A 53546-nucleotide genomic window follows, 5' to 3' on the forward strand; every position below is an offset into this window, starting at 1 on the left:
GGGACCGGGTCATCACCCACCCCGTCACCGGCGCCGTCTTGCACACCGATACGTATCAGCGGACGGCCGCGATCGACCGATACCTCCGCGCGCGAGACCGGCACTGTCGGTGGCCCGGCTGCACCGTTCCCGCGATCCGCTGCGAGATCGACCACAACCACGACTGGGCGCGAGGCGGGCCCACCGACGTCTGCAACCTGTGCTGCTTCTGCCAGCGACACCATACGCACAAGCAGTTCACGAGATGGCGGGTTCGGCAACTCGACGGAGGGGTGCTGGAGTTCACCTCACCCACCGGCCGGGTCTACACCGATTCACCCCAGCCCTACTATCCCGGAGTCCGCTTCACCGAGGCGAGAGACGGGTCGCCGCCACGCCGTGTCCCGCCATCACTCGAACACGATCCCGCACCCTTCTGATCCCGCACCCCTTCGGATCCCGCACCCTCCGGATCCCGCACGGTTGTCAGGAACGCTGCGCCGTGCGGAATGCCGCTAGCACAGCGCTCTCGCTCGCGCCGCCCCCTCGGGGAGCCACGCGAGTCGTGGAACCGTGAGGGCATGGCATCCCCTCTCGCCCTGATTCGTGATGACTCGCTCTCGCTCCTGACTCGCGGCTACGGGTTCGGGGAGCACCTCTGGCGGCGGGCAGAGAAGGGTGCGCGCGCCGTGCCGTTCCGGCTGCTCGGGCGGCCGGCGCTGCTCGTCCGCGGCGAGGAGGGCGTACGGCTCTTCTACGACGAGTCGAAGACCCGCCGCCACGGCGCGATGCCGGTGTTCATCCAGGAGTCGCTGTTCGGGCACGGTTCGGTGCACAGTCTCGACGGCGACGCGCACCGCCACCGCAAGGCGACATTCGTCGACGTGCTGTACGACGACGCCGAGGTCGACCGACCTCTCCCCGAGCTCGAGCGCGAATGGCGCGACGAGCTGCAGGCGTGGGCCGCGGGCGGGCAGCAGACCGCGTACGACGCCGCGGTCGGCGCCCTCGGCCGCGCGATCATGCGGTGGGCCGGCATCCCGGGGACCCCGGCGGCGAAGACGCGCTGGGCGAGGCGGCAGGCGCAGATCGTCGATGGGTTCGGGGTGCCGTACTCGCCGGAGTACCTTCTCGCTCTCGTGAACCGCCGCTGGTCCGACCGGCACGCCGCGAAGCTCATCGAGGCCGTCCGCGAGGGGCGGCTGCACCCCCACGAAGGCACCGCCCTGCACGCGTGGGCGCACCACCGCGACCGCGACGGCGCCCCGCTCAGTGCACGCCTGGCCGGGGTCGAGCTGCAGAACAGCTTCCGTCCGATGATCGCCGTCGCGCGGTTCGTGGCGTTCGCGGCGAAGGAGTTGCACGACCGCCCCGAGTGGCGCGAGCGCATCGCCGCCGAGACCGCCGAGCGCGGCCTGCTCGTCGGCGGGGAACTGTCGACGGCGTTCGCGCAGGAGATCCGCCGGACGGCCCCGTTCGTCCCGATGCTGCCGGCCTGGGCGACGACCGACGTCGAGCTCCACGGCCAGCGCGTCCCGGCGGGCGGCCGCGTGCTGCTCGACATCCTGGGCACCGACACCGACGCGCGGGAGTGGCCGCGAGCGGACGCCTTCGAACCCGAACGCTTCCGCGGGGTCGAGGACTACGAAGCCCTCACCGCCTTCGTCCCTCACGGCGGCGCCGACCTGGCGACCGGACACCGCTGCCCCGGCGAGAAGCTCGCGATCGCGGGGCTCGCGGCATCCATCTCCGCCCTCAGCGACCCCCGGATCCGCATCAGCGGCCGCGGCCTCGACGTGAACCGGCGACGGATGCCGACGAAGCCGCGCTCCGGCGGGCGGGTGCGCCGCGCCGACGCGCCGTCCGCCTGCCCCTTCCACCGCGGTTCCCGGGCGTGAACGCGCGCTGTCAACCCGCTTCGAGCATCACCGACGGGACGCCTAGGGTCCTGCGGTGACCACCGAGACCTCAGCGGAACCTTCCACCCTCCGGCGCGGGATAAGCGGCCCGCTGCTCTTCGCCTTCATCCTGGGCGACGTCCTGGGCGCCGGCGTCTACGCCTTGATGGGCGTCCTGTCCGAGCGGGTCGGGGGAATGTTGTGGGCACCGCTCGTCGCGGCGCTGCTCCTGGCCCTGCTCACCGCGGGGTCGTACGCAGAACTGGTCACGAAGTACCCCCGCGCCGGTGGCGCAGCGGTGTTCGCGGAACGCGCGTTCAAGAACCGCCTGGTGTCGTTCCTCGTCGGCTTCTGCATGCTCGCCGCGGGCGTCACCAGCGCCGCGGGACTGTCGATCGCGTTCGCCGGCGAGTACCTGCAGACCTTCATCAGCGTGCCCGCCATCCCCGCGGCCATCGTCTTCCTCGCCGTCGTGGCCGCGCTCAACGCCCGTGGCATCCGGGAGTCGATGAGCGCGAACTTCGTGATGACCGCGATCGAGGTCAGCGGGCTGGTCATCGTCGTGGTGGTCGTCGGCGTGCTCCTGTCCGGCGGCGGCGGAGACGTCTCGCGCGTCACGCAGCTGCCGGAGGGAACGGGCGCCGCGACTGCGGTACTGGCCGGCGCGATCATCGCGTACTACTCCTTCGTCGGCTTCGAGACCTCGGCGAACATGGTCGAGGAGGTCAAGAACCCCTCGCGCACGTACCCGCGCGCACTGTTCGCCGCACTGCTGACCGCCGGTGTGGTGTACGTCCTCGTCGCCCTCGCCAGCAGCATCGCCCTTCCGAGCGAGGAGCTCGCGAGTTCGAGCGGGCCGCTGCTCGCTGTGGTCGAGGCCAGCGGTGTCGGCATCCCGTCCTGGGTGTTCAGCCTCATCGCCCTCATCGCCGTCGCGAACGGCGCGCTGCTCACCATGATCATGGCCAGCCGCCTGGCCTACGGCATGTCGGAGCAGGGGCTGCTGCCCCGCGCGCTGTCACGCGTGCTCCCGAAACGCCGCACCCCCTGGGTCGCGATCCTCGCCACCACACTCGTGGCCATGGTGCTGACCCTCATCGGCGACCTGACGCTTCTCGCCGAGACCGTCGTGCTCCTGCTGCTGTTCGTGTTCCTCAGCGCGAACGTCTCGGTCCTCGTGCTGCGTCGCGACAAGGTCGAGCACGATCACTTCCGCGTCTGGACCTTCGTGCCGGTCCTCGGCATCGCGTCGTGCATCCTGCTGCTGACGCAGCAGAGCGCCACCGTGTGGCTCTTCGGCGCGGTACTGCTCGCCGTGGGTGTGGGCCTGTACTTCCTGGCCCGGTGGGGGCGCAGCCGCGGCGCGCGCACGGATGCCGTCGACGCCCGGGATGCGGAGTCCCCTCACGCATAAACGGTGCTCACGCGCATCGCGTTCATGCGTGTGGGTCGGCCGGGCTACCTCCGCCTCACCCCTCGCCGTTGTAGTACGGCCAGGGGTTGATGCGGCGGTCGCCGCGGCGGTCGGGGCCGGTGAGGGTCACCTCGCCGGTCGCGGCCCACTCGACGCCGCGCGGGAACATCCGGATGAACTCGATCCGCCGGAACGTGTCGATGTCGTGCCCGATCGTGATCGTGAACGACCGCCCCGCGCCGTACTCGTTGATCCACGCGAGCGGCTGCTCGGTGTTGATACCGGGCAGGGCAGCGATGCCCTCGGGCGGGATGTCGACCGGGTAATGCGACATCGGCCACACGGGCGCCTTCTCGTACGCCGCGAGGTCGTCGAAGGTCGTCAGCAGCACCTGCGCGCCCTCGTACATCTGCACGCCGACGAGGATGTCGTCACCGGTGACGGTCCACGTGGCGTTGATACCCTCGGTGATCGGATGCCGGGGCTCGGTCGTCCGCAGCACCGCCTCGCCCCACGGACGCGGGCGCAGCCCGGTCTCCCACGCGCTGAGCTTGGCACCGCGCATGACGTTGTACTCCTCGGGGTACCCCCAGCGGTCCTCCTGCGCGGCCGAGCCGTGGAACCAGACGATGCCCTTGCCCTCGTCGTGCACGAAGCGGAGGATCGCGGCATCCGTCTCCGCCCCGAACCCGGTCGCGATGTCGTGGTAGCCGTCACGGCCCTCGAACACGACGATCAGCACGTCGTACTTGTCGATGACGCTCGCCGGCAGCCCGCGCGGGTCCTCGACGACGCGGACCTTGAAACGGCCGGTGTCCTCCAGGAGCGTCGTGATCCACTGATTGTGCAGCCGGAAGCTGCGGTGGGCGTTGTCGTGCTCGGTGGTCATGTGCCCCGAGAGGATCAAGACGTTCAGCACGGCTCAGTCCTTCCGCGAGAACGCGGCGTCGAAGAGCTGGTGCGGCGGCGTGATCTCGGCGAGCTTGCGGACGAAGGCGAGGGCTTCGGGGCCGCCGACGAGGCGGTCCATGCCGGCGTCCTCCCACTCGACGCTCGTCGGGCCGTCGTAGCCGATCGCGTTCAGGGCGCGGAACAGCGGCTCCCACGGCACGGCGCCGTGCCCGGTCGAGACGAACGTCCAGCCGCGGCGCGGGTTGTCCCACGACAGGTGCGATCCGAGCACCCCGTTGCGGCCGTCGAGGTTGGTCACCGACTCCTTGCAGTGCACGTGGAAAATGTGCTCGGCGAAGTCCAGCACGAACGCGACCGAGTCCAGCTGCTGCCACACGAAGTGCGACGGGTCGAAGTTGAACCCGAAGCTCTTGCGGTGCCCGATGGCCTCCAGCGTTTTCTTCGCGGTCCAGTAGTCGTACGCGATCTCCGACGGGTGCACCTCGAGCGCGAAGCGCACCCCGACCTCCTCGAACACGTCGAGGATCGGATGCCACCGGTCGGCGAAGTCCCGATAGCCGGCCTCGATCATCGCCTCCGACGCCGGCGGGAACATCGCCACGTACTTCCAGATCGACGACCCCGAGAACCCGGTCACCGTCGAAACCCCGAGTTTCGCGGCGAAGCGCGCCGTGTTCTTCAGGTCTTCCGCGGCGCGCTGCCGCACGCCCTCGGCATCCCCGTCGCCCCACACCCGCGACGGGACGATGTCGTGGTGCCGCTCGTCGATCGGGTCGTCGCACACGGCCTGACCGACGAGGTGGTTCGCGATGGCCCAGACCTTCAGGCCGTGGCGTTCGAGGATGTCCCGGCGCGACTGGACGTAGTCGGCGTCGTCCCAGCGGGAGACGTCGATGTGGTCGCCCCAGCAGGCGATCTCGAGGCCGTCGTACCCCCACTCCCCCGCGAGACGCGCGACCTCTTCGAACGGCAGATCGGCCCACTGGCCGGTGAACAGGGTGATCGGACGAGCCATGACGAAACCTTTCAAGAAACCGGAACGGGGGAGGCCACGGCCGTCCACGCCGAATCGTTGACACTGCTGCGCTCGACCGCGTCAAGCACCCGCTGCACGAAGAGGCCCTCCGCGAACGAGGGATGCGGATCGACACCGGCGTCGATCGCGGCGACCAGGTCCACGACCTGGTGGGTGAAGCCGTGCTCGTAGCCGAGCATGTGACCCGCCGGCCACCACGCCGCGACATACGGATGCACCGGTTCGGTCACGAGGATCTGCGTGAAGCCCTGGCGCCCCTCGGGTGCGGTGCGGTCGTAGAACCGCAGACTGTTGAGGTCTTCCAGGTCGAACGCCAGCGCGCCCCGGTCGCCGGACACCTCGACGGTGAGGGCGTTCTTGCGGCCTGTGGCGAACCTCGTCGCCTCGAACGACGCCAGCGCACCGTTCGACAGCCGCCCGGTGAAGATCGCGGCGTCGTCGACGGTGACCTCGCCCATGCCCTCCCCGGCCGAACCGGAGAGCCCCGAACCTGCGGCCTGCAGCGGACGCTGCTTCACGATCGTCTCCAGCGTCCCCGTCACACGCTCCACGTCGAGGCCCGTCACGAACTGGGTCATGTCGATGATGTGCGCTCCGATGTCACCGAGCGCACCCGAGCCCGCGTGCTCTTTCTGCAACCGCCACGCGAGCGGCATCCCGGGGTCGACGAGCCAGTCCTGCCGGTACGCCGCGCGCACCTGCTGCACGGTTCCCACGGCACCCTCGGCGATCATGTCCCGCAGCAGCGTCACCGCCGGCACGCGCCGGTACGTGAACCCCACCATCGACCGGATGCCACGCGCCCGCGCCCGCTCCGCCGCCTCGGCCATCGCCTCGGCCTCGGCCACGGTGTTCGCCAACGGCTTCTCGCACAGCACGTGCTTGCCCGCCTCCAACGCTGCAATCGCGATCTCCGCGTGCGAGTCGCCGGGCGTCACGATGTCGACGACGTCGATGTCGTCCCGCGCGATCACCTCGCGCCAGTCGGTGGCCGATTCGGCCCAGCCCCACTTCGCGGCAGCGGATGCCACGGCATCCACGTTCCGACCCACCACGACCGCCATCTCCACCGGACGCGCCAGATCGAACACCCGCGGCGCCTGCCGCCAGCCGACCGAGTGCGCCGCCCCCATGAAGCCGTAACCGATCATCGCCACGCGCAGGGGCCGGGCGGAGGTCATGCCAGCACCAGCTCGCGCTCGACCGGCACCCGGTTGGTGACGTAGCGACCGGGGCCGCCGTCGACGCCCGGCATGATCTGCATATAGAGAAGACGCATCGTCAGCACGACCTCGACGGTGACCTTGCCACCCGTCGCGGGCGGGGTGTCGAGGTGGATCAGCACATCGGGACGGTCGGCGACGAACCAGAGCGTTTCGGACTGCTCGGGCAGCTCCTCGACGCGGTACTCGCGACCCCCGAGGACGAAACGGAGGTCATCGGTCGGAACCGCGACACCGTTCACCGTGGCGGCGACGCCGTCGACGGCCGAGAGCCAGAGGCTCCGGTACCAGGGCAGCTGCACCGAGACGGCAAGGCCGTCGTCGGTGCGACGGACGTCCTTCTCGGCGAAGAGCGAGTTGTGGGTGGCCACGGTGACTCCTAGGCGAACGTGTCGACGAAGTGCTCGTGCGCGACCGGCGGCACGGGCTCGAGCTTCTGCGTCGTCTCGGGGCTGTACGGGTGGTTCTTCGACGGCACGGGCTCGTCGGCCGGGGGCATGAACACCGGCTTGCCGTCGTCGCCGAAGTACATGAGGTCGAGGTCGAACGCGCCCTGGTTCTTGAGGCCGAAGCTCACCCAGTTCTCCTCGAAGGGGGCGCGGGCCAGCTCGTAGCAGCGGAACTTCCAGAACTTCCACTCGCCGTCCTGCTTGAGGAAGTCGATGGCGTACTTGCACCACACCCAGTGGGCCCAGACCTTCTTGCCGAGCACTTCGTCGGGCGAGTACATGTCGGGGAACGCCTCGGCGACCTTCGGGTCGGTCAGGCCCGACTCGGTGCCGGCCATCATCCAGACGCCCTTGGCGGTCGTGCCGTCGGCGGCGACCTCGATCACGGGAGTGTTCGTGGCGTGGAGGATGAGCTTGCCCTCGGGGTGGGGGCGGCCGCGGTGGTAGTCGGTAACGCTCTGCCACGTCGTGTACTGACCCGCGTTGGTGTAGCGGGCGCGGATGCCCTCGGTGCCCTCCCTCACCCACATCGGGATGATCTGCTCGTCCTCGAACGCGTTGTGCAGGTACATGTAGCGGTTGAACAGGTTCTCGACCTGTCCGCGGTCCTCGGCGCGCTGCGCCAGGGCCTGTGCGGCCTCGACCTGCTCGCGCAGACGCGAGACCTCGGCGACGAGGTCCGAGAGGGATGCCTCGGTAGTGGTGTTCGACACGGATACTCCTTCGTGGATGTGGTGTCAGGCCGGCTGGCGCGCGGCGACGGTCTCTTCGATGGCGGTGCGCATGAGCGCGTGCTGCTTTCTGACGAGGTCGATCGGGTCGCTCTCGCCGAGGTCGCTGAAGGCGTGGCCTTCCCACTCGCTGGAGAGGTAGCCCTGGTATCCGCCCTCGACGAACTGCTTCACGATGCGCGGGATGTCCATGGCGGGTTCCTGGCCGTCGGGGCCGATGTCGTAGAACTTCGCGTGGACGTGGAAGATCTGCGGCATGATGTCGAGCCACTCCTCCGGCGGCACCAGCCCGTGCATGTTGAACGCGAGGCGCGTGAAGGGGCCGAAGCGCAGAGGGTCGACGCCCTCGCCCGACAGGTAGTCCTCGAACTTCTGGTTGCGCACGTGCATGGGCGTCGGCTCGTGCCAGATCTCGTCCATCACGGGGAAGTGCTTCTCGTCCATGCCCATCTGACCGAGCGTGCGCAGCAGCGTCGGGGAGAGGGAGTGCATGGTCGACGAGAAGTCGGCGGTGAAGCCGAGGCGGTCGCTGCCGAGCTCCTCGTACACCTCGCGGATCTCGAGCACCTTCGGGTCATTCGGCCCCGAGGGCGCGTGAATCTCGTAGCCGAGCTTCTGGTCGTACTTCTCGGCGAGCGGCAGCAGTCGGCGCAGCAGTTCTTTGCCGGCCGACCGGATGACGATCCTCGTGAAGCCGAGCGTGTGTGCCGACTTCAACTGGCGCGCGAAGAACTCGTGCTCCTCGTCGGGCGTCATGTCGCGGTCCTTGCGGCGCCCCATGTCGAGGTTGGTGCCGACCGCACTGGCCTCGAGACCGTACTTCTCGAGCGAGTCGAACCACAGCTTCACGAAGTCGGCGTCGACGTCGGGATACGACCGCAGCAGCTGCGCGAAGTTGAACTCGACGCCCGGGCCGATGCCCTGGTCATGGACCTCCCGGATGAGCGTCTCCGGGGTGTAGAGCCCCGCGGCGAATTCGCTCGTCATCGAGTAGAGGGTGGTCCCGAGCTTGATGCCGGTCCCGGCGATTCCGTCACTCATGGCGGTGTCCTTTCGGGGTGGTCAGGCGCGCACGGCGTGCGACAGATGGGCGTCGATGGCGCGCCGGGCCTCGGCGGCATCCGTGATCATCCGGGAACCCGCGGCCTCGGCCGCCGTGCGCTGGATCGCCTGCTCGGCGCGGATGATCTCGAACGGGCTCTGCCAGTGATTCCAGTGCCAGCCCTCGTACTCGCTCGAGACGGCCCCGCTGTAGCCGTTCTCGACGAGCAGCGTGATGAGGTCGGCGACGGGCACCGACGGCTCCTGGCCGTTCTCGTCGATGCCGAAGAACTTGCCGTGCACGTGCTTCACCCAGGGCATGATCTCGAGCCAGTCATTCACCCGGGCCGGGCCGAAGAGTCCGGTGCCGTTGATGCCGAAGTCGATGCCGAGGTCGGGCCGGCCGTGTTGGTATGCGAGGCCGATGAATCGGCCGAAGCGCTGGCCGTGATCGGCCTGGTCGGCGGGAGGACCCTGCTCGTAGTACTCGTCCCACAGCGAGACGACGGCCGCGAGCAGGTCCTCGGACGCACCGCGGCGGCGGTACGCCTCGAGGAGCGAGGGCGCGAAGCCCGTGACGGTGGCCCCCCAGTCCATCGTGAAGCCGAGGAAGGGCGAACCGACCTGCTCGTAGCGGTCGCGGAGGGCGAGGATGCGCGGGTGCGAGGCGTACTGGTCGGCGTGCACCTCGAGCGCGAGGGTGACGCCGTACTCCTCGGCGATGGGGGCGAGCTGCTCCATCGAGTCGGGCGTCAGCGAGATCTGCACGCGAGCGATGGGGAAACCGAGCTTCGCCGCCGCCGCGATCTGCCGCCGCATGTAGGCGATGAGCTCGTCCTGGTCCATGAGCTGGTCGGGGCGCAGGCCGATATCGGCGTTGACCGCGAGCGAGGTGCGCACGAGCCCGACCTCGTCGATCAGGTCGGAGAAGCGTCCGGCGAAGTGGTCGTCGATCTCGGGGAAGCCGCGGAAGCTCGAGAACCCGATGATCTCGAGGCCCGGCCCGAAGCCCTCGGCCGCGGTCTTGCGGATCAGCTGGTCGAGGTCGTACTCGCGAGCGTGGAAGGCGCGGGTGAAGCTGTACAGCGTGACGCCCTGGATGGGCGTGCCCTTCTGCGCGGTCATGCGAGAGCCTCCTCAGAAGTGCGGACGGACATCGTTTTGCTGTCGTGCTCCTCGATGTGCAGCACCTGGTCGTCGGCGATGATGATGTACGGGATGTAGAGCTCGAGATCGACGCGCACCTCGTGCTCACCGGCATCCACCGCCAGGTCGCCCGAAAGAACGGCCGAGTCGGTGGGGAACCACCACTCCTGCGTGTTCGTCGTCATCTCGGCGAAGGTGAACTCCTCGCCGTTCATCTGCCACCGCAGCGTCTCGGCCGGGGCCTCGGCGCCGTCGATGGTCAGCTTCGCCGCGGAGATGCAGGATGCCGGTAGCGCCCGGTACCAGGGCAGGCGCACCTCGACCGCCACACGTCCGTCGCGGGCACGTAGCGTGCCCTGCTCGATGATGCGATCCGGGATCACCGGGACCTCCTCGTCGGTGCGGCCGGAGCCGCAGACCTCTTTGTCTTGATTTCTACATTCTAATGTCTGATTCCTGCATAAGCAAGGATCAGGCCAAGGATGCCACGACCGCCCGGGCACCGCGGACGGCCAGCGCCACGGACGTCAGCGTGGGGTTGCACGCCGTCGCCGTGGGGATCACGCCGTTACCGGCGACGAACAGACCCGGGACGCCCCAGACCTGGCTGTCGGTGTCGCACACGCTCGTGCCGTCGTCGACGGTCCCCATGCGCGTCGAGCCCTGGTAATGCAGCGACGAGCCCAGCGGGAGGGTGAAGGGCCGGTCGCCGACCGGATCGCCGACCGCCTCGGCCAGACGCGTGATCTCCGCCCGCGCCCGCTCGATCACCTCGCGATCGCGGGCGGTGAGGGTGTAGTGGATGCGGGGAGCCGGCATCCCGTATCCGTCGATGTGCGCGTCGTCGAACTCGACCCGGTCATCGGCCCGGAGATCTTTCGCGCAGAACAGTCCGAGCCCCACGATCGAACCCGGGACCACCGGGTCGTCGTCGGCCAGAGCGATGGGTGAGGCGTCGAGCTGCATGATCTGACCGTGAAAGGGCATGTCGTCGGTGAACGGCACCCAGCTGACACCGCTGTACTCGGCGAGCCCGGTCGTCGGGGCGTCATCCCCGAGCGGCGCGACGTCGCGCAGTCGCGACGCGAAGACCACCTGCGCCTGGTCGTTGAGGTACCGCCCGAGGGCGGCGGGACGCACGCCCGAGGCCCACAACAGCTGCGGGGTGCGCAGCGCGTCGGCGGCCACGACGACCACGCGTGCCGCGATCTCGTGCTGCTCGCCCGAGCCCAGGTCGCGAACGACGACCCCCGCCGCGCGCCCGTCGGCCAGCACCACGGACGTCGCGAGCGACTGGTCGAACAGCGCGAAGTCCGGGTTCTCGCGCGTGACGTCGCCGAGGACCACGTCCGACCCGGACCACACCAGGCGGCCGTCGTCGCGGCGGTGCACCGCGAGCGGCATCCGCTGCACCTTCGTCGCCTCCGTGCGGCCGTCGTCGACAGCGGCCGAGAGCCGTTCGCGCACGATCTCCCCGAACGGGGCGGCGTCGAAGGCGTTCCGCGTGACGCCGAGCAGGCGCTCGCCCTCGGCGAGGAGCTCGTCCATGTCGGGGAGGAAGGCGATGCGCTCGCTCTCATTCGGCCACGGGCATGCACCGGTCCAGTGAGCGGCCATGCCTCCGACGTTGCTCGACATCGCCACGACGGGAAGGCCGTCCTCGCCGTCGAAGACGTAGCCCTCCTCGAGCAGAAAAGTGCCGGGGCGCGCGCCGCGCACGCCGGCTTTCGCTGCCCCGGGGCTGGCGACCTTCTCGCCACGCTCTCCCGGCCCCTCCGACGCCACCTGCGCACGCGCCCGCTCGGCCGGGTCGCCGATGTTCTTCACGTGAGCCCCGGGCGGGTCCGACACGATCGGGCCCACCTCGAACATCGCGATCGACAGGCCCGGCGCTTGCTCCGATAGCACGCGGGCGTAAGCGGCGCCCGTCGGCCCGCTGCCCACGATCGCGACGTCGACCGCCTCCGGGTACCGCCGCCCGCTCACGCCGTCCGCCCCAGTTCGACGATGTGGGCGACGGATGCCTCGGACCCGGTGGTCGGGTAGTACTCCAGGCCGATCGGCCCGTCGTAGCCGCTGGCGCGGAGCAGCCGGAAGCGCTCGGCCCAGTCGAGGTCGCCCGTGCCCGGCTCCCCGCGCCCGGGGGCGTCGGCGAGCTGCACGTACCGGATCAGGTCGCCGGCGTTGGCGAGCTCGGCCTCCATGTCCTCGCTCTCGACGGCCGAGTGGTAGATGTCGTAGAGCACGCCGAACTGCGGAGAGTCCACGCCGCGCGCGACGTAGACCGCCTCCGACGTGCGGTCGAGCAGCGAACCGGGGTGGTCGACGCGGACATTCACGGGCTCGAGCACCAGCGTGACGCCGGAGCCGTCGATCTGCGCGATCGCCTTCCGGTAGATCTCGATCAGCTTGTCGAGCTGCACCTGCCGCTTCCAGCCTCCGAAGCCCGTTCCGCTTCCCACGACGATGCGGGGGCAGCCGAGGTCCTGCGCGATCGCGACACCCTCGTCGAGCTTCCGGAAGAACTCCGAGTGGTCCCAGGGCGGGATCATGAACTGCGTGCGCGGCTCGGCGAGCTGCGCGGTGAGCTGCGTGCCGGTCTCCTCGAGCGCAGCCTTGAGCGCCGGGAGGTCCTTCGGCGTCGACGGCGCGTCCACCCCCGTGGGACCCCACATCTCGACGGCGTCGAAGCCGACGGCGGCAGCCGCGCGCACGCGGTCGTGGTACTCACCGGCCTCGGTGAAGAGCAGTTCGATGTTCGGAGCGAGCTGGTACATGAGGGTCCTTTCGTTGTGCGGGCGCGACGACCGAGGGATGCCGAGTGTCCTGGCATCCATTCGGAGTGCCGCCCTAGCCCTTGAGGCCGCCGGCGAAGCCCTGGATGAAGCGCTTCTGTGCGAAGAGGTAGAAGGCGAGAATCGGGATCATCGAGACGATGACGATCGCGAAGATCTGGTTCCACGCCGACACGAGCGAGCCGATGTAGTAGTACATGGCGACCGGCAGGGTCTGGTTGGCCGAGCCGCCGAGGAAGATCAGCGACGTGAAGAAGTCGTTCCACACGATGAGACCGGCGAGGATCGCGACGGTTCCCGTCGCCGGCGACATCAGCGGCAGAACGACGCGGAAGAAGATCTGCGTGCGGTTGGCCCCGTCAATCGTCGCGGCCTCCTCGTACTCGGTGCCCAGGCCCCGGAAGAACCCGGCGTAGAGGAAGATCGCCAGCGGGAGCAGCATCCCGGTGTAGAGGATGATCATGCCCCACGCCGACCCGGTCAGGCCGATGGAGCGCGCCCCGATGTAGAGCGGCACGGTCCCCAGCTGCGTCGGCAGCACGATCGCGACGAGGAACAGGTAGTACACCGCGCGGCTCCAGCGCCGGGTGCTGCGGGCGATGACGTAACCGGTGAGCGAGCCGAGCAGCACCATCAGGACGATGCTGCCCGCGGTGATCACGACGCTGTTGACCAGGCCCATCACCACGTTGGAGTTGCCGGTGGCGGTGAGCACCTTGATGAAGTTGCCGAAGTCCGGAGCCGCCGGGGGTGCGAGCGTCGACGACGTGATTACCTCGCGGTCGGACTTCAGCGCCGTGGTGATGAGGAAGTAGAACGGCAGCAGGAACACCAGCGCGAGGAGCCAGAAGCCGAACTCGCGCAGCGCCGTGAGCTTGGTGTAGCGGAACATGTCAGGACTCCTCGGGGCGACCGTTGCTGACGCGCTGCTGCACGACGGCGAAGGCCAGGATGATGAGCGTGAGCAGCAGGGCCAGCGCCGCGCCGTAGCCGAAGTTGCCGAGGGCGAACGACTGCTTGTAGACCTGCGTCGCCAGCGTCTCGGTCGCCGCGGCGGGTCCGCCGCCGGTGAGGGCCATGATCTGGTCGAAGACCCGCAGGCCGTTGACGAGGCCGAGGGTCGTGGCGATCGCGACCGCCGGGCGGATCGACGGGAGCGTCACGTGCCAGAAGCGCTGCCACAGGCTCGCGCCGTCGATCGCGGCGGCTTCCTCGATCTCGACCGGGACGGCGGCGAGCCCGGCCATGTAGATGACCATCGCGAAACCGATGTTCTGCCACACGAGCACGACCAGAACCGTCCAGATGGCCCAGGTCGGGTCGGCGACCCAGGCCCGAGCGAGGTCGCCCAGCCCCGCTCCGCGGAGCACGAGATTGAGCGGACCGTTGTAGTCGAAGATGAACTTCCAGATGTACGAGGTCGCCAGCGGACTCAGCACCACCGGCATGAAGAAGAGCGTGCGCAGGATGTAGCGAGACTTGAGTCCGCGGTTCAGCCCGAGCGCGAAGCCGAGCCCGAGGACGTTGCTCAGGATGACCGAGCCGAACGCCAGGAACAGGGTGTTCCACAGGGCGCCGAGCTTGGTGGGATCCTGGAAGATGCGGACGAAGTTGTCGAGACCGATCAGCTCGAAGGCGCCGATGCCCGTCCAGTTGGTGAAGGCGAAGAAGCCGCCGACGCTCGTGGCGACGTAGTGGATGCCGATGACGAAGACGATGCCGGGGAGGGCCCACCACCAGTGCCCGAACTTGAGCAGTCCGGGACGCCGCGGAGCCGGGGCCCGACGCCGCCCGCGGCGGCGCGGCAGCACCACGCGCTCGGTCTCGGTCCGAGCCGCTTCGCTCGGTCGAAGGGTTGTGCTCATGACGTCTCGTCTCCGTGGGGTCTCCGTGGGGAAGTGTGCGGCTCCGCCGCCCGGGTCCCTCGCGAGTCCCGGGCGGCGGAGGAGGTCAGTTGCCCCAGGCGGCGTCCATGCTCTGGAGCACCTGGTCGATGGTCGACTGACCCGTGAGGAGTCCCTGACCGCCGACCTGCAGCGCCTCGTAGACCGAGGGGTTGGGCCAGATGTTGTTCGGGAGGGGCGTGTACTGCTTGTTCTTCAGCAGGTCGGCGACGGGCTCGTAGATCGTGCCGGTGAGGTCGAGCGTGTCGAACGCCGAAACCGGCAGCTCACCCGAGAGCTCGTAGTAGCGCTGCTGCTGTGCGGGCTCGGCCATCCAGGTGAGGAAGTCCGCGGCGGCCTCCTTGTTCTGCGCCTTGGCGTTGATGGAGAGGGTGTAGTTCGAGCTGCCGAGCACCATCGGCTCGCCGCTCTCCGCGGGGAAGGGCTCGACCGCGAACTCGGCCTCGGCGGGTGCCGCCTTCGAGATCTCGATCGCGGCACCGGAGGGGATGAAGCTGCCGACCGAGGTGCCCTGCGCGAGGCCGTTCGTGATGGCGTCGAAGCCGCCACCCTCGGCACCGGGCTGGAAGCAGCCGGCGTCCTTCAGGTCGACGAAGGTCTGCAGGGTGTCCTTCCAGCCCTGACTGTCGGCGAAGGTGACCTCGCCGTCCGTGCGCTGCTGGTTCCAGTCGGGGGTGTCGGCGTAGACGCGGGTGGCGGAGATGCCCTGGATCGTGAGGCCCACGTTCGGCCCGGCGGCACCGGCGAGCGCGAGGAGCGAGGCGCCCTGGCTCTGGAGCGACGAGCAGGCGGCGGTGAACTCGCTCATCGTGGTCGGGAAGTCGTCGAGACCCTTCATCTTGGCCGTGCCCAGGCTCGCGACGATCGCGCCGATCGTGAAGTCGAGCGGCTGCCCGTAGACCTGGTCGTCGATCGTGTAGACCGACTCGCTGCCCGGGATGATGAGGCTTTTGGCGGAGTCGCCGAGGGGCTCGAGGAAGCCCGCCTCGGCCAGCGGAAGGATGCTGCGCGCGTCGCCCGAGCCGGGAGTGGTCTGGATGACGTCGGAGGCGTTGCCCGCCTGCAGCTGGGTGCGGATCGTCTCGCCGTACTTGTCGTTCGGGGTGGGGTTCGTGGTGATCGTCACGCCCTCGTGCTGCTCCATGTATTCCTTGGCGAGCGACTCGTACGGGCTCTCGAGGTTGTTGGAGGTGGCGAAGGTGAACGTGAAGGACTTCCCGTCGCCCGAGCCAGCATCGCCGGACCCGGAGCCGGAGCATCCGGCGAGAACGAGAGCGGCGGTGGCGGGAAGAGCGAGAAGACCTGCGAGTCGCATGACGCGACGGCGGGAATGGGTCATGGCCAGCCTTTCTGACGACGTTGTCGGCGGCCCCTTCGGTGGAGCGCCTGTGCTGTGTTCCTCAGTATCAGGGCGATGCGCCGAAAAAGCACATAAGTCTTGCGGATGGAGCACATAAGACCTGCCGGGCGGGCGGCATCCATGTCCGCGATGCCACAGGTGCGGCACATAGACCTGATCGATACACTGGCTGACGCCCATCCGAGCGAAGGATCACATCGTGGTGACCGATCACGCGACGCTGTCGCGCCTCGACCTCAACCTGCTCATCGCGCTGGACGCGCTGCTGACCGAGCGGAGCGTCACGCGCGCGGCCGACCGGTTGCACCTCAGCCAACCGGCCCTCAGCGCCTCGCTCGCCCGCCTGCGCACGCACTTCAACGACCAGATCCTCGCCCGTCGCGGCAACACCTACGAGCTCACGCCGTTCGCCGTGCGCCTGACCGACCACACGAGCACGGCCCTCGAAGCGGCCCGTCGCGTCTTCGAGAGCCAGGCGTCGTGGTCGCCTGCCGAATCGACCCGCGAATTCTCGATCTACGGCTCCGACTACGGCTTCGTGACCGTGGGCACCGTCGTCTCGCAGCTCGCCGCCGAAGAGGCGCCCGGGGTGCGCTTTCGCTACATGCTCCACAACCCCGGCATCGTCGAGGACGCCGCGAACCGCCTGCGCTCCGCCGACGGCATGGTCATCCCTCACGGCCCGGTCTCCGAACTGCCGTACCTGGATCTCTGGCAGGACGACTGGCTGGCGGTCGTGGCCGACGACAACGCCGAGGTGGGCGAGTCGCTCACGATGCAGAACCTCGCCGACATGCCGTGGGTGCTCACGTTCCAGTCGCGCTCGGCCTTCACCTCGGCGGCCCGCCAGATCCAGCAACTGGGCGTCGAGCCGCACATCGAGGTGGTGCTGGAGAGCTTCCTCTCGGTGGGGCACTTCGTCAGCGGCACGCGCCGCGTCGGGCTCGTGCAGTCGGCGCTCGCTCCGCATCTGCTCCGCATCGGCGGCATCCGCGTGGTCCCGCTCCCCTTCGCGGCCACGCCCATCGTGAGCGCCTTGTGGTGGCATCCCTCGCACAACCGCGATCCCGAGCACGAGTGGATGCGCGGGCTGTTCGCCGAGGCTGGTCGCCGGATCGCCGCGGGGCACGCACCGCACTGAGAACAGCTCTCGCCCGGCATCAGCGATCGTGATGGAGCACATCGGGATGCCGCGGTGCCCATCGGTGGTCATCATCGAGGCCCGGACGCTACTTTCGAAAATCAGAACCAACGTCCTGATTCTGTACATCGTGGGTTCGTTCATCACCCGATGCCCGCTCAGTGAGGAGCACACCATGGCGGAACCGTTGCGCGTCCTGATCGTCGGCGCCGGAATCGGAGGCCTGAGTACGGCCTCGGCCCTGGCTCGGATCGGCGCGAAGGTCGACGTCATCGACGACAAGCCCGAGATCAGCGTCGCCGGCGTCGGTTTCGGCCTGCGGATCAACGGCCTGCGTGCGGTGCGCGACATCGGTCTCCTGGAGGACGTGCTCGCGATCGGCCATCCGGCGCCCGGGATCGACAACTACGACGCCGACGGCAACCTCCTGAGCACCATGAGCTACGGCACGCAGGACGAGGGCCTCCCCGGCTGCGTGACGATGTCGCGGATCGCCTTCCTCGAGCTGGCTGCGAAGCACGCCCTCGACAACGGCTGCACCTTCCGGATGAGCACGACCGTCGCGGACATCGCGCAGGCTGCCGACACGGCCACGGTCTCGTTCAGCACGGGTGACCAGGTCGATTACGACCTCGTACTCGGCTTCGACGGCCTCCATTCGCAGATCCGCCGCGACTACTTCGGCGAGAAGTACGCTCCGCGCCCGGTGGGCGGGGTGGCGTGGCGGGCGGGCCTTCCCAACCGCCGCAAGATCATGCAGCCCATCATCTGCCAGGGCTACGGCGGCAAGATCATGCTCACGCCGCTGTCGGAAGACCTCATGTACATGGTGCTCACGGTGGCGGAAGAGGGGCGCCCGCGATACGACGCGAGCAGGATGGCCGAGATCATGCACGATCGCGCGGCCGACCTCACCCGCGGATCGACGTTCCTGGCCGACGCGCTCGACGACGTCCGCCACGCCGAGAACGTGGCCTACACGCCCTATTCGACCGTATGGGTGCCGTATCCGTGGTTCCGCGGCCGCGTGATGATCCTCGGCGACGCGGCACACACGATGACGCCGTACCTCGGGTCGGGGGCCGCGATGAGCATCGAGGACGGCGTCGTGCTCGCGCAGGAACTCGCGAAGGACCAGTCCCTCCTCGACGCGCAGCTGAACTTCATGAAGCGCCGCCTTCCGCGGGTGCGCGCGGTGCACGAGCGGTCGGTCGAGTCGATGCTCGAGGAGTTCGACTCCGTCACCGAGGAGACCTACCGCGCGCGCATCGACCACCTCCGTCACGACGAGCCCATCGCCAACGAGTACGCGAACCGCCTCCTGCGGATGCCCTACTGAGACCCTCCGAGGAGACGCACGTGTCGCACACGCCCACCCGCACCCTTGTCGTGGATGCCGCCCGCGAGAGCGCCTTCCGACCGCTGAACGGCGTCGGGGGTGTCCCCGGCCCGGTCGACGGAAACCCCGAGTTCCCCGACATGACGCCGCTGTGGCGAGAGGCCGGGGTGACGGTCGTGCGCTCGTTCGACTGGGTCTCGCGCCTGGACACCCGCGACAACCCGACGAGCCTGTTCCCCGACTGGAGCGCCGACCCCGACGACCCCGCGAGCTATAACTTCACCGCGACCGACCAGTGGGTCGACGCGGTGCACGCGATCGGCGCAGACGTCATGTTCACGGTGGCCAGTTCCATCCCGAAGAACAAACTTCCGGCGGAGGACGTCGAGCTGTACAGCCGGGTCGTCGAGGGCATCGTCCGGCACTACTCGCAGGGGTGGGCGGGCGGACCCTCGAAGCCCATCCGGATCTACGAGTTCGGTGACCAGCCCGACTTCGGCCCCCTCCACTTCGCCGGGCAGCCCGAGGAGTTCTACGGGATGTACCGCGCGTTCTGCGAGGCGGTTTCCCGGGTGGATGCCGGCCTGACCGTCGGCGGACCCGCCACGGCCTTCCCCCTCGAGACGGACTCGCCGTACCGGGAGGGCTTCCTCGCCTTCGTGCGCGAGAACGACCTGCCGCTCGACTTCTTCTCGTTCCTCTGGTTCACCGACGGCAGCCGCGACCCCCTCGACTACCGCTTCGTGTCCCGCGAGCTGCGCGAGGTTCTCGACCGGCACGGGTTCACCGACACCGACCTGACGCTCAGCTACTGGAACTACCTCGCGGTCCCGAGCAGTTCCGCTCCGGCTGCCGAGAAGGGGGCGTTCCAGGCCGCGACCGCGATCTACCTGCAGGATACGGTGATCGACCACGCGTTCTTCTTCCGCGCCGACAGCGGACGCGACCCGCATTACGGGTTCGTCGATCCGGGCGGCGTGGGCGACGTGGACGGCAACCCGGATGAGCGTTCCCACGCGCTGGTTCTGGCCGGGCGCGCACTCACCGGGCGGCGCCTCGCCGTCTCGGGCGGCGACGAATCGGGCCTCGCCTGCGCCGCCGGCCGCGACGGCGACACCGTGCGCATCCTGGTGGCGAACTACGTCGCGCCCGACAGTGCCCTCGCCCCGCGCGAGGAGGATCGCTTCACCTTCCGCATCCCCATCGGCGAGCAGCGGATCGAGCTGGGACTGACCCTGCCGCCGCAGCGGAGCGAGCTGGCATCCGCGGGAGTGGAGTCGGTTCGCGTCGAGGTGCGCAACCTTCCGTGGACGGATGCCACCGCCCACGCCACGATCACCTCGCTGACCGGCGCGGTCGAGGGGCCGCGCCCGGTGCCGGTGTCGGCGGCGGGTACCCTCCAGCTAGACATCGCCCTGTCGGCCCAGTCGGTCTTCCTCGTGGAGCTCACGGCCTGACGGCGGGAGCGACGGGATGAGAGCGATGGGGGGACGACCGACCGTGAACGGGATGTCGGAGCCCAAGCAGCAGCGCAGCCGCGACTCGTTCGCAAAGGTGCGCGCCGCCGTCCTCGAGCTCCTGCACGAGCGTGGCACGGGCCAGTTCTCGCTCGCCGAGGTCAGCGCGAGGGCCGAGGTCTCGATCGGCTCGATCTACGGCCGGGTCTCCAGCAAGGTCGAGCTGCTGAGGGTGATCCAGGGTCAGGAGTTCGATCGCCTCGACGTCGAGACCGAGGAGCGCGTGGGCGCCGCCGGAGTCGGAGCCGCGAGCTTCGCGCGCGCGACGGCCGAGATCGTCACGGTGTACGCCGAGATCCTGCGGGAGAACCGCGACCTTCTCTCCCCGTTCTTCCTCTTGGGAGTGGAGGATGCCGAGATCCTCGACCGCGGTCGGCGCTCCGGCGACGCCGGGCAGGCGGTCTTCCTCCGGGCGCTGCTCGCGGCCGCGGAGGAACACGGCGTCGACCTCACGCGGGAGCGGGCCGACTGGGCGTTCGAGATCTTCTACAGCCTGTGCGTGCGCTACCTCGGCCTCGGCGTCACGGCGACCGCGAGCCCGCACGACGCCTACGCCTGGCCGGACCTGCTCGAGCGCCTCTCGCGAACGGTGTACCTCACGGTGTCGTCGGACTGATTTGGCGAGCAGTCCTTCATCGGGCTTGTCGCCCTGTCACTCGCCGATACGAGTCCAGGTGGCGGAGCGGCCCGCGCCGTCCGATTGCACACTCCCGGCGACGCGGAGCTGGTCCAAAACGAGACGGATCGTCTGGTCGCTGACGCCCGGCAAGGCCGCACGGATGTCCGCGATACGGAACGTCGCGGGGGCATGATTCGTGACGTAGTCGCGGACGCGATTCTGCTTGCTACCGGTCGACCGGTTCGCGGCAGTGATGGCAGCGAATCGGTCGTAGGAGTCGTGCAAGACGGTGACGAAGTAACGCAGCCATGGCCACGGGTCGTGCTCACCCGTGTGCCAACCATGGGTCGAGGCCAACAGACCGGCGTAATAGGCATCGGCCGTCTGGGCGATTCGGTCCTCGAGTGAGACATATCGCGTGACGTCGTAGTCCGCGTGTTGGAGCAGGGCATTCGTGATGGCTCTCGTGATGCGCCCGTTGCCGTCGTCGAACGGATGGATGGTGAGCAGGTCGAGAACGAACAGACCGGTGAGCAGGATCGGGTGATGCCGATCAGCGTCCATCGCCCCGTTGTAGCGGGCGATGAGCTCGTCGAGGTGGGACAGTGTCTCGGTCGGCGCCACGGGAGTGAAACGTGTGGTTGTGCTGCCGTCCGCGTTGCGGTCGACGACGAGGTTCGCGGTGGTCTTGAACGCACCGCCTGGTATGTCCGTATACCGGAAGAGCAGGCGGTGCAAGTGCAGGAGGAGGCCGACGTTCAGCGGACGCCACGACTCCTGGTACAGATAATCCAGCGCCTCTCGGTAGCCTGCGAGTTCTTGCTCGCTGCGGTCGCGCAAGCCGGTGACCTCGCCGCCGAGGATGGCAGCAGCTCTCACTTTGTCCGCGACCACCACACCTTCTATCGCGGAGGATGCCTCGATGCTGGCGACGCGTGCCCGCTCAGCGAGTGAAGTGAGGAGCGCGGGGAGCTTGTCCCGAAACAGCGCTTCACTCCCCCGCCCGGTATCGACCGCGCGGAGTGAGGCGACAACATCGAAGGGCACGGATCCGATGAAGTGGTCGAGGTCAACGAACGATCTCATCGCGCCCCTCAATCCACTAAAAGTACTATTTCTGCCTTCATATTAGTAGGTTTAGGGGCTTCTTGAGAGATGCGTCGGTCGCGCGCCTCACGCATGCGTCCGGGAGCGGGCGAGGTTACCCCGCCGCCACCGCCCGCATCGACGCGCGGATGAGGTCGTGCTGGCGGCGCACGAGGAGCAGCGGGTCGACCTCGCCGAGTTCGGCGAAGGCGTGTCCCTCCCACTCGCTCGACCAGAAGCCGCGGTACCCGCCCTCGACGAACACGCGCACGAGCTCGGGGTAGTCGATCGCCGGCTCCTGGCCCTCGTCGTCGATGTCGTAGAACTTCGCGTGCACGTGCAGGATCTGCGGCATGATGTCGGCCCACTCGCGGGGGTCGACGCGGCCGTGCATGTTGAAGGCCAGGTGCGCGAACGAGCCGAGGCGGCCCGGATCGAAGTCGCGGCCGCGCAGGTAGCCGAGGAACTCCTGCTGACGCGCCTGCATCGTGGCATCCGTCGCCCAGATCTCCTGCAGCTTCGCGACCGCCTCGTCGTCGAGTCCGGCACGCCGCACGGCGCGCAGGAGCGTCGGCGACGTCGAGTGCATCGTCGACGAGAAGTCGGCGACGAAGCCCAGCAGCGGCGAGTCGAGCTCGGCGTACGTCTCTCGCACGCGCAGGATCGGCTCGGCGTTCGGCCCCATCGGCGCGTGGATCTCGTACGCGAGCTTCAGCTCGAGCTCCTCCGCGATCGGCAGCAGCCGGCGCAGCAGCTCGGGCTTGGCCGACTGGATGCGCACGAGCGGGAAGCCGAGCTTCTTCGCCCCCTCGAACATGAGAGTCGAGAATTCGAACTCCTCATCGGGCGTCATGTCGCGATCGCGACGACGACCCATGTCGAGGTTGGCTCCGAACGAGCTCTCGACGAATCCGTGCCGGTCGAACCCCGCGCGCCATGTGCGCACGAAGTCGTCGCCGACGACGGGATAGGTGGGCACCATCTGGGATGCCACGATCTCGATGCCGGGGCCGATCCCGAGTTCCGCCACCCGGTCGAGCAGACCGTCGAAGTCGTACCAGCCGGCGCGGAACTCCGCGCTCGCGGAGTAGAGCGTGAGACCGAGCTGGAACGGGTCGTCCGTCACGGCGGGGGGCGGAGGCGCCGCCTCGTGCACGAGCGCCGGGGGCACGGCATCCGCGTCGACGACGGTCAGCGTCTTCACGTCGTGGACCACGTTGGGCACGTACATGCCCGGCCCGCCGTCCTGGCCGGGCGCGATCTGCATGTAGGGCAGCCGCAGCTCGCCGTGCAGGACGACGTCGTGCGTCTCCCCGAGGGCGACCGGCGCCGCGCGGCGCGCGACGAGCAGCGGGTGCTCCTGCAGGAACCACAGGCGTTCGCTCTGCTCGGGGAGTTCGTCGAGCCGGTACGAGGCGTCAGCGAAGTCGACACGGAGGTCGTCGGCATCCACCCGTTCCCCGTCGACGGAGAGCTCGAGCGTGGTCACAGACGACAACCAGAGGCTGCGGTACCAGGGGATCGTCAGCCGCAGCGCGAGTCCATCGGGATGCGCGCGCAGGCTGTCGTCGTGGAGGAGTCCGTTGGGCATGGGGGTCTCCTTCAGATCCGGTCGGCGATCTGGCGGATCAGCGAGTGCTGGCGGCGCACCTGCTCGATCGAGCGCCACGGTTCGCGCTCGCCCTCGTACTCGCTCGAGAGGTACCCGGTGTATCCGGCATCCTTCAGGGCGCGGAGAACCGGCTCCCACGGGATCTGCTTGTCGTCGAGCTCTTCGTCGATGTCGTGGAACTTCGCCTGGATGAAGACGACGTTCTCGATCACGTCGAACACGTCGTTCGGGTCGACGTGGATGCCGTCGAGGAAGGCCGGGCGCTGACCCGGCAGCTCGCCGGGCTTCAGCGGAATGGGGCGGTCCTGGAAGATCCCGGTGTCCAGCAGCAGTCCGAAGTGCTTCGTGCCGGTGCGGCGGACGAGGTCGATGTAATCGTCGACCACCTCGTGCTTGATGGGGGTCGGCGAGTGGATCTCGGGACAGATGATGACGTCGAGTTCCTCCGCGAGCGGGAGGGAGGCCTCGACCGCCTCGGTCCAGATCGGGTGCGGCACAAGGTCGCTGGAGACGACGCCGATCTTCGGTCGCACGAACCGGAACCCGAGGCGCTTGGCGAGCCTCAGGTCGCGCTGCAGCACGGCGGCGCCCTCTTCGGCGGTCATGTCGCGGGCGTTCGGGCCGCTGGAGTGCAGGCGCGTGTCGATCCACGACCCGTAGTTCGTCGGCTCGAGGCCGTACTTCTTCAGCAGCGCGAACCACTGGTCGACCCACTCGTCCGAGGGGTTCGGGTAGTTCGGGATGTGCGCCTCGCCGAGGATCTCCAGCCCCGTCGCGCCGATGTCGGCGATCGATGCCATGGCGGTCTCGAGGTCCATGACCGTGCCGAAGTCGGTCATGTAGCTGTACAGCGAGATGCCGTACTGGAACGGAGCACCGGATGCCTCGGGCGCGAGCGTGACGTGCTTGGTGACGCGGTAGGTGCTCGGCTGGTGCTCCTGGGGGATGTACGACATCCGCAGCCGCAGTTCGATCGACAGCTCGTGCACACCGTCGGGCAGGCCGCCGGGGAGGGGCACCGTGATGATCGCCGCGTCTTCGAGCGGCCAGCGCACGCCGTCACCGTCCCACAGCTCGGCGAGCGTGTACTGCTTCCCCTGCAGCGTCCACAGCGGCACATCGGGCGCGACGTCGACGAGCCCGGGGATGCTCACGCCGATGCCGTCGATGAGCGACGCGGCCATGCCGCGGTACGACGGCATCCGGACGCGGAACTGGAAGCCGGTGATCTCGCCGCCCTCACGGACGTTGCGGAATCCGACGGACTGGATGAGGTCTCTTTCGAGAAGCATCGTCGCTCACTCTCTATGGGGTTCGCCTCCGACGCTACCCGCTTATGCCGCTTTCAGACATAAGCGTTCCTGATCCCCCGCATCAGGGCTCGCCCCTGCGCCGTCACCGGAACAGGGGATGGCCTGAGAACAGGCAGATCCAGCGTGAAACGGCCTGTTCCCGTCGCATCCCCTGTTCCTGGGCCGGTCGCTACCGCCCTCACGCCTCCGAGCGGAACACCTCGGACGCGATGCGGAACGCCGTGTTCGCGGCCGGCACGCCGGAGTAGATCGCGGACTGCAGGATGACCTCGCGGATCTCGTCGATCGTCAGGCCGTTGCGGAGAGCCGCGCGCAGGTGCATCGCGAGCTCTTCGTGGTGGCCGTGGGCGATGAGCGAACTCAGCACCGCGACCGAGCGCGAACGGCGGTCCAGGCCCGGACGCGACCAGACGTCGCCCCAGGCCACGCGCGTGATGAAGTCCTGCCAGTCGGCGGTGAGCCCGGTCGCGGCGGCGGTCGCGCGGTCCACGTGGGCGTCCGACAGCACCTCGCGTCGCACGGCCATGCCCTGGTCGTAGCGTTCCTGGTCGGTGGCCATCAGGCGTCCTCTCCCGAGACGGTGGCGAAGAACGAGCGGAGAACGGATGCCACGGCCTCTGGCTGCTCCGCGGGCGGCAGGTGTCCGGCGTCGTCGACGCGCACCGCGCGCCCGTTCGCCACACCCGAAGCGATCTCGACGGCCTTCTCCTCCGGCGCGACGGCGTCGAACCGCCCCCACGCCGCGAGCACCGGCACCTCGATCTCCCCGAGCGACGACCGCACGTCGTACGCGGCGAGCGCCTCGCAGCACCGGGCGTAGCTCTCGTCGTCCGCGTCCTGCAGGACGTGCAGCAGGCGCCCGCTCAGCTCGGGGCGACGCGCCATCGACTCGGGCGCGAACCACCGCTGCGCCGACCCGATGATGAGGCTCGAGGTGCTCTGCGTCCGCGCCTGCTCGGCGCGATCGGCCCACGACTCCGGGTCACCCAGCTGAGCCCCGGATGCCACGATCGCGGCGGCCCGCAGCCGGGGGCCGTGGCGCAGCGCGAGCTCGAGGCCCGTCGCGCCGCCGAGCGAGACCCCGGCGTAGAGGAACGTCTCGTCGGGGACGGCAGCCGCGACGGCATCCGCGAGGTCGGCGACGGTGAACGCACCCGTCGCCACAGGACCCGCGCCGTGGCCGGGGAGGTCCCAGGCCGCCACGCGGTAGTCGTCGATCAACAGCGGCACGACGTCGTCCCACAGGATCGTCGAGGTACCCAGCGACGGCCCCAGCACGACGAGGGGCGCGCCGGCCGGGCCGACGGGGGCGGTGAGCGCGATCATCGGGGATCCTCCGTGCGGGCCAGGCGCGGCGCGAGGCCGACGTAGTCGGCCGGGTCGAGCAGCGCGTCGAGGTCGAGGTCGCGGGTCTCGGGGAGTGCGCGCAGCGCCTCCTCGAGGTCGCCGTCGCCGCCGACGAGCGCCGCGAAGCGGTCCGCCCCGATCAGCGGCACCAGGACGCCGCGCAGGCGCTCACTGACGATCCGGCCGCCGGTGAGCGCGAGGTTCCGGGCCACGGCATCCGTGTCGACCCGCAGGTGCGCCGCGAGCGACGACGCGTGCCACGACGCCCCGAGTGCGAGGCGCAGCAGCTCGCGCAGCGTCGGCCACTCCGCGTGCCAGGCCCCGTCGGGGCGTTCGTCGACGGCGAGAGCGGATGCCAGGTGCAACGTCGCGGCCAGCTGCGGCGCGCGCATCGCGGCGGAGCGGATGAGCACCGCTTCGGCCGGGTTCTGCTTCTGCGGCATGGCCGAGGACCCGCCGCCCGCGCCCTCGGCGACCTCGCCGATCTCGGTTCGGCTCAGGGTCGCGACGTCGGAGGCGAACGCACCGACCGCGTCGATCGCCTGCGAGAGCGCGTCGCCCAGCTCGGTCACCGGCCAGCGCGTCACGTGCCACGGCGCGTCGGGGGTGTCGAGTACCGCAGCCTCGGCGTACGCCGCGGGCAGGGCGGCCGCGGCATCCACCGATCCCGTGATCTCGACGAACGACGCCAGCGTTCCCGCGGCGCCGCCGAGCTGCGCGGGGAACACCAGCGCCTCCAACCGCGCCACAGAACGATGGATGCCACGCTCCCACGCCGCCGCGCGGGCACCGACCGTCGTGGGCACGGCGTGCTGCGTGAGCGTCCGGGCCGCGGCGACGGTGTCGGCGTGCGCCTCGGCGAGCGCCCGCAGCCACTGCCCGGTGTGCGTGAGGGAGGCGATCACCTGCGCGACAGCCGCGCGGGCGACGATCATCGTCGCGGTGTCGAGGATGTCCTGGCTCGTCGCCCCGCGGTGGATCCACGGGCGGCACTCGGCGGGGACGCGGCCCTTCAGCTCGCCGACCAGCGGGATCACCGGGTTGCCGCCGGCCACCGACGCGGCCGCGAGCGCGCCGAGGTCGATACCCAGCGAGGGCGAGCCGTACTTCTCGTCCAGGCCGAACGTGTGATCCACGGCGACCGCGATCTCGCGGGGGGCGATGCCCCGATCGGCGTAGGCCGTGACGAGCGCGCACTCGGCCCGGACGAGCGCATCGAGGTACGCCCGATCCGAGACGAGGGCGTCATGACCGACGGTCGCCGGCGAGAGGAGCCCGGCGTCGAAGGGGTCAGAAGGCAAGGAAGACCGTCTCCTTCTCGCCCTGCAGCCAGATGTCGTGGTGGAGGTGTCCGTCGGGCGTACGTGTCGCCACGAGGCTAGCGCGCTCGTCCTCGTCGAGCGAGGCCAGCAGCGGGTCGGCGGCGAGAGCGGCGACATCGTCGGGGACGTAGATCCGGGTGTGCAGCTTGTTCGGCAGCCCGCGCGCGAACACGATCGCGGCGAAGAAGCCGGGCCGCCCGGCCGACCCCCCGGGCTCACGGGTCCAGAACTCGTAGTGCCCCTCGTCGTCGGTGAAAGCGCGTCCGAAGCCGGTGAACGTGTGGTCGTCGCGGCGGAACGCGCCGCGCGCGCGGGGCACCGAGCCGTCGGCATCCGCCGCGAAGATCTCGACGAGTGCGTCGGGGATCGGGGCTCCCGCGCCGTCGGAGACGGTGCCGCTGAGCACGATCGCGCCGGGCGAGTGCGGGAACGCGACCTCGTGCTGCTTCGGGAACTCCAGGCCGTACGCGAAGAACGGACCGACCGTCTGTCCGGGGGTCGGGCGGTGGGTCTTCGGGGGGATCATTCGTCGCCCTCCTGTTCGAAGTACGTCTGGTGGGGGCCGTCGACGACGATGTCGAAGCGGTAGCCGGTGGCCCACTCGGGGGAGGTGAGGGCGTGGTCGTAGACGCCGACGAGGGCGTCGCGGTCCTTCTGCCGGTGGATGCTGTTGTAGATCGGGTCGAGCGCGAACAGCGGGTCGCCGGGGAAGTACATCTGCGTCACGAGGCGCTGCGTGAACGACGTGCCGAACACCGAGAAGTGGATGTGCGCGGGCCGCCAGGCGTTCCGGTGGTTCTTCCACGGGTAGGGGCCGGGCTTGATCGTCGTGAACGCGTACTCGCCGGCATCGTTCGTGATCGCGCGGCCCGCGCCGGTGAAGTTCGGGTCGAGCGGGGCGGGGTGCTGGTCGCGCTGGTGGATGTAGCGGCCGGCGGAGTTCGCCTGCCAGATCTCGATGAGCTGGTCCGCGAGCGGCCGTCCCCACGAATCGAGCAGGCGTCCGCGCACGGTCAGGCGCTCACCGAGGGGCTCGCCGGCGTGCTGCAGCGTGAGGTCCGATTCGATCGCGGCGACGTCGCGCTGCCCGAACGCGGGCGAGAACAGCTCGATGGTCTCAGGGTCGACGAGCTTCGGGTTCTTCGTGGGGTGGCGCAGCACGCTCGACCGGTAGGCGGGGAAGTCGTACGAGGTCGCGGGGAGCTGCTCGCCCGCGGCCTCGCGGGCGTCGAGCGCAGCATGTGCGGCCTGGATCTCACGAGTGATCTCTTCCTGCGTCGCCTGGTCGGGGGCGGCGAGGAGCGACTCGGGAGCAGCGGCGGGGGTGCGGGACATCGGGTCTCCTTCGACCGATCCATGTTCCGGCATCCACTCTCCAGCGCGCCATCGCGTTCCCGCTGAATGGGAGTCGTGGCATCCTGAGTCCATGGCCAACTCCCCCTCCGGCGACTCGGTGACCGATCGCCTGGTGCGGATCCTCGAGACCTTCACCCCCACGCGCACCGCCCAGGCGACCGCCGAGATCGGCCGTCGCGCGGACCTTCCGAGTTCGTCGGCGCACCGCATCGTGAACGAACTCGTGGATGCCGGACTCCTCGAACGCGACGAGGAGCGCAGGGTGCGCGTCGGCATGCGGTTGTGGGAGCTGGCGACGCGCTCGTCGCACGCGCTGCGCCTGCGACAGGCGGCGCTGCCGTTCATGGAGCGGGTGCAGGTCCGCGTGCGCGAGCACACGCAGCTCGCGATCCTCGAGCAGGACGAGGCGCTGTTCCTCGAGCGGTTGAGCGCGCCCGACTCGGGGGCGAACATCACGCGCGTCGCGGGCCGGTTGCCGCTGCACGCGTCCTCGTCGGGGCTGGTGCTGCTCGCGTTCGCGCCGAACGACCTGCAGGAGCACGTGCTCAGTCGCCCGCTCGCCCCCGTGACGCCAGCGACGATCGTCGACCCCGCCGTTCTCCGCCGGACGCTCGCCGAGATCCGCACCCTCGGCCGGGTCATCGCCCCGGGATACGTCGACGAGGTGTCGACCGGCGTCGCGGTGCCCGTGCGCGACGAGACCGGCGCCGTCATCGCGGCGCTGTCGGTGGTGCTCCCCCGCGACGCCGAGACGCAGTTCGCCCTCGGCGAGCTGCACCGCGCCGCCCGCGACACCGAGCGCGCACTGGGCTACCGGCGCTGAGAGTGGTTCACCCCGCGTGAGGGAAGCCTGCCCGTTCAACGGGAATGGGGCAGTGGCGCGTCGGGATCCGGGCGAGCATCGGGCGGGTACCCGTCGAAGGAGACGCCATGACCCCCACCGTCCGCACCCGTGTCGCGATCGTCGGCGCCGGCCCTGCGGGGCTGCTGCTGTCGCACCTCCTGGATGCCGCCGGCATCCCGTCGGTCGTCATCGACCAGCGCTCGCGCGACGAGATCGAGAGCACGATCCGCGCCGGCATCCTGGAGCAGGGCACCGTCGAGCTGCTCGACACCCTGGGCGACGCGTCACGCGTGCGGACCGTGGGGCACCGCCACGACGGGATCGAGCTGCGCTTCGCCGGCGAGGGGCACCGCATCGACTTCCCCTCGCTCGTCGGCCGGTCCGTGTGGCTGTACCCGCAGCACGAGGTGCTGAAGGACCTCATCGCCGCACGCCTCGCCGCCGGGCAGGACCTGCGGTTCGGCGTCACGGCGGAGAACGTCGTGGATGCCGAGACCGACCGCCCGCGCGTGATCGCCCGGGACGCCGAGGGGCAGCCGTTCGAGATCGAGGCGGAGTTCGTGGTCGGATCCGACGGCTCGCGCAGCGTCGCCCGCGCCGCGGTGACGGGGTCGAGCACCGGCGGCTACTTCCGCGAGTACCCGTTCGCCTGGTTCGGCATCCTGTGCGAAGCCCCGCCGAGCGCGGACGAGCTGATCTACAGCAACTCCCCCGACGGCTTCGCGCTGATCAGCCAGCGGTCGGCGACCGTGCAGCGGATGTACTTCCAGTGCGACCCCGGGACCGACACCGCCGCGTACTCCGAGGCGCAGCTGTGGGACGAGCTGCAGAAGCGCGTCCCCGGCACGACGCTGAAGGAGGGGCCCATCTTCCAGCGCGACGTCCTGAGGTTTCGGAGCTTCGTCGCCCACGAACTGCTCCGCGGCCGGGTCGCGCTCGTCGGCGACGCGGCACACACCGTGCCGCCGACGGGGGCGAAGGGCATGAACCTCGCCGTCGCCGACGTGCGGCTGCTCGCCGACGCGCTGCGCGCGCTGCTCCTCGACGGCGACGCGCGCCCGCTCGAGACGTACCCCGAGCGCGCGCTGCGCCGCATCTGGAAGGCGCAGCACTTCTCGTGGTGGATGACGAGCCTCCTGCACGTCGCCCCGGATGCCACCGACTTCGACCGCCGCCGTCAGCTCGGCGAACTGCGAGGGGTCGTCGAGTCGCGCCACGGCCAGGCGTACTTGGCCGAGGCGTACTGCGGCTGGCCGCTGACAAGCGGGTGAGTCGCCAAGATTTGTCGCCTCGGCTCGCCGAGAAGCGACAAATCTTGGCGACTCACGCGAACGCGTGGGCGGGAGCGCGGGTCAGAGCCAGTGCTTGCGCTTGAACGTCAGCCAGAGACCGAATGATGTCGCAGCCATGAGCCCCAGAGCCATCGGGTACCCGAAGACCCAGTCGAGCTCCGGCATATTCGTGAAGTTCATGCCGTAGATCGCCCCGACCAGCGACGGCCCGAAGAGGATCGCGGCCCATCCCGAGATCTTCTTGACCTGCTCGTTCTGCTCGAGCGAGGTCTCGGTCTGCCGCTGCGTGACGAGGGTGGCGTTGACCGTGAGCGCGTTGTCGAGGATGGCGCGGAGCGACCCGAGCTTGTCGCACTGCCGCAGCACGTGGTCGAGGACGTCGCGCAGCGACCGCTGCAACTCGATCTCGACGCCGTACTTGTCGGCGCCGCGCAGCAGCGCCTGCAGCATGTCGCGCAGGGGCTCGGTCGCCCGCTGGAAGTGGATGACCTCGCGGGCGAGCTCGTAGATGCGCTGCGTCAGCTCGGCGTCGGTCGTGCCGAAGAGCTGATCCTCGATCTCGTCGACGTCGTTCTGCAGCCCCGCGGCGACGGGGTCGTACTGGTCGACGACCTCGTCCAGGATCGCGTACAGCACCGCCTCCGGACCCCGCGCGAGAAGCTCGGGCTGCGCCTCCAACCGGTGGCGCACCTGCGACAGGTCGGGCACGTCGGCATGCCGCACCGTCACGACGTAGTCCGAGCCGACGAACACGTGCAGTTCCCCGAACTCGACGGTCTCGGTCGCGTCGTCGTAGCGGGCCGGTCGCAGAACGGCGAACAGATTGCCCCCGTACCGCTCGAGCTTGGAGCGCTGGTGCCCGGCCAGCGCGTCCTCGACCGCGAGGGGATGCAGCGAGAACTCCGCCGCGACACGTTCGAGCTCCTCCGGCGAGGGACGCAGGAGTCCGATCCAGGCCATGCCCCCGTGGGCTTCCATGTACTCGAACGTCTGGTCGAGGCTCGCCGGGTTCTCGATGCGATGGCCGTCGACGTACACGGCGCTGTCGATGATGGGCATGTGTCCGTTGTATCCCGGGGAGGTGGACGAAGGATGACGGTGGCGGTCAGTCCTTCTTCGGGTCGTGCCCCCAGTTCATCAGCGAGAAGCGCCAGTCGGTGTCGGTGATGTCGCCCTTCGGGCGCTGCGCCTCGTGGCGGCGGACGTATCCGACGACCTTCCGCATGTGCGCCAGATCGGCGTCCGTGAGGTCGGCCTTCTTCTTCCCGAGGATCTCGACGATCCGCCGACCACTTCGGTGACCGGTCGATTCACCCCCGCCGTCCTTCTGCCCCACGGCCTTCGAGTCGTCGGTGTCGAGCCAGTCCTTCAGCTCACCGGCGGTCATGTTCACCGCATCGCCGAAATCGGCGCGGGTCTGCTCGTCGTCGTCGTCCATGCGGCCATCCTCGTCCGCGCCCGTACGCTCGATGCAGCCTTTGCGTGCAGCGGCGGGACGTGGCATCCGCTCCTCAGCCGACGGGTTCGATCGCGGGGCGCCGCGAGACGGCCGTCACCGCGCCGATGCTCGCGCCGATGACGAGCGCGATCCCCGCGATCTCGAGCCACGACAGGTGCTGACCGAGCAGCAGGAAGCCCGCGAGAGACGCCGTTGCGGGCCCGAGGCTCATCATGATCGCGAAAGCCGACGCCGGCAGCCGCCGCAGGGCGATGAGCTCGAGGGCGTACGGGACCGTGGACGACAGCAGCGCCACCGCCGCCCCGAGAGCGAGGATCTCCGGCCGCAGCAGCACCCCTCCGGCCTGCGTGATTCCGAACGGCAGCGCGATCACGGCTCCGACGGTCATCGCCAGCGCGAGCCCGTCGAGCCGCGGGAACTCCCGCCCCACTCGCGCCGAAGCCAGGATGTACAGCGCCCAGCTCACGGCCGCGGCGAGCGCGAACAGCACGCCGAGCGCGTCGAGTCGGTCCCATCCGCCCGCGCCCAGCGCCACCACGCCCGCCAGCGCGAGACCGGCCCACAGCCACCGCGCGAGGCCGGACGCCGTGAGGATCGAGAGCGTGAGCGGGCCGAGCACCTCGATCGTGACCGTGACCCCCAGCGGGAGCCGCTCCAGCGCGAGGTAGAACAGCCCGTTCATGGATGCCAGCACCACCCCGAACCACACCACTGAGCGCCACGCGCCCGCCGTGTGACCGCGCAGCCGCGGTCGGGCGATCGCCAGCAGCAGGAGCGCCGAGAACACCAGGCGCAGCATCACGATGCCGAGCGGCCCGGTCTCCGGGAACAGCATGACCGCGAACGATGCGCCGACCTCCTGGCACGCGAGGCCGACGAGCACCAGAGCCGCAGCGGGACCTCGGCGAGAGGACGCGCTCATCGCGCGGCCGCGCCGGCGATCACTGCGCGGGAGGGCAGATGGCGACGGTGCCGATGTTGTCGCGCATCTGCTGCGCTGTCCACGGCAGTCCCGCTTCGGGGATCGTGCGGCCATCGGCGGCGGGGGCCTTCGACGCGATCGCGGCGAGCTCCCAGGCGAGCCAGGCGCCGACGGCTTCGCTGCCGCCGGAGTTGTTCAGCACGACCGCGACCGACATACCGGTGGACGGATCGGCGAACGCTCCCACGATGTACCCGGGCACGGAACCGAACTGGCCGATCAGCGACCCCGCCTGATACGCCCCGCCGGTCGCGGTGAACCAGGTCGGCGCCTCGCCGTACGTGGGAAGCGGCGCGGCGAAGCGGTCGTTGTCGTCGGGAAGCAGGGCACCGGTCGCGAGGGCCTGTGCGTAGCGACCGAGGTCGGTGATGTCGGTGACGACGCCGGAATCGCCCGCGCCGAAGCTGGCGGACGTCACGGTGTAGTCGCCGGGGTCGGTGCAGTTCCAGATGCCCTCGGGGTTGGGTCGCGACCAGTAACCGGTGAGCGCGTTGGCGGACGGCGGCGCCGCGGCCGGTCCGGGCAGCGACGTCGCCTCGAGGCCGAGGGGGCCGGCGACGCGCTCGGCGATGAGGTCGGAGAGCCGTTCGCCCGTGGCGCGTTCGACGGCGAGGCCGGCGATGAGGTAGTTCGTATCGGCATTGCCGTAGGCGACGCCGGGAGCGTTCAGGCGCGGACTCGCGATGCCGTAGGCCAGGAGTTCGCGGTCGTTCCACGCTCGAGTGGGGTTGCTGAGCACCTGGTTCTCGAGGAGTGGCTGGTAGCTGCCGAGTCCGGAGGTCCCGTCGCACAGCTGGCGCAGTGTGATGTCGTCGAAGCCCGGAAGGCCGCTGACCCACGTCGTGATGGGATCGTCGAGCGAGAAGGTCTCTTCGGCGGCGAGCTCGTAGACGATGTCGCAGGTCATCGCGCGGGTGACATCCGCCGCGCGGAAGCCCATGTCGGCGGTCACCTCGGCGCCGCCCGGCCCTTGCGTCCCGAGACCCGATACCCACGAGCCGCTCCACGGCGCCCAGACGCCCACGATGGCGCCGGTCGAGCCGGTGAGCGTCATCGCGGAGGTCACGGCATCCTGCAACTGCGTGATCGTGTCGTCCGGCAGCGCGCCGTCCACCTGCTCGGGAACATCGATGGATGCCGAGATCTGGGGCGTGCACCCGGAGAGGGCGACGGCGATGATGCTGGCTCCTGCGACCATCGCGGCCGCCGATCGGCGCCAACCCCGCATGTCCACCCCCAGGAATACCGCGCACGACGAAGCAAGCGCTCGAAGAATCTAAACACACGCCGAACTATCGGAGCCCCGGCTTGCGCCCTCGCGGAGTCACGTCTGCATCACGGTTGGCTGCGCGTTGCGGGGCGCGAGTCGCGGGGGGACGACGCCGCGTCTCAGGCCTGCGCGGCCTGCTGCCGGCCGAGCCACGACTGCTTCATGAAACGCCGGACGTCCTCGTCGACGCGGATGTCGCTGGGGCGGAGCGGCCGCGAAAGGTAGAGGCCGTCCAGGGAGGTCAGGCGGCTGAGCGCGACATACGTCTGCCCCGGCGCGAACGCCCCCGCGCCGAGGTCGACGACCGCGCGGTCATAGGTCTTCCCCTGCGACTTGTGGATGGTCACGGCCCACGCGAGCCGCAGGGGGAACTGCGTGAACTCGGCGACGATCTCGCGAGAGAGGTTCTTCGTCCCGGGGTCGTAGGCGTAGCGATAGCGCTCCCAGACGGCCGGCTCGACATCGTGCTCCACCCCGTCGACCTCGACGCGCACGCTGTCGCCCGCGATGCGCGTGACGGTGCCGATCGTGCCGTTGACCCACCGGGGAGCCTCGCCGAATTGCGCTCCGTCGTTGCGCAGGAACATCACCTGTGCGCCGATCTTGAGCGTCAGCTCGAGCTCGGCCGGATAGTTGGCCTCCCCGCGCCCGAAGTCGCCCGAGATCTCGGCGTTCGCCGTCTGCGTGCGGCCGACGAGTTCTTCGAGGTGACGACGGTTGATCTCGTTCACGCGGTCGTTGCGCGTCGCGAGGGTGATGATCGGATGCTCGCCGTCGTCGGGGTGCGGCGGGGTGCGCGCTCCCGCGGCGTTGAGGACCCCCGCCATGTCGGCGGTCACGCGTCCGTAGCGCACGGCGTTCAGCAGGGTCTTGAAGCCCGGGTCCGACTGCCGGTGGATCTCGACGAGCTCGTTGACGTGGAGGTCGGCGCCGTGTCGGCCGATGTCGATGAGACCGTCGCCCGATGTCTCCCCCGACCACACCTTCGCGTCGAAGAACCAGAACGAGCGGTAGTGATCGCGGATGTAGCGCGCCTCGTCACCGCGCGGCGGCACCGGCGCGAGCTGATATGGGTCGCCGAACATGACGATCTGGGTGCCGCCGAAGGGTTCGGCACGGCGTCCGCGGGCCTGGCGGAGCGAGCGGTCGATGGCATCCATCAGGTCGGCGTTCACCATCGAGATCTCGTCGATGACGAGCGTGTCGATGGCGTTGAGGATCTTGCGGGTCGCGTCGTTCTGCTCGATGTCGCCGTTCGCGATCAGCCCGATCGGCAGGCGGAACAGCGAGTGGATCGTCTGCCCCTCGACGTTGAGCGCGGCGACTCCCGTGGGCGCGCACACGGCGATCTGCTTCTTCGTGTTCCACGCCAGGTGCTGCAGGAGCGTCGACTTGCCGGTGCCGGCTCGCCCGGTGACGAAGACGTGCTCGCGCGTGTCCTCGATCAGCCGGAACAGCGCCTGCTGTTCGGCCGAGAGGGGTGGCGTGGTCACCGGTTCATGCTAGTTCGCGCGGCGTGCCGGGCGCGGGAACGGGCGGCTCGGTGTGGACGACGAGCCAGCGGGCCTGTCCGGACAGGACGTCCTCGATGTGGCTCCGGAACCGCGGACACTCGGTGATGTCGTGCGCCCGGCAGCGGAGAGCATGCTCCGTCATCGCCCGGGCCTGAGTGATGTCAGCGGCCCGGCGATCGAGTTCGGCGACGTGCTCCTCGAGGACGCGATGCCGGTCCGGCGCGTCCTCGTCGAGGAGCACGCGGATCTGGTCGAGCGACATGCCCGCCGCCTTGTTGCGGAGGATCACCGCGATGCGGACGAGGTCGTCCTCACCGAACAGCCGCCGGCCGGCGGCGTCGCGGGCGGGGCGGAGAAGACCCTGGTCCTCCCAGTGCCGCAGGACGTGGGTCTCGAGCCCGAACCGGGCGGCCGCATCGCCGATCGTCTCGCCGTTTGACTTCATGTCGACATGAAGTCACAAGATGATCGCGAACGCAAACGAGAGGAGCCCGTCATGTACGAGGCCATCATCATCGGCGGCGGGCCCGCGGGCCTTCAGGCCGCCCTCACCCTCGGGCGCATGCACCGCCGCACCCTCCTGCTGGACTCCGGCGAGTACCGCAACGCCACCGTCGATCACGCCCACAACCTGCTCGGCAACGACGGGGTCGCCCCGGCCGATCTGCGCCGCCGAGGACGCGCCGAGCTCGCCGCCTACGCGACGGTGGAGGTACGGGATGCCATGGTCTCCGGGGTCGCGGCGAACCCCGACGGCGTGCGGGTCGAGGTCGCCGGCGAAGAGCTCCGCGCCGACTACCTGGTGCTGGCGACCGGTCTCGCCGACGACCTCCCGCCCATCCCCGGCGTGGCGGAGCACTGGGGCAACCGCGTCGCCAACTGCCCGTTCTGCCACGGGCACGAGTTCGCGGGGCGCCCGGTCGCGGTACTGAACGCGTCGCCCCACGCGGCGAAGCTGAGAGGGATGCTCGCACCCGTGGCATCCGACGTTCTCGTGCTCGACCCGGCCGCCGTGGTCCGCGTGGACGACGCGGAGGACGGGCTGCGGCTCACCCTCGATGACGGCGAGACGATCGACGTCGCCGGGGCCTTCGTCGCACCGGTCTCGCGGCAGCGGGCGCCCTTCGCGGCGCAGCTGGGGCTCGACGTACAGGAATCGGGCGCCGTCCGCGTCGACCCCTTCGGCCGCACCAGCGTGGAGCGCGTCTTCGCGGCGGGCGACATGGCCCAGCCCGACCACTTCCCCGGCCCCATGTCGACGCTCGCGGCGGCGATCGGCGCCGGACAGCTGGCCGCGGTCGCCATCGTGCAGACCCTCGCGGCGGCGTACGAGACCACACCGTGACCGTCGCATTCCGCTTCCGCGCAGGTGCCTTTCCTAGACTGGGGAGGTGCACGCGACGGACGGGGGCCCGGCAGCGCCTACGGGTGCTGCCCCGACGCGACCGCGCCGGCTCGCGCGCGACCTGACGATCCTGGGCGTCATGGGCCTGCTGCTCCTCGCCGCGCTGGGCGCCGGAGCGGCGGCCGCGTACCGCGAGCTGTACAGCCCGGGCGCGTTCGTCCTGCACTATCTCGAGCTGCTGGAGGACCGTCGCGCCGCCGAAGCCCTCGCCGTTCCCGGCGTCGCGGTGGACTCGGCCGAACTCGAAGCGGCGGGCCTGCCCGCCACGGCATCCGAGGCCCTGCTGCGCACCTCGGCGCTGCAACCGATCACCGACGCGCGAGTCACGGACGAAGCCGTCGACGCCGACGTCACGCACGTCACCGTCGAGTACCGTGCAGGTGGCTACAACGGCCGCACCAGGTTCGCCATCCGACAGGACGGGTGGACCGGTGTCGTCCCGCGCTGGCGTTTCGACGTGAGTCCGCTCGCCGTCGTCGATCTCACCGTGCGCGGGTCGATGCGGTTCTCGGTCAACGGCTTCGAGGTCGACAAACGTCAGGTGTCGATCGACGGGGTGGATGCCGACCCCACCGCGGCCCTGCCGCTCCTGGTCTTCTCGCCGGGGTTGTACTCGGTCGCCGTCGACACGGCGATCTCGGCGACACCCGGGGTCGCCATCCTGGCCGACTCTCCCCTCACGAACGTCCCGGTCGACGTGCAGGCCGACCCTACGGAGGAGTTCGTCTCCGTCGTGCAGCAGCGGGTCGAGGACTTCCTCACCGCGTGCGCCGAGCAGAAGGTGCTGCAGCCGACCGGATGCCCGTTCGGCTTCACGGTCCGCAACCGCATCGACGATGCGCCGACCTGGTCGATCGTGGAGCAGCCGACCGTCAGCGTGGTTCCCGACGGAGCGGGGTGGCGGATTCCGTCCGCGCCGGCCGTCGCCCGCATCGAGGTCGACATCCGATCGATCTTCGACGGCTCCGTCCGCACCGTCGAAGAAGAGGTGCGCTTCACCGTGGACGGTCAGATCACCGTGCAGCCGGATGGCTCGGCATCCATCGCCGTCGGCGGGCGCGTGGACTGATCCCGCGTCAGCGACCCTTTGTGGCCGCGCGCTCGGCCACGCGGGCGTCGCGCTCGGCCATCCGCTGCAGTTCGGCGTTGTACTCGTCGAGCTCGACGTCGCCGACGCGGTCGACGTGGCGGTCGCGTCGGCGCTGCTGCCGCTCGTCGCTGCGACTCCACTGGATCGCCACGGCGATCGCGAGGATCAGCGTCGGGATCTCGCCCACGCTCCACGCCACACCGCCGCCGGTGTACTGGTCTTCCAGCGGGGTCGCGCCCCAGGTCCGCCCCATCGCTCCGAACCACTCGGCCGCCATGAGCCCGGAGTTCATCATGATCGCGATACCGAAGAACGCGTGCATCGCCATGACGACGATCAGGATGAGAAGCCGCCCCGGGTAGGGCAACCGGAAGGGAACCGGGTCGGTGCCGATGAGGCTGAGGACGAACAGGTACCCGGTGATGAGGAAGTGCGCCACCATCCAGATGTGGCCGACGTGGTCGTACAGCGACCACCGGAACAGGTCGGTGTAGTAGAACGCCCACAGCGACCCGATGAACAGGCCCGCCGCGACGAACGGATTGGTGAGGACCGTCGCGACCGGGTTGTGCACGGCCCAGAGGATCCATTCACGACCGCCGCGCGACCCGTCGTCGCGCTTGCGGATCGCGCGCGCCGCGAGAGTGACGGGAGCGCCCGCCACGAGCAGCAGCGGGATCGCCATCGACAGCAGCATGTGCTCGATCATGTGCACGCTGAACAGGTAGTCCTGATACACGTTCAGCGGACCGGACGTCACCCAGAACACCGAGAGCATGCCGAGCGACCACAGCACGGTGCGGTGGATCGGCCACGCGTCGCCGCGACGGTGCAGGCGCCACGCCCCGGCGAGGTAGAAGAACAGGCCGAAGGCGGCGACGAACGCCCACAGCAGATCGACGTCCCACGCGGTGAACCAGCGGTCGATCGTGAACTCCGGCGGCAACGGCGAGCCCGTCAGCACCTCGGCGGGAGTCGTGCCGATCAGCGGCAGATCGGCGGCGGGCGGGGGCGTGCGGGCCAGCGCCACGGCGACGCCGCTCGCGACACCCATGAACACCAGCTCCAGCAGGATGACGCCCCAGAACCGCCGCGAACCGTCGTCGTCTCCCATGCGGGCGATCAGGCGGCGGCGGTACCAGGCGCCGAGCACACCCATTGCGACCAGCGCCGTGACCTTGACGAGCACGAGGATGCCGTAGGGCGAGAGGAGGTTCTGCCACCCGACGAGGCCGATCGACGCGCGCACCGTGCCCGACACGGCCACGACGATGAAGGAGACGAGGGCGATCGAGGAGTACCGCAGCAGCGTCGTCTGCAGCTGAGCGCGGTTCATCGCGGGGCGGACGACCACGAGCAGCACGAGGCCACCGAGCCACACCGCCGCGGCGAGGATGTGGAGCACGAGAGAGGTGACGGCGGCCGTGTGGCTCGCCTCGGTCCCGGCGTGGCCCTGCGTCCCCATCGGGATCAGCGAGGCCAGCGCGAGGATGGCGACGAGCAGCGTCGGAATCCAGGTGCGCACGGCGAACGTGAGCACGGTCAGGACGGCACCGGCGATCGTGGTCAGGAGCCAGGCCGGGCCGACCTCGGTCTCGACGAGGAAGCGCCCCAGCTGTTGACCGAAGAGGGGGTCGAGCGTCGGAGTCGCGTTGATGACGTTGAGGAACGTCAGGAACCCCGTGGCCGCGGCCGACACGGTGAACACGGCCGCGCCGATAGATGCCGTGTCCAGGGCGATCTCGAACGGCCGCTCCCCGGCGGGCAGCGCGAACAGCGCCAGGACGAGCGAGCCCACCATCGTCGCCGCCGAGAGATTGACGGCGAGGGTCGCGACCGGGAGTCCCCAGCGGACGAAAGGACCGGGGTCGGCCAGCAGCGTCGGCGCGGCTCCGCCGCCGTAGGCAAGGCCCGCGATGACGCAGATCGCCGAGACCACGATCAGGAGGACGGGTCCGGCCACGCGCAGGGCTCGGGGGTTCACCCCCCAAGCCTACGTCGCGGGGGAACACAAGAGGGGGGATGCCATTGGCATCCCCCCTCTCACAGGTCTGAGTCGTCTTACTTGACGGCGGCCTTCAGCTTCGAGCCGGCGGTGACCTTGACGCGCTTACCCGCGGGGATGGAGATCTCCTCGCCCGTCTGGGGGTTGCGACCGGTGCGAGCCGACGTGGCGACCTGCTCGAACGCGATCCAGCCGGGGATCGAGACCTTGCTGCCCTTGGCGACCGCCTCGGAGACGGTGGAGAAGAGGGAGTCGAGCACGCTCGACACGGCGGACTGGCTCTGCCCGGTCGCGCTGGCGATGCTCGCGACGAGCTCGGTCTTGGTGATGGACTTGTCGGCCATGTGGTTGTCCTCCAGGCGACGGTCGTGTCGCCTCTCGTTACTTCGGACGAGGAGGGATTCTCCTCGGTGGTCGGGAGACCGCCTCGACAGTATCAACCGAACCGCGGAATTACGCGGATTCTCCGCGATTTCGCCCGGGAAACGGCGGCGTGTCGTGCGTCTGGTGTGACCGAAGGGGCTCTTGTGGCGAAAGAGACACGCTCACCGGGCCGGGAAACGACGAAGGGCGGGAGTCCCTCTCGGGACGCCCGCCCTTCGCGGTGGTTCTGGTGCTTACCAGGACGACTTGGTCACGCCGGGCAGCTCGCCACGGTGCGCCATGTCGCGGAAGCGGACACGCGAGACGCCGAACTTCGTCAGCACGCCACGGGGGCGGCCGTCGATGACGTCGCGGCTGCGCACGCGAGCGGGCGACGCGTTGCGGGGCAGCTTCTGCAGGCCCACGCGGGCGGCCTCGCGGGCCTCGTCGGTCGCGTTCGGGTCGACCAGGGTCTTCTTCAGCTCGGCGCGCTTCGCGGCGTAGCGCTCGACGACGACCTTGCGCTGCTCGTTGCGCGCGATCTTGCTCTTCTTAGCCATGCTTAGCGCTCCTCTCGGAAGTCGACGTGCTTGCGGACCACGGGGTCGTACTTCTTGAGCACGATGCGGTCGGGGTTGTTGCGGCGGTTCTTGCGCGTCACGTAGGTGTACCCCGTGCCGGCGGTCGAACGCAGCTTGATGATCGGACGGACGTCCTGAGCCTTCTTCGCCATTACAGCTTCACGCCCTTCGCCTGCAGGTCACGGACGACGGCTTCGATACCGCGCGCGTCGATGACCTTGATGCCCTTCGCCGAAACGTTGAGCTTGATGTTGCGACCCAGCGACGGAACGAAGTAGGTCTTCTTCTGCACGTTCGGGTCGAAGCGGCGCTTCGTCCGGCGGTGCGAGTGCGAGATGTTGTGACCGAAGCCGGGAACCGCTCCAGTCACCTGGCACACTGCTGCCATGGTGATGTCTCCTTCTGTACCGTGACACCGGACGGTGCCACCCAAGATCCCTTGTCTGCACCCCGTTCCGGGCACAGCACGAGGCCGGGACCGGAAGAAGGGGTACGTACTGCGTGCTGGAGTGCGCGCAGACAAGCGTTCAGTCTAGCACGCGCGGCGTGTCGCCTTGACGGGCCGCGGCCTCGGCCGCTCCACGGCCCCAGCGGAAAGCCGACACGGTCGGGTCGCCCTCGATCCAGAACCGCCAGGGGAAGGCATCCGTCCCGGCGATCCCGGCCACGCCCACCCGTGGTCCGGTCGCGACGTGCGCCGGCGGGGCATCGGGCAGGAACAGCCGCGCTCGGGCTTGCGCGCGTTCCGCGCCGGTGACGGCGTCGATGCCGTCGTGCACCGGGTGCCGCAGGCCCACGGCGTCCCCCAACCGTCCGGGCCCGCGCGCGAGGTCGCGGGCGGCCCGCACGACGCCGCGGCGTTCGATGCGCCGCCGCTCGGCCACATCGGCTCCTTCGATCACCTCGCCGCCGCGCAGCAGCACACCGCCGGCGACGCCCTCCGGCCCGGACACGACGTTCACACACGAATGGATGCCATGACTCAGGTACACGTACAGGTGACCGGGTTCGCCCCACATCGTGGCGTTGCGCGCGGTCGCGCCGCCGCGCGCGTGCGAGCCGGGATCGGGCCGATCGCCCGTACCGAGCCCGTGATACGCCTCGACCTCGGTGATCCGCAGGACCACGCGCTCCCCCGCCACGACGGTCTCGAGGTGCCCGCCGAGGAGGAGCGGCGCGACCTCGACGGGGAGAGCCGCGAGGTCGTCGCGCGTGGCGGGTCGCGTCATCCCGGCGGCACCTGGCACCACGACAGGTCGAAGCCCTGCAGCACGGCGATTTCCTCGGCGGTGTCGATCTCGAGGAGGTGCGTCTGCAGGCGGCCCGGGAGGGGCAGCTGATACCGGTCGAAGGGGTTGTCGATCGCCTGCGGCGCGATGAGCACCGCGGCGTAGCGTCCGCTCGGCGACACGCACGTCTGCAGCACGGTGTCGCTGCCCGGGACCTCGAGCAGACCGCGGACCGCGCCGTCGGTGTCGACGTGCCCGATCGTCGTGGCGCGATACGCCCCGTCCGCGTCGATGTCGGCGAACGACCGGATCGTCCCGGCACCGACGCCCGGGACCGGCGTCGCCCGGCCCGGCATCCCGGGCGGGTCGACCGGCTCTTCGAGCGGCTGCTCGGAGCCGTCGGTGAGGTCGATCTCGCGGATGCCCTCGAGGCGCTCCACGATCGCGACCGAGGATCCTCGGGCGATGCCGTCGATCGACACGGCGCTGCCGAGGGGCGCCGCGTTGCCCCCCTCCGCGTCGGTGAGCAGCAGCCGCGAGTCGAACGTGAGCACGAGCATGCTGTCGGTGTCGGGCACGAACCGCCAGTCGGCCACGCGCACGTCGCCGCCGTTCAGGCCGATCTCGACCGGGGGCGCGTCCTCCGCGGCGGACGCCGTGAACAGTTTGCTCTCGCGTCCTCCGGCGGCGCCGAGGCCGGCATCCGAGAAGGTGAATCCCACGCGCTCACCGCGGTCGGCCGACTGCAGGTTGGAGACGAATCCGGGCCCCGGGAGCACGATATCGCGCGCGTTCTTACCGTCGAGGTCGGTGACGACGACGCGGGCGCGGTCGCCCTCGCGCACCGAGACGACGAGGTGATTGGCCGTCGCGCGGTAGTCCTCGATGTGCTCGTGCGTGAAGACGGGGAGGCCCGCCTCGCCCTGGAGATCGGTGCGGAAGATCGTGTCGCCGTTGGCCGTGCCGCGCTGCATGAGGAACGCGGTCAGCGGCGGGGTGCGGAAGGTCTCGTCCAGCGTCGACCCGGGACCCGCTCCGAGTCCCCGCACGTCGCGAACGGTCACGCGGTAGTCGGAGTCGTCTCGCAGGGGGAGGGTGAACCGGATGCCGACACTCCGGCCGGACGTGTCGACGGTGAACGGCGTGGCCGGTTCGACCTCGACCTGCGACGGGTCGATCTCCTCGAGGGACTGCGTCGTGGTCAGGATGACCCGGGCGCCCGACGCGGAGACGGCGGCGGCCGGATCGACCTGCACGTCGGTGACGCGCGGCCCTTGCGCGACCGAGACGACACCGCCGACACCGCCGACCAGCACCAGCGCCCCGAGCACCGCGGCGAAGGCGCCGACGTAACCGCGGCCGCGACGCTGACGCGCGCGGGCGCGGCGGGAGTCAGTACTCATACGGGTCCGCCGGCTCGTCGATCGCCGCGACCTCGTCGGCGCGCACTTCGAGCGCCCCGTCGCCGGCGGACCGCACCGTTCCGGTCACCGTCACCCACTGCCCCGTCGACGGCGCGGACCCGGACGCGGTGATCGGCAGGCGCGCCGTCTGCGCATCGATGACGCAGTGCGTGATGACCAGCCGCGTGAGATCGAAGCTGGCGCCGTCCTGCCCCGGGGTGATGAACCCGGTGAGGGTGACGGGCTTGCCGTCGAACGTCTCGGGGTTGGTCGCGTGCGCGAAGATCGCCGACCAGTCACCGATGCCGAACGTCGAGGTGTCGCCCGACGCGGCGAGGGTCACGATGTCCGAGCCGACGAACAGGGGCGGCGCGCCGACGTCGCGCGAGACGGCGAGCTCCGCCGAGAGCGACGCGGGCGGCGTCAGAAGCACGGCGACGACGGCCCCGGACGCGAGGAGACCGCCGCTGAACGCCGCGATGCCGCCCGGGGTGAGTCGGGGCCGCGCGGCGAGGTGAGCGTGCGCGGCGTCGTCGTGGGGATCAGGGGCGTCGGCGTGCGCGTGGTCGGCGTGCGCGAACGCCTCGCGGCGCGCCTCGGCACCGGCGGCGGCGTGCCCGTGCTCGTGGTCGTGACCGTGATCGGCCTCGGCCCCGAGCGGCAGCGCGAACGTCGCGACCGCGCCCACGAGCGCGACGATCGCCATGCCGATCGCGAACCACGCGGAATCGGGGTTCACGTACAGCGAGAGGCGACCCGTGAGCCACAGCGCGATCGTCGTCACCGCGAGGCACGCGGTGAGGCCGACACCCAGCCACCGCGTGGCGAGAGCACCCGTCCTAGACAAGGAGGTTCACCACCGTTCCCAGAGCGAAGGCCGACAGCACCACGACCGCCGTCAGTCCGACCAGCACCCGCGTGGTGAAGGTCGTGCGCAGCAGCGCGTACAGCTTGAGGTCGACGACGGGCCCCACGACGAGGAACGCCACGATCGAGCCCGGCGTGAACGTCGAGGCGAACGACAGCGCGAAGAACGAGTCGACATTGGAGCACAGCGAGACCACGACCGCCAGCAGCATCATGGCCGCGATCGACAGAGCGGGGTCGGAGCCGATCGCCAGCAGCGCGCTGCGCGGGATCAGCACCTGCACGGCACCGGCGATGAGCGATCCGATGATGAGCGCGGGCATGACGGACCGGAGCTCCACCACGAACTGCGCGAGCGAGCGGCGTCCGCGTCCCCCGCGCTCCTGCACGACGATCTCGCACGTCTCCAGGAAGCGTTCGGTGAGGAGCTTGTCGGGATCGGGATGCCGGCTGTAGAGCCACCCGACGAGGTTGGCGATGAGGAAGCCGCCGATGAGACGGGCCACGAGGATGCCATCGCTGAAGCCGAACGCCGCGTGCGTGCTGATGATGACGATGGGGTTCACGATCGGCGCGGCCACGAGGAAGGTCAGCGTGTCCGAGACCCGGAACCCGCGCATGAGCAGCCCCCGCGCGAACGGGACGTTCCCGCACTCGCACACCGGGATGAACATGCCGAGCAGCGACAGCACTGCGCGGCGCGCCCAGGGGGTGCGTGGCATCCATCTCTCGATCGCCCCCGGCGGCACCCACACCTGCACGATGATCGACAGCAGCACGCCCAGCACGACGAAGGGCAGCGACTCGATCAGAACGCTGAGCGCGAGGGTCAGACCGTCTTGCGCGCGGGTGGGCAGGGGGGCGGTGAAGAACGTCGGCGCGAACGCGTCGATGAGGAAGAGCGCGGCGATGACGACCGCACCCACGCCGAGGCCGACGAGGGTACGGGTGGCACCGGACCTCGGGGGCGCCGGGGCGACGGAGCGACTAGTCGTCGCCACGCTCACGGGCGCGCGCGAGGGCGCAATCGGCGCAGACACCGAAGATGTCGACCACGTGCTCGGCCTGCGAGAAACCGTGCTGGGCGGCGGTGCGCTGCGCCCACTCCTCGACGGCGTCGGCCTCGATCTCGACGGCGACGCCGCACGAACGGCAGATCAGGTGGTGGTGGTGGCCGCGGGTCTCGCACGCGCGGAAGAGGTTCTCGCCCTCGGGGCTCTGCAGGGAGTCGGCGTCGCCCTGGGCCGCGAGGCCCGCGAGCGCGCGGTACACGGTGGCCAGGCCGATCCCGGTGTTCTCGTCGCGCAGGGTCGCGTGCAGGCTCTGCGCGCTGACGAAGCCGCCCGCGCCCGCGAGAGCCTCGCGCACGCGCTCGCGCTGCCACGTATTGCGCTGAACCATGCCCGGAAGTCTACCGAGGCGATCGGTGAATCCGCTGGGGACGCCGGGCTACAGCGCCCGCGTGGTGCGCTCGCGGCGCGCGCCGACGAGCCGGCAGACGAGGTAGATCGCGAACGAGATCGTGGTGATGTACGGACTCACCGGGAGCGTCCCCGCGACGGCGAGCAGCACACCGCCCACGGCGGACACGAAACCGAACAGCGCCGCCAGCAGCGGCACCGACAGCGGCCCGGATGCCACCCGCATCGCCGCCGCGGCGGGAGTGACCAGCAACGCCATCACGAGGAGCGCGCCGATGATGTGCACGGCGACGGCGACGATGAGTCCGAGCAGCAGCATGAAGCCGAGCGACACGGCGGTCGTGGGGACCCCGCGGGCGGCCGCGGACTGCGGGTCGAGCGAATCGAAGCGCAGCGGCCGCCAGATCATCAACAGCGCCAGGAGCACGACGAGGCCGATGACGACGAGCCACCCGAGCTGCGCGCTCTGCACCGACACGATCTGCCCCGTCAGCAGGCTGAACCGGGTGGCGCTGCGACCGTTGTAGAGCGACAGGCAGAGGATGCCGACACCCAGGCCGAACGGCATGAGGACGCCGATGATCGAGTTGCGGTCACGGGCGCGGGCTCCGAGAAGGCCGATGATGGCGGCCGCGATGAGCGACCCCACGATCGAGCCGGACACCACGTCGACCCCGATGAGGAGGGCGACGGCCGCCCCCGCGAAGGAGAGTTCGCTGATCCCGTGCACGGCGAAGGCCATGTCGCGCTGCATCACGAAGACGCCGATGAGCCCGCCGACGAGTCCGAGCACGGCTCCCGCGTACACGGAGTTCTGCACGAGCTCGAGGATCGCGCCGTACTGGCTCACGCCGCCGAACAGCGCGTCGCCCACGTCGGACCAGTTCATGCGTCGTCCTCGTCGTGGTGGTGGTGGGCCTCGTCGGCGTCGGGCGCGCCGACCACGACGAGCCGCCCGCCGGCGCGGGTCACGAAGACCGGAGCGCCATAAAGAGCGGTGAGCGTCTCGGACGTCAGCACCTCGTCGGGAGTGCCGAGCGTGAAGCGGCCGTGCGCGATGTAGAGGATGCGATCCACGTGCGAGAGGACGGGATTGATGTCGTGCGTGACCAGCAGCACCGCGGCGTCGCGCTCGCGACGATGGCGGTCGATGAGGCGCACCACGGCCTGCTGGTTCGCCAGGTCGAGGCTCGTCAGCGGCTCGTCGCACAGCAGCAGCCGCGGGTCGTCGGCGAGGGCCTGGCCCACGCGAAGGCGCTGCTGTTCGCCGCCGGAGAGCAGTCCGACCGGGCGGTCGGCGAACGCGTCGGCTCCGACCGCGGCGAGCAGCTCGTCGATGCGCGCGCGGTCCTTGCGCCGCGAGAACGGCAGACCGAACCGGTGCCCGTCGACTCCGAGTCCGACGATGTCGCGCCCGCGCAGCGGCGTCTCGCGCGGCAGCGGCCGCTGCTGCGGGACGTAGCCGATTCGACGGTTGCCCGCGCGGCGCACCGGGGATCCGAGCGCCTCGATCGTGCCGCCGCTCAGGCGTTCGAGGCCGAGGATCGCCCGGAGCAGCGTCGTCTTGCCTGAGCCGCTGGGGCCCAGGACCGCAACGAGCTCGCCGGGCTCGACCTGGAGGTCGAGCCCGGACCACAGCTCGCGTCCGCCGCGCTCGAGCGCGGCCCCGCGGATCCGCAGGGGTGCGGCGTCGCTCACGCCGCCAGGGCGTCCGACAGCGCGGTGATGTTGCTCTCCATCCACGAGAGGTAAGTCTGACCCTCGGGAAGCGTTTCGGTGAACTCCAGCACCGGAATGTTCTTCGACTTCGCCTCGTCCGAGACCTGCGTGGTCTCGGCTCCGCCGGTCTGCGGGTTGACGATCATGACGGCGATCTCGCCCGAGTCGATGAGCTGCAGCGACTCCAGCAGGGTCGCGGGCGGGACGTCCTGGCCCTCTTCCACGGATTCGCTGAACTCGCCGGGCGTCGCGTTCACGAGGCCCGCGGCTTCGATGAGGTACACGGGCACGGGCTCCGTGACGAAGATCTTCGCCCCGGCATCCGTCGCCTCGATCTGTCCCAGCGAGTCCTCGAGACCGGCGATGTCCTCGACGAACGCGTCGGCGTTCGCGGTGAAGTCCGCCGCGTGCTCGGGGGCGAGCTCGCCGAGGTGCTCGGCGATCGCCTCGGCGAGGTGCTCGACCGTGTGCGGGTCGTACCAGACGTGCTCGTTGAAGCCCTCGATGTGGTTGTGTCCATCGCCCTCGGCGTGGTCGTGGCCGTCGCCCTCGGCGTGCTCGTGGTCGTGGTCGTCGGCGCTTTCGCTCGGCGCGGGGTCGGCCTCGTCGGCGTGCGCGTCGTCGTGCGACTCGGCACCCGGGTAGTCGTGGTTGTACTCGACGGCGGTGAGGACCTCGGCCGTCGACCCGCTGGCCTCGACGAGCGACTCCATGAAGCCGTCGTAGCCGCCACCGTTCTCGATCACGAGCTGCGCCCCCTGGAGCGTCAGCTGGTCCTGCGCGCTGGCTTCGTACTCGTGCGGGTCCTGGGCGGACGACGTGATGATCGACGTCACCTCGACGAAGTCGCCGCCGATCGACTCGGCGATCGACCCGTAGACATTGGTGGATGCCACGACGACGACCTTGCCGGACGCGTCGGTCGGGCCGTCGGTCGCCCCGTCGGCAGCCGGGGTGGTGCCGGCGCAGCCGGCGAGCGCGAGCACGGAAGCCGCGCCGAGGGCCAGGGGAACGAAGAGGCGTCGGGTCATGGCATCCATCCTAAACGGTAGTGATAACCGTTCTCAAATCAGTCGCGCCTCTCCGCCGCACGGAGGTCGCGATACAGGTCGCGCCACAGCCGGTGCAGCTGCGCGGGGTCGGCCGGTCGCGGCCTCCGGTGGGCGGCTTCGAGGAACTCGTCGACGAGGCGGCGCCGTTCGTCGGACATCGCCTGTTCGTCGGGCGGCCGCACCTCGACGGTGGCCAGGCGCGTGCGCACGTTCCGGGTGACGCGATGCAGCGCATCGGCGGTCGAGACCGCCACCGCCAGGGCGAGGACGGCCGCGGCCTCCACGAGGACGATGGTCGCACCGGCCAGGGAGGTCACCGCGAACAGAGCGACCGACACGGCGGTGCGGAAGCGATGGAGGACGAGCATCCGGCGCATGAAGGCCGGCACGTCCGGCGGGAACAGCACCACCGTGATACTGCCCGCGCGATACCGCCGCGGATGGACCGCGACGTAGCCCCAGAGGAGGTCGGGGCGGAAGAACGTGATCATTTCCCGCTCCCCTCGTCGGGGGTCTCTGCGAGCGCCGTCGTATCCGTGCCCGGGGCGAAACGGTGGCCCGACAGCACCGACGCGCGGGCGATGGTCATCGCCCCCACGGCCGAGGTCAGCAGTTGGAGAACGATCGCGATGACGACCTTTATCGCCGTGTCCACCGAGGGCTGGAGGAGTGCCGTGCCCCCGCAGATCAGGATGACGCCGATCCCGCCCGCGGTCGCCACGGCGGAGATGCGGCCGTATACGTCCCGGAAGCGGAGGAGGCCGACCGCGGCGAGCACGAAGATCGCGGAGCCGGCGAGGATCGCGATGTTCCCGATGACGGTGAGGACGATCATCGCCGTCCTCCCGTCAGCGCCCGCGCCAGCGACACCGCGGCCAGGAAGGCGACGAGGGTGGCGATGACGACGAGGTCGAACGTCCCGACGCTGGCCATGCGCGTTCCGAAGAGAGCGATCAATCCGATGAGGCTGAAGGTGAGCAGGTCGGCCGCAACGGCTCGATCCCCCCGCGTGGGTCCGATGGCGATCCGCCACGCCGAGAGCAGCAGGGCCACGCCGCACGCGGCGATGGCGATGTCCAGAACGATCATGCTCGTGACCTCCCGGTCGTCGCGGCGACGAGGCGGCGATCCATCTCACGCAGACCCGCGAGCGCCCTCGCCTCGTCGGGGTCGTACATCGTGTGAACGAGCAGCTCGCGCCCTCCCTCGGCCATACGGTCCACACCGATGGTGAGGGTGCCCGGGGTCAGGCTGATGAGCACGCCGAGAGCCGTGAGGTGCGCGTCGCCCGCGTCGCCGAGCGGCAGTCGCACGACGCGCGGTGTCGCGCGCGAGCCCGGCGACAGGATGTCGGCGAGGACCCCGCCCGACGACCGCACGATCTGCCACGCGAACCAGCCCGCGAACGCGAGGAGCCGGAACGGCAGCGTGAGCACCGCGATCACGGCAGCACCGCCTTCACGTAGTCGGTGGTATCGATGAGTCCCGCGGCCGCCACCGTGGCCAGGTCGAACAGGCCCTGGGCCCCGAGGCCCAGCGCCAGCGTCACGGCGGCCAGGACCGCCCCGGGGGCGACCAGACGCAGGGACGTCGGCGGCGTTTCGGCCACGAGCCGGTCCTCGCGGCGGAAGCTGCCCGTCACCGTCGGAGCGAACACCGCGTTGAAGATCTTCAGCATCGACATGAGGGTGATCAGGCTCACGACCAGCGCGATCACGGCGGCGGCGACCTGACCGGCCTCGACCGCTCCGGTGATGAGCATGAGCTTGGCGAAGAACCCCGAGAAGGGCGGGAGCCCCGCGAGGGACAGGGCCGCCACTCCGAAGACCACGGTCAACACGGGCTCTCGCCCCACACGATTGCGGAGGTCGGAGAGCACGTCCGTGCCGTACCGCGTCTCGATGGCTCCCGCGGAGAGGAACAGCGACGACTTCACGATCATGTGGTGCAACAGGTAGAAGATGCCGGCCGCGAGCCCCAGCGGCGTGAAGAGCGCGACCCCCAGCAGGATGTACCCGATCTGGCTCACCATGTGGAACGCCAGGATCGAGCGCATCCGTGTCTCGCCGATCGCGCCGAGCACTCCGACGACCATGGTGGCGCTGAAGAGGGCGACTCCGATCCACAGCCACTGCTCGTCCCCCTCGAAGACGACCGCGTAGATCCGGTAGGTGGCGTAGATCGCGACCTTGGTGTGCAGGGCCGAGAACATCGCCGTCACGGCGGGGGAGGTCGACGGGTACGCGCGGGCGAGCCACCCGTGCACGGGCACGACGGCGGCCTTCATCGCCAGGGCGAACAGGCACACCGCCACCGCGGCCGCCGTCAGGTCCGACTCGGCGGCGGCGGCGCTGAGCTCGGCCAGGTTCACCGTGCCGGCCGTGCCGTAGACGAGGGCCACTCCGGCGAGGAACACCGTCGAGACGAACAGGTTGAAGGTGACGTAGAGGCGCGAGCCGACGACGCTGCGGAGCGTGCCCGTGCCCTTACGCGCCAGCACCAGCAGCCCGTACGAGGGAAGCAGCATGACCTCGATGAAGACGAACAGGTTGAACAGATCGGCGGTGAGCAGCGCCCCGTTCACCCCGGAGATGAGCACGAGGACCAGCGGCGCGAACAGCGGATGCCGCCCCGTACCGCTCACGAGGGCAAACCAGCAACTGACGAGCGTGAGACCCGACGCCACCGTCATGACGAGGGCCGAGAACACGTCGGCGACGAACGGGATGGCCACGCCACCCGGCCACCCGCCGAGTGCTGCGGCGAACACCGCACCACCGCTGGTGACCGCCACGAGAGCGGCCGAGCCCACGGTGAGCGCGCCCATCACCACGAGGAGCAGCACGGACGGCCAGCGGTAGCGCCGCCCCGCGAACGCGGCGACACCCGCGGCGAGGAGGGGCACCGCGACGAACAGGGGAAGGAGGGTCGAGGTCATCGGCCGGTCTCCTTCCGGCCGGGGGTGCGCGGGTCGTCGGCGGGCGCGTCCTCCGCGTCGGCGGGCGCGCCCTGCGGGTCGGCGGGGGCGTCCTCCGCGTCCGCGTCCTCGTCGGGGCTGCCGGTCACGGCGAGCACCAGGAGATAGATCGTGATGGCGAAGGCGATCACGATCGCCGTGAGGACGAACGCCTGCGGCAACGGATCGGCCGTCACCGCCGGGTCGGGGTCGGATCCGAGGGGTTCGCCCCGGCGATCGATCCCTCCGGCCGCGAAGAAGAGGAGGTTGACCGCGTGCGAGAGCAGGACGAACCCGATGATGACGCGGAGCCGATCCTTCTGCAGCAGGAGGTAGACCGCGCCGGTCACGAGCGCGCCGATGACGAGGGCGAGGATCATCGCACCGCCTCCTTCCGCGCGCCGAAACGCGCTCTGTCGGCGTCGACTCCCGCACGCGGCGGGGTGAGCCCGAGGCGATCGACGGCCGAGAGGATCACTCCCAGGACGGCGAGATAGACGCCGAGGTCGAAGACGAGGGCGGAGGTGAGCTTGTAGCCGAAGATGTCGATCGGGATGGGCCGGAGGAACGCCCCGTCCAGGAACCCCAGGAATCCGGTGCCGACGGCGATCAGGATGCCGGCGCCGGCGATGGCCAGGTACGGGCGCCGGAGCGGACCGACATCGTCGGTCGGCGCGGACAGGTACACGAGCACCAGTGCCGCGGCTCCGATGAGCGCGGCGATGAAGCCGCCGCCGGGGGCGTCGTGCCCCCGCAGGAGCGCGTAGGCCGAGACGAGGACCATGACGGGCGCGAGGATGCGACCGGAGGTCCGGAGGAAGACGCTGTTCTCGTCGGGCGACAGCAGCGCGGTTCCGCGCACCGGGGCGGCGGGACGCTCCACGGCGCGGCGCGCGTCCAGGAGCGCGGTGATCGCCACCGCGGCGATCCCCAGGACCACGAGCTCGCCCAGCGTGTCCATCGCGCGGAAGTCCACGAGGATCGTGTTGACGACGTTCGTGCCACCGGTCTCGTTCTCGGCCTCGCGGAGGAAGTACTCCCCCACCTCGGACAGCGGCCGCTGACCTGTGAAGACGAGCGTGGCGAGGGTCGCGACGATTCCGGATGCCACGGCCGCCACCGCCGCGAGCACACGACGCCGCGCGCGAGAACGGGGGAAGCGGCGCGGCATCCGCCGAAGGACCAGGATCATGACGACGACGGTGAGGATCTCGACCAGCAGCTGCGTCAGGGCGACGTCCGAGGCTCCGAGCAGGAAGAACCACAGGACGACGGCGAACCCGACGACGCCGATGGCGATGACCGCGGTGAGGCGCATCCGCGCCCGCACGACCACGGCGAGACCGGCCACGACGATGACGGCGAGCATCGCCTCGAGGAGACCATCCCCGGTGAAGGTCAGGGCGGACGAGCCGAGCGCACCCGGAAGCGCGACGACCGCGAGCGCGATCAGCACGATCGGCACCGCGAGGTTCGCCGCCGGCGAGTCGCGGCGCGTGAGCGCCCCCACCCGGTCTCCGAGCGAGAGCGTCGCCTTCTGGAACGCTTCGACGG

The 53546-nt window shown here is 70.0% G+C and carries 57 protein-coding genes; 10 read left to right on the top strand and 47 right to left on the bottom strand.

Annotated elements, in window-relative coordinates; translation table 11 throughout:
* The first annotated feature begins 560 nt into the window (after positions 1–560).
* Both D8Y23_RS07745 and D8Y23_RS07750 read left to right on the top strand, forming a co-directional pair.
* Positions 561–1877 (top strand): cytochrome P450, encoded by a 1317-nt coding sequence (locus D8Y23_RS07745; protein ID WP_128217584.1) that lies wholly within the window; start codon positions 561–563, stop codon positions 1875–1877.
* A 55-nt stretch (positions 1878–1932) separates the two neighbouring features.
* Positions 1933–3291, top strand: a complete 1359-nt coding sequence (locus tag D8Y23_RS07750) for an APC family permease (RefSeq protein WP_128217585.1) — start codon at positions 1933–1935, stop codon at positions 3289–3291.
* A 55-nt stretch (positions 3292–3346) separates the two neighbouring features.
* Here D8Y23_RS07750 and D8Y23_RS07755 read toward each other — a convergent pair whose 3' ends face one another.
* From D8Y23_RS07755 to D8Y23_RS07815, 13 genes are all read right to left on the bottom strand, one after another.
* Positions 3347–4210 (bottom strand): ThuA domain-containing protein, encoded by an 864-nt coding sequence (locus tag D8Y23_RS07755; protein ID WP_240663829.1) that lies wholly within the window; start codon positions 4208–4210, stop codon positions 3347–3349.
* 3 nt (positions 4211–4213) lie between these two features.
* Positions 4214–5218, bottom strand: coding sequence for a sugar phosphate isomerase/epimerase family protein (locus D8Y23_RS07760; RefSeq protein WP_128217586.1), 1005 nt, complete (start codon positions 5216–5218; stop codon positions 4214–4216).
* 11 nt (positions 5219–5229) lie between these two features.
* Complete coding sequence (locus D8Y23_RS07765) at positions 5230–6420, bottom strand: Gfo/Idh/MocA family protein (RefSeq protein WP_128217587.1); 1191 nt, start codon at positions 6418–6420, stop codon at positions 5230–5232.
* Positions 6417–6833: a C-glycoside deglycosidase beta subunit domain-containing protein gene (locus D8Y23_RS07770; RefSeq protein WP_128217588.1), complete on the bottom strand. Its 417-nt coding sequence runs from the start codon at positions 6831–6833 to the stop codon at positions 6417–6419. The genes D8Y23_RS07765 and D8Y23_RS07770 overlap by 4 nt, the downstream gene beginning before the upstream one ends.
* Before the next feature lie 8 nt (positions 6834–6841).
* Positions 6842–7624: a nuclear transport factor 2 family protein gene (locus D8Y23_RS07775; RefSeq protein WP_128217589.1), complete on the bottom strand. Its 783-nt coding sequence runs from the start codon at positions 7622–7624 to the stop codon at positions 6842–6844.
* A gap of 24 nt (positions 7625–7648) precedes the next feature.
* Positions 7649–8683: a sugar phosphate isomerase/epimerase family protein gene (locus D8Y23_RS07780; RefSeq protein ID WP_128217590.1), complete on the bottom strand. Its 1035-nt coding sequence runs from the start codon at positions 8681–8683 to the stop codon at positions 7649–7651.
* A 21-nt stretch (positions 8684–8704) separates the two neighbouring features.
* Complete coding sequence (locus tag D8Y23_RS07785; RefSeq protein ID WP_128217591.1) at positions 8705–9808, bottom strand: sugar phosphate isomerase/epimerase family protein; 1104 nt, start codon at positions 9806–9808, stop codon at positions 8705–8707.
* Entirely contained in the window at positions 9805–10212 is a 408-nt protein-coding gene (locus tag D8Y23_RS07790; RefSeq protein WP_128217592.1) for a C-glycoside deglycosidase beta subunit domain-containing protein, read from the bottom strand. The genes D8Y23_RS07785 and D8Y23_RS07790 overlap by 4 nt, the downstream gene beginning before the upstream one ends.
* Before the next feature lie 88 nt (positions 10213–10300).
* Positions 10301–11815, bottom strand: coding sequence for a GMC oxidoreductase (locus tag D8Y23_RS07795; RefSeq protein WP_128217593.1), 1515 nt, complete (start codon positions 11813–11815; stop codon positions 10301–10303).
* Complete coding sequence (locus tag D8Y23_RS07800) at positions 11812–12606, bottom strand: TIM barrel protein (protein WP_128217594.1); 795 nt, start codon at positions 12604–12606, stop codon at positions 11812–11814. Before D8Y23_RS07800 ends, D8Y23_RS07795 begins: the two co-directional genes overlap by 4 nt.
* A 73-nt stretch (positions 12607–12679) precedes the next feature.
* Positions 12680–13516, bottom strand: a complete 837-nt coding sequence (locus D8Y23_RS07805) for a carbohydrate ABC transporter permease (RefSeq protein ID WP_128217595.1) — start codon at positions 13514–13516, stop codon at positions 12680–12682.
* 1 nt (position 13517) lies between these two features.
* Positions 13518–14489 carry a carbohydrate ABC transporter permease gene (locus D8Y23_RS07810; RefSeq protein WP_128217596.1) on the bottom strand — a complete coding sequence of 324 codons (972 nt, stop codon included), beginning with the start codon at positions 14487–14489 and terminating at the stop codon, positions 13518–13520.
* An 85-nt stretch (positions 14490–14574) separates the two neighbouring features.
* The gene (locus D8Y23_RS07815) at positions 14575–15867 is read right to left on the bottom strand and encodes an extracellular solute-binding protein (RefSeq protein WP_128217597.1); all 1293 of its coding nucleotides are present in this window, start codon (positions 15865–15867) and stop codon (positions 14575–14577) included.
* 223 nt (positions 15868–16090) lie between these two features.
* On the opposite strand from D8Y23_RS07815, the gene D8Y23_RS07820 reads away from it, so the two are divergent.
* The 4 genes from D8Y23_RS07820 (at position 16091) to D8Y23_RS07835 (ending at position 20501) form a co-directional block, all read left to right on the top strand.
* Positions 16091–17029: a LysR family transcriptional regulator gene (locus D8Y23_RS07820; protein WP_128217634.1), complete on the top strand. Its 939-nt coding sequence runs from the start codon at positions 16091–16093 to the stop codon at positions 17027–17029.
* 175 nt (positions 17030–17204) lie between these two features.
* Positions 17205–18368: an FAD-dependent monooxygenase gene (locus D8Y23_RS07825; protein ID WP_164878166.1), complete on the top strand. Its 1164-nt coding sequence runs from the start codon at positions 17205–17207 to the stop codon at positions 18366–18368.
* 20 nt (positions 18369–18388) lie between these two features.
* Positions 18389–19825: a GH39 family glycosyl hydrolase gene (locus D8Y23_RS07830; protein WP_128217599.1), complete on the top strand. Its 1437-nt coding sequence runs from the start codon at positions 18389–18391 to the stop codon at positions 19823–19825.
* A gap of 52 nt (positions 19826–19877) precedes the next feature.
* A complete protein-coding gene (locus tag D8Y23_RS07835) occupies positions 19878–20501 on the top strand; it encodes a TetR/AcrR family transcriptional regulator (RefSeq protein ID WP_164878167.1) in 624 nt (207 codons plus the stop codon).
* A gap of 36 nt (positions 20502–20537) precedes the next feature.
* Here D8Y23_RS07835 and D8Y23_RS07840 read toward each other — a convergent pair whose 3' ends face one another.
* The 8 genes from D8Y23_RS07840 to pcaH form a co-directional block, all read right to left on the bottom strand.
* Entirely contained in the window at positions 20538–21590 is a 1053-nt protein-coding gene (locus D8Y23_RS07840; RefSeq protein ID WP_128217601.1) for a Fic family protein, read from the bottom strand.
* A gap of 115 nt (positions 21591–21705) precedes the next feature.
* Positions 21706–23181 (bottom strand): C-glycoside deglycosidase beta subunit domain-containing protein, encoded by a 1476-nt coding sequence (locus D8Y23_RS07845; protein ID WP_128217602.1) that lies wholly within the window; start codon positions 23179–23181, stop codon positions 21706–21708.
* Positions 23182–23192: 11 nt separating this feature from the next.
* The gene (locus D8Y23_RS07850) at positions 23193–24494 is read right to left on the bottom strand and encodes a C-glycoside deglycosidase beta subunit domain-containing protein (RefSeq protein ID WP_128217603.1); all 1302 of its coding nucleotides are present in this window, start codon (positions 24492–24494) and stop codon (positions 23193–23195) included.
* A 199-nt stretch (positions 24495–24693) separates the two neighbouring features.
* Positions 24694–25074, bottom strand: a complete 381-nt coding sequence (pcaC, locus tag D8Y23_RS07855) for a 4-carboxymuconolactone decarboxylase (RefSeq protein WP_128217604.1) — start codon at positions 25072–25074, stop codon at positions 24694–24696.
* Positions 25074–25841 carry an alpha/beta fold hydrolase gene (locus D8Y23_RS07860; protein ID WP_128217605.1) on the bottom strand — a complete coding sequence of 256 codons (768 nt, stop codon included), beginning with the start codon at positions 25839–25841 and terminating at the stop codon, positions 25074–25076. Before D8Y23_RS07860 ends, pcaC begins: the two co-directional genes overlap by 1 nt.
* Positions 25838–27163: a lyase family protein gene (locus D8Y23_RS07865; protein WP_128217606.1), complete on the bottom strand. Its 1326-nt coding sequence runs from the start codon at positions 27161–27163 to the stop codon at positions 25838–25840. The genes D8Y23_RS07860 and D8Y23_RS07865 overlap by 4 nt, the downstream gene beginning before the upstream one ends.
* Positions 27153–27710: a protocatechuate 3,4-dioxygenase subunit alpha gene (gene pcaG, locus D8Y23_RS07870; protein ID WP_205796945.1), complete on the bottom strand. Its 558-nt coding sequence runs from the start codon at positions 27708–27710 to the stop codon at positions 27153–27155. Before pcaG ends, D8Y23_RS07865 begins: the two co-directional genes overlap by 11 nt.
* Positions 27707–28519: a protocatechuate 3,4-dioxygenase subunit beta gene (pcaH, locus tag D8Y23_RS07875; protein ID WP_128217607.1), complete on the bottom strand. Its 813-nt coding sequence runs from the start codon at positions 28517–28519 to the stop codon at positions 27707–27709. The genes pcaG and pcaH overlap by 4 nt, the downstream gene beginning before the upstream one ends.
* 91 nt (positions 28520–28610) lie before the next feature.
* Here pcaH and D8Y23_RS07880 point away from each other — a divergent pair, with 91 nt between their 5' ends.
* Both D8Y23_RS07880 and D8Y23_RS07885 read left to right on the top strand, forming a co-directional pair.
* Positions 28611–29363, top strand: coding sequence for an IclR family transcriptional regulator (locus D8Y23_RS07880; RefSeq protein WP_128217608.1), 753 nt, complete (start codon positions 28611–28613; stop codon positions 29361–29363).
* Between the two features lie 107 nt (positions 29364–29470).
* The gene (locus D8Y23_RS07885) at positions 29471–30655 is read left to right on the top strand and encodes a 4-hydroxybenzoate 3-monooxygenase (protein WP_128217609.1); all 1185 of its coding nucleotides are present in this window, start codon (positions 29471–29473) and stop codon (positions 30653–30655) included.
* 81 nt (positions 30656–30736) lie between these two features.
* On the opposite strand, the gene corA is transcribed toward D8Y23_RS07885, so the two are convergent.
* From corA to D8Y23_RS07915, 6 genes are all read right to left on the bottom strand, one after another.
* Complete coding sequence (corA, locus tag D8Y23_RS07890) at positions 30737–31735, bottom strand: magnesium/cobalt transporter CorA (RefSeq protein ID WP_128217610.1); 999 nt, start codon at positions 31733–31735, stop codon at positions 30737–30739.
* A gap of 46 nt (positions 31736–31781) precedes the next feature.
* Positions 31782–32114, bottom strand: coding sequence for a DUF3140 domain-containing protein (locus D8Y23_RS07895; protein WP_128217611.1), 333 nt, complete (start codon positions 32112–32114; stop codon positions 31782–31784).
* Positions 32115–32187: 73 nt separating this feature from the next.
* Positions 32188–33057, bottom strand: coding sequence for an EamA family transporter (locus D8Y23_RS07900; protein WP_128217612.1), 870 nt, complete (start codon positions 33055–33057; stop codon positions 32188–32190).
* Positions 33058–33076: 19 nt separating this feature from the next.
* Positions 33077–34315, bottom strand: a complete 1239-nt coding sequence (locus D8Y23_RS07905) for a serine hydrolase domain-containing protein (RefSeq protein ID WP_128217613.1) — start codon at positions 34313–34315, stop codon at positions 33077–33079.
* Between the two features lie 191 nt (positions 34316–34506).
* Positions 34507–35880: an ATP-dependent DNA helicase gene (locus D8Y23_RS07910; RefSeq protein WP_128217614.1), complete on the bottom strand. Its 1374-nt coding sequence runs from the start codon at positions 35878–35880 to the stop codon at positions 34507–34509.
* 4 nt (positions 35881–35884) lie between these two features.
* Entirely contained in the window at positions 35885–36346 is a 462-nt protein-coding gene (locus D8Y23_RS07915; RefSeq protein WP_128217615.1) for a MerR family transcriptional regulator, read from the bottom strand.
* Positions 36347–36397: 51 nt separating this feature from the next.
* On the opposite strand from D8Y23_RS07915, the gene D8Y23_RS07920 reads away from it, so the two are divergent.
* On the top strand, positions 36398–37246 hold the full coding sequence (locus tag D8Y23_RS07920) for an NAD(P)/FAD-dependent oxidoreductase (protein WP_128217616.1): 849 nt from the start codon (positions 36398–36400) through the stop codon (positions 37244–37246).
* Positions 37247–37292: 46 nt separating this feature from the next.
* The gene (locus tag D8Y23_RS07925) at positions 37293–38375 is read left to right on the top strand and encodes a hypothetical protein (RefSeq protein WP_128217617.1); all 1083 of its coding nucleotides are present in this window, start codon (positions 37293–37295) and stop codon (positions 38373–38375) included.
* Positions 38376–38382: 7 nt separating this feature from the next.
* Here D8Y23_RS07925 and D8Y23_RS07930 read toward each other — a convergent pair whose 3' ends face one another.
* From D8Y23_RS07930 to mbhE, 20 genes are all read right to left on the bottom strand, one after another.
* Positions 38383–40380: a cytochrome c oxidase assembly protein gene (locus tag D8Y23_RS07930; protein WP_128217618.1), complete on the bottom strand. Its 1998-nt coding sequence runs from the start codon at positions 40378–40380 to the stop codon at positions 38383–38385.
* A gap of 77 nt (positions 40381–40457) precedes the next feature.
* On the bottom strand, positions 40458–40745 hold the full coding sequence (locus D8Y23_RS07935; protein WP_022878194.1) for an HU family DNA-binding protein: 288 nt from the start codon (positions 40743–40745) through the stop codon (positions 40458–40460).
* A gap of 273 nt (positions 40746–41018) precedes the next feature.
* Entirely contained in the window at positions 41019–41324 is a 306-nt protein-coding gene (rpsN, locus tag D8Y23_RS07940) for a 30S ribosomal protein S14 (protein ID WP_022878196.1), read from the bottom strand.
* Positions 41325–41326: 2 nt separating this feature from the next.
* The gene (rpmG, locus tag D8Y23_RS07945; RefSeq protein WP_013584775.1) at positions 41327–41497 is read right to left on the bottom strand and encodes a 50S ribosomal protein L33; all 171 of its coding nucleotides are present in this window, start codon (positions 41495–41497) and stop codon (positions 41327–41329) included.
* Positions 41497–41733 carry a 50S ribosomal protein L28 gene (rpmB, locus tag D8Y23_RS07950; protein WP_013584774.1) on the bottom strand — a complete coding sequence of 79 codons (237 nt, stop codon included), beginning with the start codon at positions 41731–41733 and terminating at the stop codon, positions 41497–41499. Before rpmB ends, rpmG begins: the two co-directional genes overlap by 1 nt.
* A gap of 139 nt (positions 41734–41872) precedes the next feature.
* Positions 41873–42574, bottom strand: coding sequence for a DNA-3-methyladenine glycosylase (locus D8Y23_RS07955; protein ID WP_205796946.1), 702 nt, complete (start codon positions 42572–42574; stop codon positions 41873–41875).
* Entirely contained in the window at positions 42571–43977 is a 1407-nt protein-coding gene (locus D8Y23_RS07960) for a hypothetical protein (protein WP_128217620.1), read from the bottom strand. Before D8Y23_RS07960 ends, D8Y23_RS07955 begins: the two co-directional genes overlap by 4 nt.
* Positions 43967–44824 (bottom strand): TIGR03943 family putative permease subunit, encoded by an 858-nt coding sequence (locus tag D8Y23_RS07965; RefSeq protein ID WP_128217621.1) that lies wholly within the window; start codon positions 44822–44824, stop codon positions 43967–43969. The genes D8Y23_RS07960 and D8Y23_RS07965 overlap by 11 nt, the downstream gene beginning before the upstream one ends.
* Positions 44817–45851: a permease gene (locus D8Y23_RS07970; protein WP_128217622.1), complete on the bottom strand. Its 1035-nt coding sequence runs from the start codon at positions 45849–45851 to the stop codon at positions 44817–44819. The genes D8Y23_RS07965 and D8Y23_RS07970 overlap by 8 nt, the downstream gene beginning before the upstream one ends.
* The gene (locus D8Y23_RS07975) at positions 45832–46245 is read right to left on the bottom strand and encodes a Fur family transcriptional regulator (RefSeq protein ID WP_077051176.1); all 414 of its coding nucleotides are present in this window, start codon (positions 46243–46245) and stop codon (positions 45832–45834) included. The genes D8Y23_RS07970 and D8Y23_RS07975 overlap by 20 nt, the downstream gene beginning before the upstream one ends.
* A 48-nt stretch (positions 46246–46293) precedes the next feature.
* Entirely contained in the window at positions 46294–47154 is an 861-nt protein-coding gene (locus tag D8Y23_RS07980) for a metal ABC transporter permease (RefSeq protein ID WP_128217623.1), read from the bottom strand.
* A complete protein-coding gene (locus tag D8Y23_RS07985) occupies positions 47151–47963 on the bottom strand; it encodes a metal ABC transporter ATP-binding protein (protein WP_128217624.1) in 813 nt (270 codons plus the stop codon). The genes D8Y23_RS07980 and D8Y23_RS07985 overlap by 4 nt, the downstream gene beginning before the upstream one ends.
* A complete protein-coding gene (locus tag D8Y23_RS07990; protein WP_128217625.1) occupies positions 47960–49015 on the bottom strand; it encodes a metal ABC transporter solute-binding protein, Zn/Mn family in 1056 nt (351 codons plus the stop codon). The genes D8Y23_RS07985 and D8Y23_RS07990 overlap by 4 nt, the downstream gene beginning before the upstream one ends.
* Positions 49016–49053: 38 nt before the next feature.
* Positions 49054–49527, bottom strand: coding sequence for a DUF6611 family protein (locus D8Y23_RS07995; protein ID WP_128217626.1), 474 nt, complete (start codon positions 49525–49527; stop codon positions 49054–49056).
* Positions 49524–49871, bottom strand: a complete 348-nt coding sequence (locus D8Y23_RS08000) for a cation:proton antiporter (RefSeq protein WP_128217627.1) — start codon at positions 49869–49871, stop codon at positions 49524–49526. The genes D8Y23_RS07995 and D8Y23_RS08000 overlap by 4 nt, the downstream gene beginning before the upstream one ends.
* Positions 49868–50125: a monovalent cation/H+ antiporter complex subunit F gene (locus tag D8Y23_RS08005; protein ID WP_128217628.1), complete on the bottom strand. Its 258-nt coding sequence runs from the start codon at positions 50123–50125 to the stop codon at positions 49868–49870. Before D8Y23_RS08005 ends, D8Y23_RS08000 begins: the two co-directional genes overlap by 4 nt.
* Positions 50122–50481: a Na+/H+ antiporter subunit E gene (locus tag D8Y23_RS08010; RefSeq protein WP_128217629.1), complete on the bottom strand. Its 360-nt coding sequence runs from the start codon at positions 50479–50481 to the stop codon at positions 50122–50124. Before D8Y23_RS08010 ends, D8Y23_RS08005 begins: the two co-directional genes overlap by 4 nt.
* Positions 50478–51974: a monovalent cation/H+ antiporter subunit D family protein gene (locus D8Y23_RS08015; RefSeq protein ID WP_128217630.1), complete on the bottom strand. Its 1497-nt coding sequence runs from the start codon at positions 51972–51974 to the stop codon at positions 50478–50480. The genes D8Y23_RS08010 and D8Y23_RS08015 overlap by 4 nt, the downstream gene beginning before the upstream one ends.
* Complete coding sequence (locus tag D8Y23_RS08020; RefSeq protein WP_128217631.1) at positions 51971–52372, bottom strand: sodium:proton antiporter; 402 nt, start codon at positions 52370–52372, stop codon at positions 51971–51973. Before D8Y23_RS08020 ends, D8Y23_RS08015 begins: the two co-directional genes overlap by 4 nt.
* On the bottom strand, positions 52369–53546 hold a 1178-nt coding region (gene mbhE, locus D8Y23_RS08025; RefSeq protein ID WP_128217632.1), incomplete at its 5' end, for a hydrogen gas-evolving membrane-bound hydrogenase subunit E. The genes mbhE and D8Y23_RS08020, both read right to left, overlap by 4 nt.

The sequence above is a fragment of the Microbacterium enclense genome (genome assembly GCF_004022425.1).
Lineage (GTDB): Bacteria > Actinomycetota > Actinomycetes > Actinomycetales > Microbacteriaceae > Microbacterium > Microbacterium enclense_A.

Bases quoted from the DNA above. Each gene is read 5' to 3' on its own strand.
- D8Y23_RS07745 (WP_128217584.1), top strand. From the start codon at position 561: ATGGCATCCCCTCTCGCCCTGATTCGTGATGACTCGCTCTCGCTCCTG.
- D8Y23_RS07760 (WP_128217586.1), bottom strand. From the start codon at position 5,218: ATGGCTCGTCCGATCACCCTGTTCACCGGCCAGTGGGCCGATCTGCCG.
- D8Y23_RS07765 (WP_128217587.1), bottom strand. From the start codon at position 6,420: ATGACCTCCGCCCGGCCCCTGCGCGTGGCGATGATCGGTTACGGCTTC.
- D8Y23_RS07780 (WP_128217590.1), bottom strand. From the start codon at position 8,683: ATGAGTGACGGAATCGCCGGGACCGGCATCAAGCTCGGGACCACCCTC.
- D8Y23_RS07785 (WP_128217591.1), bottom strand. From the start codon at position 9,808: ATGACCGCGCAGAAGGGCACGCCCATCCAGGGCGTCACGCTGTACAGC.
- D8Y23_RS07800 (WP_128217594.1), bottom strand. From the start codon at position 12,606: ATGTACCAGCTCGCTCCGAACATCGAACTGCTCTTCACCGAGGCCGGT.
- D8Y23_RS07805 (WP_128217595.1), bottom strand. From the start codon at position 13,516: ATGTTCCGCTACACCAAGCTCACGGCGCTGCGCGAGTTCGGCTTCTGG.
- D8Y23_RS07810 (WP_128217596.1), bottom strand. From the start codon at position 14,489: ATGAGCACAACCCTTCGACCGAGCGAAGCGGCTCGGACCGAGACCGAG.
- D8Y23_RS07815 (WP_128217597.1), bottom strand. From the start codon at position 15,867: ATGACCCATTCCCGCCGTCGCGTCATGCGACTCGCAGGTCTTCTCGCT.
- D8Y23_RS07825 (WP_164878166.1), top strand. From the start codon at position 17,205: ATGGCGGAACCGTTGCGCGTCCTGATCGTCGGCGCCGGAATCGGAGGC.
- D8Y23_RS07835 (WP_164878167.1), top strand. From the start codon at position 19,878: ATGTCGGAGCCCAAGCAGCAGCGCAGCCGCGACTCGTTCGCAAAGGTG.
- D8Y23_RS07840 (WP_128217601.1), bottom strand. From the start codon at position 21,590: ATGAGATCGTTCGTTGACCTCGACCACTTCATCGGATCCGTGCCCTTC.
- D8Y23_RS07845 (WP_128217602.1), bottom strand. From the start codon at position 23,181: ATGCCCAACGGACTCCTCCACGACGACAGCCTGCGCGCGCATCCCGAT.
- D8Y23_RS07850 (WP_128217603.1), bottom strand. From the start codon at position 24,494: ATGCTTCTCGAAAGAGACCTCATCCAGTCCGTCGGATTCCGCAACGTC.
- pcaC (WP_128217604.1), bottom strand. From the start codon at position 25,074: ATGGCCACCGACCAGGAACGCTACGACCAGGGCATGGCCGTGCGACGC.
- D8Y23_RS07860 (WP_128217605.1), bottom strand. From the start codon at position 25,841: ATGATCGCGCTCACCGCCCCCGTCGGCCCGGCCGGCGCGCCCCTCGTC.
- pcaG (WP_205796945.1), bottom strand. From the start codon at position 27,710: ATGATCCCCCCGAAGACCCACCGCCCGACCCCCGGACAGACGGTCGGT.
- pcaH (WP_128217607.1), bottom strand. From the start codon at position 28,519: ATGTCCCGCACCCCCGCCGCTGCTCCCGAGTCGCTCCTCGCCGCCCCC.
- D8Y23_RS07880 (WP_128217608.1), top strand. From the start codon at position 28,611: ATGGCCAACTCCCCCTCCGGCGACTCGGTGACCGATCGCCTGGTGCGG.
- D8Y23_RS07885 (WP_128217609.1), top strand. From the start codon at position 29,471: ATGACCCCCACCGTCCGCACCCGTGTCGCGATCGTCGGCGCCGGCCCT.
- corA (WP_128217610.1), bottom strand. From the start codon at position 31,735: ATGCCCATCATCGACAGCGCCGTGTACGTCGACGGCCATCGCATCGAG.
- D8Y23_RS07895 (WP_128217611.1), bottom strand. From the start codon at position 32,114: ATGGACGACGACGACGAGCAGACCCGCGCCGATTTCGGCGATGCGGTG.
- D8Y23_RS07900 (WP_128217612.1), bottom strand. From the start codon at position 33,057: ATGAGCGCGTCCTCTCGCCGAGGTCCCGCTGCGGCTCTGGTGCTCGTC.
- D8Y23_RS07905 (WP_128217613.1), bottom strand. From the start codon at position 34,315: ATGGTCGCAGGAGCCAGCATCATCGCCGTCGCCCTCTCCGGGTGCACG.
- D8Y23_RS07915 (WP_128217615.1), bottom strand. From the start codon at position 36,346: ATGAAGTCAAACGGCGAGACGATCGGCGATGCGGCCGCCCGGTTCGGG.
- D8Y23_RS07920 (WP_128217616.1), top strand. From the start codon at position 36,398: ATGTACGAGGCCATCATCATCGGCGGCGGGCCCGCGGGCCTTCAGGCC.
- D8Y23_RS07935 (WP_022878194.1), bottom strand. From the start codon at position 40,745: ATGGCCGACAAGTCCATCACCAAGACCGAGCTCGTCGCGAGCATCGCC.
- rpsN (WP_022878196.1), bottom strand. From the start codon at position 41,324: ATGGCTAAGAAGAGCAAGATCGCGCGCAACGAGCAGCGCAAGGTCGTC.
- rpmG (WP_013584775.1), bottom strand. From the start codon at position 41,497: ATGGCGAAGAAGGCTCAGGACGTCCGTCCGATCATCAAGCTGCGTTCG.
- rpmB (WP_013584774.1), bottom strand. From the start codon at position 41,733: ATGGCAGCAGTGTGCCAGGTGACTGGAGCGGTTCCCGGCTTCGGTCAC.
- D8Y23_RS07955 (WP_205796946.1), bottom strand. From the start codon at position 42,574: ATGACGCGACCCGCCACGCGCGACGACCTCGCGGCTCTCCCCGTCGAG.
- D8Y23_RS07960 (WP_128217620.1), bottom strand. From the start codon at position 43,977: ATGAGTACTGACTCCCGCCGCGCCCGCGCGCGTCAGCGTCGCGGCCGC.
- D8Y23_RS07975 (WP_077051176.1), bottom strand. From the start codon at position 46,245: ATGGTTCAGCGCAATACGTGGCAGCGCGAGCGCGTGCGCGAGGCTCTC.
- D8Y23_RS07980 (WP_128217623.1), bottom strand. From the start codon at position 47,154: ATGAACTGGTCCGACGTGGGCGACGCGCTGTTCGGCGGCGTGAGCCAG.
- D8Y23_RS07990 (WP_128217625.1), bottom strand. From the start codon at position 49,015: ATGACCCGACGCCTCTTCGTTCCCCTGGCCCTCGGCGCGGCTTCCGTG.
- D8Y23_RS07995 (WP_128217626.1), bottom strand. From the start codon at position 49,527: ATGATCACGTTCTTCCGCCCCGACCTCCTCTGGGGCTACGTCGCGGTC.
- D8Y23_RS08000 (WP_128217627.1), bottom strand. From the start codon at position 49,871: ATGATCGTCCTCACCGTCATCGGGAACATCGCGATCCTCGCCGGCTCC.
- D8Y23_RS08005 (WP_128217628.1), bottom strand. From the start codon at position 50,125: ATGATCGTTCTGGACATCGCCATCGCCGCGTGCGGCGTGGCCCTGCTG.
- D8Y23_RS08015 (WP_128217630.1), bottom strand. From the start codon at position 51,974: ATGACCTCGACCCTCCTTCCCCTGTTCGTCGCGGTGCCCCTCCTCGCC.
- D8Y23_RS08020 (WP_128217631.1), bottom strand. From the start codon at position 52,372: ATGATCCTCGCCCTCGTCATCGGCGCGCTCGTGACCGGCGCGGTCTAC.